A 57,671-nucleotide genomic window follows, 5' to 3' on the forward strand; every position below is an offset into this window, starting at 1 on the left:
ATTTTCCAATATTTGGTATTAATGAAATCCATGTGGTTGAAGAAGGGGATATTGTTTTTGTAGATCACCCAAAGTATTATGATAAAGCATTGAATTCTAATGCTACTGTAATATTGATTAATAAAAAAGTAGAATGCCCAAAAGGGAAAGCGCTTTTAATTTCAAAAGATCCTTTTTCGGATTTTAATAAATTAACGTTACATTTTAATTCATTTAAACCTTCAAATTTACCTATTGCTGAATCTGCAATAATAGGAACTGATACCATAATACAACCAAATGTATTTATTGGTAATAATGTAAAAATTGGAAACAACTGTCTTATTCACCCAAATGTTACAATATATGATAATTGTATTATAGGTAATAATGTAACTATTCATTCTGGAAGTATTTTAGGGGCTGATGCTTTTTATTATAAGAAAAGAGAAACAGGCTATGATAAGTTAATTTCTGGTGGAACTGTTGAAATTAAGGATAATGTTGATATTGGAGCTCTTTGTACAATTGATAGAGGTGTTTCTGGAATTACAACTATACATAAAGGAACAAAGTTAGACAATCAAGTTCAGGTAGGTCACGATACAATAATTGGTGAGAATTGCCTAATTGCATCTCAATCTGGAATTGCAGGTTGTGTAATTATTGAAGATGAAGTTACAATTTGGGGACAGGTAGGAACTAATAGTGGAATTACAATAGGAAAAGGAGCTGTTATTTTAGGGCAAACAGGAGTTACTAAATCTGTTAAAGGAGGAAAAACTTATTTTGGGACTCCAGTAGAAGAATCTAGAAAAAAATTGAAGGAAATGGCAGAGATTAGACAAATAATTAAAATGCAAAAAAATTAATGATTCTTCTGTTTTAATGGAATAAAAAATTAAATTTGTTATAAAAATACAGTTACACTTAAATATTACAATCAAATGAGCGTTTTAGTTAATAAAAATTCAAAAATAATAGTTCAAGGTTTTACTGGTAGTGAAGGTACTTTTCACGCCACACAAATGATTGATTATGGTACAAATGTAGTAGGTGGAGTAACTCCTGGTAAAGGAGGTCAATTACACCTAAATAAACCAGTATTTAATACTGTACAAGAAGCAGTTGATAAGGTAGCGGCAGACACATCAATTATTTTTGTTCCGCCAGCTTTTGCGGCTGATGCAATTATGGAATCAGCTTTAGCAGGAATTAAAGTAATTATTTGTATTACTGAAGGAATACCTGTTGCAGATATGGTTAAGGTAAAAGCTTATATTGAAAATAAAGATTGTAGATTAGTTGGTCCTAATTGCCCAGGTGTAATTACTCCTGAAGAAGCTAAAGTTGGTATTATGCCAGGATTTATTTTCAGAAAAGGAAATGTAGGAATTGTTTCAAAATCAGGAACACTTACTTATGAAGCCGCTGATCAAGTTGTAAAAAAAGGATATGGAATTACTACAGCAATTGGTATTGGAGGAGATCCTATAATTGGAACAACTACAAAAGATGCTGTAGAATTATTAATGAATGATCCAGAGACTGAATGTATTGTAATGATAGGTGAAATTGGAGGTCAATTAGAGGCAGAGGCAGCAAAATGGGTGAAAGAGACTGGAAATAAAAAACCGGTTGTAGGATTTATTGCTGGTCAAACGGCTCCAAAAGGTCGTACTATGGGACATGCAGGGGCAATTGTTGGAGGTAAAGATGATACTGCTCAAGCAAAAATGAAAATTTTAAGAGAAAACGGTATTTATGTTGTAGATTCTCCTGCTAAAATTGGTGATAAAGTTGCTGAAATCTTAGGTTAAGTAACAATTAAATAAAATTATAAAAAAAAACCTTTGAATTTCAAAGGTTTTTTTAGTTATAAAATGTAAGTAGATAATAGAATCTCCTACTAAAAGACGAAAAAATATAATGAATTTTAAATTTAACAAAAAATCAATTTCAAATATTGTTTTCATTTTAGTGATTGCAACTTTACTTTATCCACCTTCAAAAGAGTGGGTTCTGCGTCAAATTGCATTTTCACCTTCCGTTAATGTTGAAAGTACAAACAATATAGGTGACTATAATTGGGAACTAAAAGGACTGAATACAAAAAGTTTAAACTTAAAAGATCTTGAAAACCGAGTTGTTTTTGTAAACTTTTGGGCTACTTGGTGTCCTCCTTGTAGAGCTGAAATGCCCATGATACAAGAATTATATAATGATTATAAGGATAAAATTGATTTTATTTTTGTGACAAATGAAAATTTGGAAACAGTAAATAAATTCTTTAAAAAGAATAATTACAACCTACCTGTTTTTAATTCTATAGGTTTACCTCCGAGTAAGTTAACTGAAACAAATAGTATTCCGGCCACTTATTTAATTGATAAAAAAGGTAATATTGTTATAAATGAAGTTGGCTCTGCAAATTGGAATAGTAAAAAAGTTCGAAAAATTATTGATGAATTATTAACAGAATAATTTACAATCTTTTGTAGCGTTTTTATAAGGTTCAACGTATTAGTTATAGGATGTAGATTTTAAAGCATTCTAATAGTTCTAATTCGATTTAAATTTTATAAAATGAAGAACATTACCATAATAACCGTATTTTTATTAACCCTAGTGTCTTGTGATTTAAAAGATGATTGTGGAGCTTGTTTTACTCCTCCAAGACAGTTTAATTTTGAATTTTCTGATAAAGATTCAGGAGAAGATTTATTTGATAATGGAACCTTTAACATTGATGATGTAAAAATTACAGATGAAGAGGATAAAAATGTTACGTTTGAGGTAGTTTTGTATAATGATAGTTTTATTGTTTCAATAAATTCAATAGGATGGGAGTTAGAGCCAAAAACATATACAATTCAATTAAATGATGATACTCCAATAGTTTTTGACTTAGATATGAACACTGCAAGTGATAATTGTTGTTCATATTTTGAAGTAGAAAATTTTGAACTCTATGATTATGAATATTCAGAATCTAATACTACTGGTATTATTCAAGTAAAAATTTAATAAATGAAAATAAAATTATATATTCTATTTGTAAGTTGTTTTACAATGCTATTCTCTATTTCTTGTAGCTCTGATGATGCTGGAGAGACAATGGATAGTGTTTATATGCCGTCAGACGTTAATAATTCTATAAGACAAGATGAAGATTTTTTAGAATTTGTGAGTGCTAAATTACGTATTAATGAAGAGGTTTTTAATTCACTGGAAAAAAACAGATTAAATGAATTAGTAAAAGGAGATGATTATAAAATTAACTTTGTAAAACGAGAAGGAGATTTTATTCAAATTAATTTGTCCTATAGTGGTGGTTGTCAAAATCATAGTTTTGAACTTATTTGGGATGGGAAAGTTTATATAGATGATCCTTGTCATATGAATTTTATATTACTTCACGATGGTAATAATGATGATTGTGAAGCTTATATTACAGAGACAATAACAATAAATTTAGATGCACTTGTAGGAAATGTTTCGTATAAAAATGATTGTTCGTATTATATATTTAGTACTTATAATTCCAATAAAAATGCAGATGCGATAGTAAGAGGGATGAATTAGTTTAAATTTAAGATTAGGTTGGTTCAATTTTGGAGCAAGAAAAAAGTAAAAATATATTTTTAGAAAATATCCTAAAAAAATGTAAAGACGGAAGTGTATTACATCAAGAGATGTTATACAAACATTTTTACGGGTATGCTTTAAGTATTTGTAGGCTTTATACTTATAATAATGATGATGCAATAACTATTTTAAATGATAGTTTTTTAAAAGTATTTTCAAGTATTGAAAAGAAAGGTTATAATGATTCTGTGCCATTTAAAAATTGGTTAAGAAGAATTTTAATAAATACTGCAATTGATAATTATAGAAAAAATTTGAAACATACAAATCATTCAGATATTGATGAGGTAATTACAGTTGAAGCAGATATTAATATTATTGAAGATTTAACCGTTCAAGATATTTTAAAATTGTTAGATCAACTGCCAGAAATTCAAAGACTTGTTTTTAACATGTATGAAATTCAAGGGTTTAGTCATAAAGAAATTTCTGTAAAATTAGATATAGGTGAGAGCAGCTCAAGAGTGTTCTTAACCAGAGCAAAGAAAAAATTAAGGGTTTTAATAGGAAAAAACTTTTAAAACAATGGAAGATAAATTCGATAAAATATTAAGTAATAAAATAAAGGATCTTGTAGAGAACAACGAGGTACCTTATAACCCAGAGCACTGGGACATGTTACTTGCTAAAAAAAATAAAAATAAAAAACGTGCTTTTTTATTTTGGAGATATGCAGCCATTGTTTTATTTGGTCTATTTGCTGGAGGATTGGGAAAATATTTATATGACAATTTAGGAATAATAAAAAATGAAAACCAAGAAATTATTTTTGATACTAAAAATGATTCTTTAAGAATAGACTCTTTAAAAAATAATTTAAATATTAAAATTACCTCAATTGGTAATGATAGCTTGGTAAATTTAAACACTACTATTGCCAAAACTGATAGTACATTAATTAATAGAGCAAAAAGAAAGAAATCAGAAAAACAACCTTTTATTCTCGATAAAAGCTTAGAGAAAGTTGCTGAGAATACAGTTCAAAAAGAAAAAAAAATTATTCAAAATATTGAAAAAAAGGAACACGTTATTAAGAGTAATGTTGCTTTTAAAAATGATTTAATTGTTAATAAAGATTTTAATAGCAGAAAAGATTCAATTAGTAATAAAGTTGAGTTAGCTGTAAATGAGTTAGAGAAAAAGAAAGATTCCTTAAATTTTAAAGAAGAATTGTTAGCTCAAGTAGAAGAGGAAATATTAGATGTAAAATCTAACCAGAAAAGAATAAAGTTAGGTATTGGTTTATCTCCTATTTTAGATTATTATCAAGAGAATGAAAGTTCTAACGTTGGGTTTTCCGGAGGTGTAATTGTTGAAATTCCTTTAACAAAAAGGTTTAATATTAATACAGGAGTATATTATGCAGATCAAAAGCTGGATTTAAATAATGCAACAAATTATTTAGCAGATGGGGTTAGCGCTAAAGAATCTAAGCAGGTTGTAAATAAAGAGGCAGTAATTAAAGGAGTGGAAATACCATTAAATATTAAATATAATTTTAATATAAACGATAGTCAAGTGTTTGTTTCGGCGGGAATTTTATCTACATCTTATATAAAAGAAAATATTGAATCTGAGTTTTTAGTTAATAGTAGAACAGAGGCTAAAATTAAAGATGCTTTTGGTAATAATATAATTCAATATGGTTTGGTTCAATTATCTGAAAAATCTGTCATTGAAAATGATTCAAATGGATTTAATTTTGCGAATGCTTTAAATTTTTCAATTGGTATAGAATTACCCATAAATGAGAAACGGCAATCAATAATTATTGAACCATACTTCAAATATTCCTTGCAAACGGTAACTCAACAAAAAATAGATTTAAACAGTGCAGGTGTGCATTTACGTTATAATTTTGGTTTTAAATTTAAATAAATAATTTTTTTTGTAGCGTTTTGTATCTTTCATACGTAACGTATATAATAGGTTAATAATTTAAATTTTTACAATTAATTACAAAAATTATAGAATCTTACTGCTTGCTTAAAACGCAAGCAGTGATTTTATAAAATTCAAAACAAACACTATGAAAATTATAAATTTTAAGTTTTTAGGGAAAATTGCTTCTTTTTTAATGTTATTTCTTTTTTTAATAATTACTTCTTGTGACAATGATATTAATGATGTTGAATCAGATGTAATTAAAGACGGTGACGGTGAATTATATTCATCGGATAGTACTATAAAAGCTGGAGGAGGTTCAGGAACGGAAGGTCAAGGAAATGGTAATAATTCTGGTTTGGTAACTGCAGGAGAATGGAACGATTTGAATAATTGGGATTTTTGGACTAATATTTTAAATGAAAACGATTATTTTAAACATGTAGATTATTGGAGTTTTTATACAAAAAATAGAATTTCAGTCCTATTGAAAAATAATAACACTCCGGTTATTAATGCTGTTGTAGAGTTAAAGTTAAATAATGAGATAGTTTGGAAAAGTATGACTGATAATTTGGGGAAAACAGAATTATTTATTGGATTATATAATAATGAAATAGTTTCAGATTTAAGTAATTACAAACTGTTTATAAATAATGTTGAAAAATCTACAACTTTAAAGTTTAAGAGTGATGGAGATGTTGAAATTGAGGTTGGTAATTCTCAAAACAATAGTTCTAATAAAGTAGAATTAGCATTTATTGTTGATGCTACAGGTTCTATGAGTGATGAATTAGAGTTTTTAAAAGACGATTTAAAAGATGTAATTGAGCGTGTTGAACAAAACAATTCAACATTGGATGTTTTAACAGGAACAGTTTTTTATAGAGATATAGATGATGAGTATTTAGTGAAATCGTCTGGTTTTTCTGGAGATATTTCATATACATTAAATTATATTAATGAACAATCGGCTAGTGGTGGAGGTGATTTTCCAGAAGCCGTTCACACAGCACTAAACGAAGCTATTAATGAATTACAATGGTCAACAAATTCTAAAACTAGAATTGCCTTTTTACTTTTAGATGCACCACCACATTATACGCCAGAAATAGTTGATAACTTGCACAATTTAATTTCAAAAAGTGCTGAAAAAGGGATTAAAATTATTCCAATTACAGCAAGCGGAATTAATAAAGAAACAGAATTTTTAATGCGTTTTTTCTCTGTAAGTACTAATGGAACTTATGTTTTTATAACCAATGATAGCGGTATTGGGAATGAACATTTAGAAGCTAGTGTTGGAGAGTATGAAGTAGAAAATTTAAATGATTTATTGGTTAGATTAATTGATAAATATTCTAATTCTGCTAGTTTTTAAGCTTTTCCTATTTTATTAATAAATCAATAGTTTCTAGTTAAACTAGTATAAGAGGCTTTTTAGTTAATAGGGTTAACATATAAATATGAAAAATATAATATTAAGTATTTTAGTACTATCAGTTTTTTTTAGTTGTTCTAATGATGATGAAAGTTTAAATGATAATTTAGTTGGAAATTGGAACTGGAAGAGTTCTTCGGGGGGAATTGCAGGTATTACAGAAACACCTGAAACTACAGGAAATACTATAAATCTTGAAATTACAAAAGATTCTATATTTAATTATTTGAATGGTACTTTGAGTGGTAAAACAGCATATACTATTGAAACAAAGGAGTCGCTTTTATTTAATGAAATGTCTGATATGATAATTCGAGAGAATGGATTTAGACAAATTATTAATATTAGTAAAGATCAATTAATATTGGTTGGAGATTGTTATGATTGTTTTTCAAGTGAATATGTTAAAGAATAAAAATAGAATTAAATTTATAATAATTAAAGATATATAAGTGTATAAAAACAATAAATATTTTAAATAAAAGACATCAATGAAAAATTACATTTGGATTGCATTAATTATTGGTTTATTTATTTCTTGTGATTCAAACGAAGAATTGGAAAATGATACTATTATTTATGGTTTAGTTAAAATGAGTGGTAGAACTATTGATTCTGAAACTACTGGAGCTGAGATGGAATGGCAAGAAAATATTTGTTTTTATAGTGACGGAACATTTAAAAAATTACGTATTATTGATGATGAAATTATTGAGGCATCAGGAACGTATATCAATATAGTTATTGATAATGAAGAATTCTATGAACTCACATATAACTCTGATAATACTTTAATTGCTAGTTGTTTAGGAGGGTTGAAAGAACAACTTAAAGTTATAAATAGTTTTAGTTTAAAAGGAACCTGGAGTTATTGTGATGGGCCTAGTTTGGAATATAATCAAATGATAACTTGCAGCACTCTAAACTAAATATAATATGAGTTTATGAAAAAAACCTATAAAATTAATTTATAGGTTTTAGTTAAATTTTCATAAGAATTATTTTTAATTATGAAGTATATAAACTATATCTTCTGAATCTGTTCCATTGAATTCTTTTAGTTTTACTAAAGTTTACAATTAGTGCTTTTCGTTTTTTTACTTCTTTTTTTAATTGTTGTTTTGTTAAATTTAGAGCTTTCATAATAATGGTTTTTAAACTGTTATTGTTACTTAAATGACGTACATAATTTAAGTTTGTTACTCTAATATGTATAGCATAGTACTATATTAACAATTATTTAACCTGAAACTAGTAAATTTTAGTGGTAATGTTAATGAAAAGTTAATAGCAAAGATTAATAATCTACTAGAACCTCATTCATTGTCTCAATAATAATATTACACCCTTTATATATTTCATCATATGAAATTGTAAGTGGTGGAGTAATTCTAATAGCTTTACTTTCAAATAAAAGCCAGTAAAGAAGTAATCCTTTATCAATACATTTTAAGATTATTTTAGAAGCAATTTCAGGAGTTTCAACAATTGCAGCAAGCATTAATCCTTTACCTCTAATTTCTGAAATAAGAGGGTGAATTAATAATTTTTTAATAAGTTTTTCTTTTTCTAAAGATTGCTCCATTAAATTAGAATTTACCAATTCTGATAATGTAGCTTTTCCAGCAGCAGCAATTACTGGATGACCACCAAAGGTAGTTATATGGCCTAATTTAGGATTTTGTTGTATACAACTCATAATTTCTTTGGAAGTTATAAATGCTCCTATTGGCATTCCTCCTCCAAGTCCTTTTCCTGTAACAATTATGTCTGGAATAGCATTGTAATTTTCAAAACCAAAGAATTTTCCTGTTCTACCAATTCCAGATTGTATTTCATCTAAGATTAAAAGAGCTCCAACTTTATTACATTTTTCTTGAACCTTTTTTAAATATTCATTTTTTGGTTCAATAAATCCAGCACCTCCTTGTATTGTTTCTAATATTACACCTGCTGTATTGGTTGTAATTTTATCAATATCTACAACATTATTAAATTCAATAAATCTAATTCCTGGTATTAAAGGTCTAAAAGCACTATTTTGTTCTTCAGCACCACAAACACTCATTGATCCTTGTGTATTACCGTGATACCCATTTTTAGCAGCTATAATTTCAGTTCTTCCTGTAAATCTTTTGGCTAGTTTTAAAGCACCTTCTGTTGCTTCTGTTCCTGAATTTGTTAAGTAAACAGATTCAAAATTATCAGGTGTGTTTTCAATAAGAATTTTACAAAGATCTACTTGTGGTTTTTGAATAAATTCGCCATAAACCATTACATGGGTATATTGATCTACTTGATCTTTTATCGCTTTAGATATAATAGGATTACTATGACCTAGAGTATTAGCCGAAACTCCAGCAATAAAATCTAAATATTCTTTATTATTTGAATCGTAAACATAAGATCCTTTAGCACTAGAAACCTCAATAGCTAATGGGTGAGGACTAGTTTGTGCTAGGTATTTTAAAAAGTCGTTTTTCACTTTAATTACTGTATTACTTTTTTAATGGAGGTTTTTTAGTAGGTCTTGAAGGTTTCTGCTTAGGTTTTGGATTACCTGTTTTTTTAACTTCTTTTTCCTTATTTTTAGGAGATTTCTCTTTGGTGTCTTCCAAAGGTTTGTCCTTAATAAAAATATCATCTTTAGTAAGTGGTCTTTCATTTTCTCTCCAAACAAAACCATTTAGGAGTTTTTGATCTTCACTTAATTTTTCAAATTCTGAAGGAGGGTAAGTAGTCCCAGAAATCATTTGAAAATAATCTATACTTTTTAAATCGTTGTTTTCTAAAAGTATTAAAATATTTTTACTGCACTGCTTTTTATCAATTCCAAATAACTCATCATCTTCACTTCTTAAAAAGAATAAAGTTTCACTATTTCCAACTGCATCAAGAGAAATTAGGCTGTTGTCTTTAAACTTTCCAAACATATTTTTCCCTTTAAGTTGGCTATAGCCAGCAGAATCTTTTTTTACCATAAATCCATTATTTCTAACATATAATGAATCTAATTGCTCAGTTAATTTATTTGAAACAAATTGTATAGTATCTCCTGTAATTTGACTGCCTTCTGCCCATAATACTGGATTAATAAATAGTTTGGTGATTCCCGTTTTTTCTTCCGTAATTAATGAATCACATTTAGCCTGAATATTAGATTTAAATATTTTTACTCTTTTAAAAGCTTTAATTAATCTATCTTCAACTTTACCAGTAACCATTAGTTTGTCTCCATGAATGTAAATTGAATCATTTTCTAAAGCAGATATGGCAACAGCTCGGTCAGTTACATAAACAGAGTCTTTGTTTTTAAAATATTCAGCATATCCACCTCTAATAACAGAGTCATTAACGGTGTCTAATACTATAATGTTTCCAGTAGCTGAAGCATATTCAGTATTTCTATTGTAATATAAACTGTCTCCCGCTATGGTTCTATCACCATAAAATATTTTAGAATTATCTAAAAAATGAGAGATATTTGTTTTAGAATTATGATGCCCTTTTTCTGTATAAATAGAATTTTCAGCACTTGTAATAGTTGTAGGACCATAAACATCTGCAACACCAGTTTTAGTGAAATAATCTAGTCTTTCAGAAACTAATTTACTATCTCTGTTTGTTACATCAACATGATTAAAAGCTTGAAATTTATTGGTTCTTAAATAATAATTACCCAATTTACTTTTAAGAAGGTTTGTAGTATCTTTTATAGTTCCTCCGCAATTATAATATAAATGTTGATTTTCTCTATCAAAAAAAAGTGTGTCGGTTTTAAGAATCATTAATTCATCTTTCAAAACAACATCGCCCCAAGAGGTAGCTAATTTTTTTTCACCATCATAATCTACATATTTACTATATTGAGTTATTGTATCACCTTGATTGATAATAACATTACCCATAGCTTTTATTAACTTTTGGTCTTGATATATGTAGGCTTTATCACAACGCAGAGTAGCTCCTTCGTGCTCAATAAAAACATTTCCTAAAGATACAATTGCACCAGGATATCTAGGGTCAACCATAGTATTATCGGCTTTTAAGATTTTAATTTTTTTGGATTGAGTAAATCCTTTAAAACTAAATAACACCAATAATATTAAAAAAATATTTTTCAAGATTTAGAAATTTAAACACAAAACTAACGAAAAAGTAGTTTGTAAATTATAATACTGTGTTAAAAAAAACTGTCTAAAAAGTATAATCTTCGTCAACCTAATTTTTTTAGGTTTTCATAGTGATTGATAATCAATATGAAAATATTCTGAAACAAGTTCAGAATGACGATTTGTATTACTTTTTAGACAGCCTTGTTATTGTTATCTCATTATTGTTTGTTTTCTATCAGGTCCCACTGAAACTATTTTAACTGGAACGCCAACAAAATCTTCAATAAATGCAATATATTCTATTAATTCTTTTGGTAATGTATCTGCAGAAGTCATAGAAGTTAAATCTTCAGACCAACCTTTAAACTCTGTATAATTAGGTGATACGTTGTGAGCTTCAATGTTGTATGGTAAATGATCTACTTCTTGTCCTTTATAATTGTATGAAGTACAAACTTTTAATGTATCAAATCCTGATAAAACATCACCTTTCATCATCATTAGTTGTGTAACACCATTAATATCAACTGCATATTTTAATGCAATTAAATCTAACCATCCACATCTTCTAGGACGGCCTGTCGTTGCACCAAATTCATGACCAACTCTAGACATTGTTTCTCCATCTTCATCAAATAATTCAGTAGGAAAAGGTCCAGAACCTACACGTGTAGTATAAGCTTTAAAAATCCCGAATACTTCACCAATTTTGTTTGGAGCAACACCTAAACCTGTACAAGCTCCTGCTGCTGTTGTTGTAGAAGAAGTAACAAAAGGATAGGTACCAAAATCAACATCAAGTAAAGATCCTTGAGCACCTTCTGCTAAAACAGTTTTACCATTTTTAATAGCGTTATTCATATACTCCTCACTATCAATAAATGTAAGATTTTTTAATTCAGATACTGCTTGAAAAAATTCAGCTTCAAGTTCTTCTAAATTATATTCAAGTTTCACATCAAAGAAATCAATCATTTTAATGTGTTTTTTAGCAAGTGCTTCGTAACGTTCTTTCCAATCAGTTAATTCTAAATCTCCAATACGCATACCATTTCTACCAGTTTTATCCATATAAGTTGGACCAATACCTTTTAATGTAGAACCAATTTTAGCTTTTCCTTTTGAAGCTTCACTAGCAGCATCCAATAACCTATGGGTAGGTAATATTAAATGAGCTTTTCTTGAAATTAATAATTTAGTTTTAAAATCTAGATTAAATTTTGCTAAATTATCTAATTCTTTTTTAAATATTACAGGGTCAATTACAACGCCATTTCCAACAACGTTTACTGCATTTTCGTGAAATATTCCTGAAGGAATAGTATGTAGAACGTGTTTATGTCCATCAAAAATTAAAGTATGCCCAGCGTTAGGTCCGCCTTGAAAACGAGCAATAATATCATAATTTGAGGTAAGGACATCCACAATTTTTCCTTTTCCCTCATCTCCCCATTGTAATCCTAATAATAAATTTACAGCCATGTTGCTTTTTAATATGTTAATTGTTGTTTTGTTTTTTAGTTCCGTAGAAATATAGTGAGTGATTGTGAATCTCTATATTAAAAGTTTCTTCAATCGTTTTTTTTATAGTTTGAACTCGCGGATCACAAAATTCAATAACTTCACCAGTATCAGTTAATATAACGTGATCATGTTGTTTATCGAAGTATGATTTTTCGTAGTGTGCTTGGTTTTTTCCAAATTGGTGTTTTCTAACCAAGCCAGACTCTAAAAGTAATTCTATAGTATTGTACAAAGTTGCTCTACTAACTCTATAATTTTTATTTTTCATTTGAATATAAAGGGATTCAATATCAAAATGATCATTTAAATCATAGATTTCTTGAAGAATTGCAAAACGTTCAGGTGTTTTTCTGTGATTATTGGTTTCCAGAAATTTAACAAAAACAGTTTTTACAATTTTCTGATTTTCACTACTCATAAAATTGCTTTTTATAATTGAAAACTAAACAACAAAGTTAGCTTTATTTTTTTTATAATGTACTTGAAAATGTTATAATTATTAACTTTAATTGTGAATAAATTAGTATTTGTAAATTCTATCAACCTTATCAACACCTTCAATTTTTTTAATACTATCACTAATTTTTTGAAGTTGTGTTTTGTTTTTCACACTTACTGTAACTTTACCTTCAAATATTCCATTATCACTGGAGATATTAATATTATGAATATTAACACTCATATTTGTTGAAATAATACGAGTTATTTCATTTACCATCCCAACATTATCCACACCATGAATTTTAATAATAGCTCTAAATTCTTGTTTTGTAGAATCTATCCATTTAGCCTCAATTATTCTATAAGCATAATTAGCTTGTAGGCTAATTGCATTTGGGCAATCTTTTTTATGAATTTTAATTCCGTCGTTAATAGTAATAAAACCAAATACTTTATCTCCAGGAATGGGATTACAACATTGCGACATTTTATAATCCAATTGTTCTTCTTCTTTTCCAAAAACCAAAGAATCAAAATTATCTATAACTTCATCTTTGTCTAATAATTCTGCATTTGGTTTACGTTTTATCCTATTTTTAAAGAAATTAACAAAAGCATTATTTCTTTGAGTTATAAATTCTTTTAATTGCGTATTGTCAATAGATCCATTACCCATTCGGTAAAATAAATCTAAACTTGTTTTAAGTTTAAAAAATACAACTAGCTCATTTACAACTTTTTCAGTTAAAGTTATTTTTAGATGACGCAGTTTTCTGGTAAGAATTTCTTTCCCCTCTTCAGCAATGTTTTTCTGATCTTCGTTAAGCGCATTTTTAATTTTAGTACGTGCTCTTGCTGTTTTTACAAAATCTAACCAGCCAACGTTTGGTTTTTGATTTTTAGCAGTAATTATTTGAACTTGATCACCACTCTTTAAAATATGACTTATAGGTTTTAATTTTCCATTAATTTTTGCTCCTCTACAATTCATACCTACTTGAGTATGAATGGAAAAAGCAAAATCTAAAGCAGTTGCATGTCTTGGTAATGCTTTTAATTCTCCTTGCGGAGTAAAAACATAAATTTCTTTTGAATATAGATTTAGTTTAAAATTCTCAACAAAATCTACGGCATTACTATTTGGGTTTTCTAAAGAATCTTTAATTTTATTTAACCAATCATCTAATCCGTTTTCACGTTCATTACTATTTTTATATTTATAATGTGCCGCATAACCTTTTTCAGCAATTTCATCCATTCTTTCCGAACGAATTTGAACTTCAACCCATCTACCCATTGGTCCCATTACAGTAATATGTAAAGATTCATAACCAGTAGATTTTGGTTGACTAATCCAGTCTCTTAACCTGCTGGGGTTTGGTCTAAAATGATCAGTTACAATTGAATAAATTTTCCAAGCATCAAACTTTTCCTTTTTAATGGTTGATTTATAAATTATTCTAATAGCAAATTTGTCATAAATTTCATCGTAAGCAACACCTTGAGAAAGCATTTTTTTACGAATAGAATAAATAGATTTCCTTCTACCTTTAATAGTGTATTTAAAATTTTCTTCATCTAAAGAAGATTTTATGGTATTGGTGAAAGTATCTATATAATTAAGATGCTCTTCTTTACTTTGGGTTATTTGATTTGAAATATCTTTATAAACTTCTGGCTCTGTGTATTTTAACCCTAAATTTTCAAGTTCAGTTTTAATATTGTACAATCCTAAACGATGCGCTAATGGAGCGTATATGTATAATGTTTCAGAAGATATTTTAAGTTGTTTATGATATGGCATTGCATCCATAGTTTGCATATTGTGCAATCTATCGGCAATTTTTATTAATATTACTCTAACATCATCATTTAAAGTAAGAAGCATTTTTCTGAAATTCTCAGCTTGTACAGAGTCGTCTTGATCCTTTTTTAAATGAGAAATTTTGGTTAATCCATTTACAATTCGAGCTACATTTTCGCCAAATAATCGTTCAATATCTTCTAAAGTATATTCAGTATCTTCTACAACATCATGTAAAAGTGCAGCAACAATTGAAGTTGTATCTAGGCCAATTTCATAAGCTACAATTTTTGCAACAGCAATTGGGTGAAAAATATATGGTTCACCTGTTTTTCTCCTCTGTTTTTTATGAGCTTCAAGGGCAATATCAAAAGCTTTTCTAATTTCTTTTTTATCTGCATCTGTAAATGTTTGGTACGCGCCTTTAAGCAAATCTTTATATCGTTTTGCTATTTCTTTATTCTCTTCTTCTGGGCTTAAGTTGTAACTCATCGTTTAAAAGTAGAATTTTTTTATTCAGAAAACAATGCTAAAAGTTTATTTTTTTAAGTTTAGAATTCTAGCCAATAATGTTGGATGTGAATAATTAATTTTAACATACAGATTACTAGGCGTTAAATTACTTAAGCTGTTTTTTGATAATTTTTTTAAAGCTGAAATTAATGCATCAGAATTGTAATGAAATTTGGCGTAATCATCTGCCTGATACTCAAATTTTCGAGACAAGATATTCATTAATAAACTAGTAATTTCTGAAATTGGACTGTACAATATACCAAAAGCTATTAAGCCAATATGAAAACTTGTGGTTTCAACACCCAATGCTTGAGAAAGCATTTCATTACCTATTAATAAGGATAAAATATAAAATGTAAAACCGGTTAAAATTAAAGATAATGTTAAGTTATAAATGATATGATTTTTTTTATAATGTCCAATTTCATGTGCTAATACTGCAACTATTTCTTTAATATCTAAATCGTTAATTAGAGTGTCGTAAAGAGTTACTCTTTTCTGAGCTCCGAATCCTGAAAAATAAGCATTAGCTTTAGATGATCTTTTTGAGCCATCAATAACAAATACATTGTTAAGCTTAAAACCAACTTTTTTTCCAAAATTGTCAATTTCGGTTTTTAATTCTCCATCTTCAAGAGGTGTTTGCTTATTGAAAATAGGAACAATAATTTTTGAATAGAATAAATTCATAAATATTGTGAAAAAAGCTATTAAGCCCCAAGCATATAACCAAAAATTCACTGTGGTTATTTGATAAAACCAGGTTAAAAGTGCTAAAATACCTCCACCAAGTAGTATCATCATAAACCAACCTTTAATTTTATCAAGAATAAAAGTTTTTATGGTAGATTTATTGAAGCCGTATTTTTCTTCAATTACAAAAGTTTTATAATAGGCTAAGGGAGTGTTTAAAATGTCACTAGCAAAAAATATTATACCAAAAAATAAAAGGGTAATAAGGATAGTGTTTTCTGAAATATTTCTAGCAATTGAATCTACAAAAGCAAATCCATCAAATAAAAAGAATAAAACAGTAATTATAATTGAAAAAGAGCTAGTTAAAAGTGAAAATTTATAATTCTCTTTTTTGTAAGCTTGTGATTTTAGATATTCTTCATCATTATAAATACCTTCTAAAGCTTGTGGAATTTTATCATTAAAATGTTTCGCATTATTTGCATTTAGAATAGTGTCAAATGCAAATTTCACAATAATTAATCCAATTAATATATAAAAAATTAGTTCTGGAGTCATCAATATTTAAGTTTAAATTATGTTAAGCGCTGTCTTACAGCTTCAAATAAAATTACTGCTGCGCTTACTGAAACATTCATAGAGTCAATAGCTCCACGCATAGGAATAATAATATTTTTTGTGGTGTTTTTTAGCCAGTCATCAGTTAATCCAGTAGCTTCTGTACCAACAATTATTGCTGAAGGTTCTTTAAAATTAATTGTTTCATATGCAACGGAAGCGGTTAATGCGGCTCCATACATATTAATATTATTTTCTTTTAAAAAATCTATTATTTCTAAAGAAGTTCCTGTAGCAATTTTAGTTGTAAATAAACATCCAACGCTAGATCGGATAATATTTGGATTGTACATATCTGTTTTTGGGTTTGCAATAAAAACAGCATCAATTCCTGCAGCATCGGCAGTTCTTAATAAAGCACCTATATTTCCTGGTTTTTCTGGAGCTTCAGCAACAAGTATAAGTGGGTTTTCATTTTTAAATTTAATATTTAAAAGCGATAAATCTTTAAAATTAGCAATAGCTATAATTCCTTCAGTTGAGGCTCTTGTCGCTAATTTTTGATATACTTCACTAGAAATTTCAATAACTTCAATATCATATGTAATTGTTTCCAATAACGTGTTGAATAAGCTTTTTTCAACAACAGAGAAATCAACTAAAATGGTGTTAATTTTATAATCTCCTTTAACTGCTAAAGAAATTTCACGCAAACCTTCAATTAAAAAAGTTTTTGTTTTTTTTCTTAATCTAGACTTCTCCTTTAATTGAGCAAGTTCTTTTATAAGTGGATTATTTGTACTTGAAATAAGTTTGTGCATATTGCAAAAATAATGGATAATAGTCTATAATGATTCCGTTTTATAGTAATTTATTAATAAAACTACCATTTTACTATATCCTTGTATACCGTCCTTTTGTTTATTTGCCTTTAGGAAATTATCATAAAACGATTTAAAATATTTTTCAGTCCAATTATTGTAGTTTAACCAGAATTGTTGGTTTTGCTTAAAGTCTTTTAAAATTCCCTTATTCATTAAAGATTTCATTTCCTCAAAACTATTAGGGTCTTTTCTATAAACTTCAGAAATACAATATCTAAGTGCCATTAAATAACCCGAATAATTAAAGTAAATGTCTTTTGAATGTGTAGAAGCTAAAAAACCAATAAAATTAGCTTCACTTTCAGACGCATATCCTACTTGGTGGGCAATTTCATGGCAAACAGTAGCTGGATAGTTGTTTTTTAAAATTAAAGAATTTACTTGAGCTTCATTTGTTAATGGATTTATATATCCTGCAAATCCCATATAGGTAAGCGGAATACTAAAAATAGAATGTTTTATAGATGGGTTTTTATAAGAAAATTGATTGTATTTTTTTGCCAATTCATCATATGCTAAAGGTGCATTTGCTTTAATTTCTTTCTTAGATAAATTATTTTCAAAAAGTATAGAATCATTTTTAACTAGTGATTTATGAACATCATTTGTTTTTTTAATTAATTTTTTTGTAAAATGTATTAGTTCTTCATTTGAATAATCAATTGTTGAAATATTTAAAGTTTGATTAACAGGCTGTCTAAAATAATTTAATGCCCAATTAAAATGGAAAAAGAAAAATAAAATTGAGATTGTTGCTCCTAAATTAAAAAAAGTCTGTTTTAATTCCTTATATTTAAATAGATTAACTACTATTTTTAATAGAATAAAAAATATAATAACATAAAGAATATCTCCAATTGAAAAAGGTAGCCAACCAACTAAGATTCTATAAAATCTTGAAATATAAATGTAAAATCCGTTAGAATAATACCTTTCAATAAAACTAGGATATTGAGCTACAAGTTGAATGAAAGCCCATTGCATTACTAATAAGAAAGTTAATATTTTTGGGGTCTTATTTGAATTCATTTGTCAAAAATAAGAAATTATTTTCCACTAAATTCAATAACAATAGTTATTAACAAAAAAGGTACTTGTTAACAAATAATGTGTAAATAAAGTTAAAATATTGATGCAGTTTTGAGTATTAAAAATTTACATTTGCCATATCAAAAAATAATACGATTATATTGTTTATATTAAAAAGAGAAGACAATTTTTTTATATAAATCATAGTTTAATAAATAAAGGATTAATAAATAAAGTGAAAAACGCGCAACCTATACCAGCCAAGAAATTTAAAAAAAGTTCTGTAATTAATTTAGAGAAGGGTAAATTACCTCCTCAAGCAGTTGATTTAGAGGAAGCTGTATTGGGCGCAATGATGATTGATAAAAAAGGGGTGGATGATGTAATTGATATTTTACATCCAGAAGCTTTTTATAAAGAAACACATCAACATATTTATGAAGCTATTTATACGTTGTTTCAAAATTCTGAACCAACTGATTTACTTACGGTTGCAAATCAATTAAGAAAAAGCGGGAAACTTGAATTAGTTGGGGGAGATTTTTATTTAATTGGTTTAACACAAAAAGTTGCTTCATCTGCACATATAGAATTTCACGCAAGGATTATTCTTCAAAAATATATTCAACGAAAATTAATTTCAATTTCGGCTGAAATTATTGAAGAAGCGTATGATGAAACCGTAGATGTTTTTGATTTATTAGATGATGCAGAAACTAAATTATTTGAAGTAACTCAAGGAAACTTAAAGAAGGGGTCTGAAGACGCTCAAGGTCTTGTAAATCAAGCGATAAAGAAGATTCAGGAAATTTCTAATCAAAGTGGAATGAGTGGTGTAGCTACTGGTTTTACACGTTTAGATGAATTAACATCTGGTTGGCAACCATCTGATTTAGTGATTTTAGCTGCACGTCCTGGTATGGGGAAAACAGCCTTTGTAATGTCTATGGCAAAAAATATGGCTATAGAGTTTGGAACTCCTGCAGCAATATTTTCGTTAGAGATGTCTTCTGTACAGCTTATTACTCGTATGATTTCAAGTGAAACTGGAATTTCATCGGGTAAATTAAGAAAAGGAAACTTGGAGCCACATGAATGGGAGCAGTTAAATGTTAAAGTTAAAAACTTATCAAACGCACCTATTTTTATTGATGATACACCTTCCTTATCAATTTTTGATTTACGTGCAAAAGCCCGTCGTTTGGCATCACAACATGGAATTAAGATAATTATTATTGATTATTTACAATTAATGACAGCGGGTAGTGCTGCAAACGGAAACAGAGAACAAGAAATCTCTATGATTTCTCGAAATTTAAAAGCATTAGCAAAAGAATTAAACATACCGGTAATTGCACTTTCTCAGTTATCACGTGCTGTTGAAACTCGAGGAGGAAGTAAAAGACCTTTATTATCAGATTTACGTGAATCTGGAGCAATTGAGCAAGATGCAGATATTGTATCATTTATTTTTAGACCTGAGTATTATGGTATTACAGAGTGGGATGATGAAGAAAGAACGCCTTGTGAAGGTCAGGCAGAATTTATTGTAGCAAAACACCGTAACGGTGGTTTAGAAAATATTAGATTAAAATTTATTGGGCATTTAGCATTATTTGCAGATTTAGATGATGGTTTTGGAAATGAGTTTCATTCAAAAATGAATAGTGAAATTTCTGAAAGTAATTTTGCCAATCCTGAAGACGCATTTGGTGCAGCTGATAATTTAGACGATGGCGGTGTACCATTTTAATATATGAATATAAAAAAGACATTATTATTTATTAAAAAAGCGTTACTTATTTTTGTAGTGCTTTTTTCGCATTCAACATATGCTTCGTTTATTTTAATACCAATGGACGATGTTACTCAAACAAATCATTTAAAAGCCTATGGAATCACTTATTGGTCTCTTAATGAAGGGTATAAAGCTCAGTGGTTGTTAAATTATGAAGGAGGCTCTTTTTTATTAGAGGATACTGAAAAAACGAGAAATGAATGTAAAATTAGAGGGGTGTTTTTTGAAATTATTTCAGATACAGAAGCAGCTAATATATTACAAGAAATTAGTAGCCCTTCCAAAAATATGGAAGCTGTTCTATTGGAAAAAGCACCAAAAATTGCAGTTTACTCTCCAAAAGGAAAAATGCCTTGGGATGATGCCGTAACTATGGTTTTAACTTACGCTGAAATTCCATTTGATGTTGTTTATGATGAAGAAGTTTTAGAAGATAAGTTATTGTTATATGAATGGTTGCATTTACACCACGAAGATTTTACGGGTCAATATGGAAAATTCTATGGAGCCTATAAAACTGCTCCTTGGTATATAGAACAAAAAACATCGTCAGAAGAATTAGCAACAAAATTGGGCTATTCAAAAGTATCACAAGAAAAATTAGCAGTTTCATTAAAAATTAGAGATTTTGTTGTGGGCGGTGGTTTTATGTTTGCAATGTGCTCAGCAACAGATAGTTTTGATATAGCATTATCAGCTGAAGGAGTGGATATTTGTGAAGCAATGTTTGATGGTGATCCTTCAGAAAAAGATTATGAGGATAAAATAGATTATAATAAAACATTTGCATTTAAAGATTTTTCTTTAGTTAGAAACCCTAGTGAATATGAGTTTTCTTCAATTGATATGACAAGTAAAAGACGGGAAATTAAACGAACTGCAGATTATTTTGAATTGAAAGAATTTTCAGCCAAATGGGATCCTGTGCCTACAATGTTATGTCAAAATCATACTTCATTGGTAAAAGGGTTTATGGGACAAACAACTTCTTTTGAACGTAGCTCAATTAAATCAAATGTATTGGTTTTGGGAGAAATTAAATTGAATCAAGAAGCTCGTTATATACATGGAGTAAAAGGGAAAGGGATGTTTACATTTTATGGAGGTCACGATCCAGAAGATTATCAACATAGAGTTGGAGACCCTAAAACAGAATTAGATTTGCACCCAAACTCTCCTGGTTATAGGCTTATTTTAAATAATGTTTTATTTCCTGCTGCAAAAAAGAAAAAGCAAAAAACATAATAGTTAAAGACAGGTTTAGAAGTTTAACGGCAAAAATAATTGTGTCATAATACTAAAATAGTATTTTTGTGTTAGTTAATAAAAAATAAATAAATGTCAACTACAAAAGAACTGCAAGATTTTGCTCAGCAAGTGAGAAGAGATATTGTAAGAATGGTTCACGCTGTTAAATCTGGGCATCCTGGAGGATCTTTAGGGTGTAATGAGTTTTTAACTGTTTTGTATCAAGATGTAATGGTTCATTCAACTGAATTTTCTATGAACGGTGAAAATGAAGATATTTTCTTTTTATCAAACGGACATATTTCTCCAGTATTTTATAGTGTTTTGGCAAGAAGTGGTTATTTTCCAGTTGAAGAATTAGCAACTTTTAGATTATTAAATTCTCGTTTACAAGGGCATCCAACTACTCATGAAGGATTGCCAGGAATTAGAATGGCTTCAGGATCTTTAGGACAAGGAATGAGCGTTGCTATTGGAGCAGCTCAAGCAAAAAAACTAAATGGAGACGATAAATTAATTTATTCATTGCACGGAGATGGAGAGTTGCAAGAAGGTCAAAATTGGGAAGCGATTATGTATGCAGCTGGTAAAAATGTGGATAATTACATTGCTACGATAGATTATAATGGACAACAAATTGATGGTTCAACGGATCACGTTATGCCAATGGGAGATTTAAAAGCTAAATTTGAAGCTTTTGGTTGGATTGTTTTAGAAGTTGAAAAAGGAAATGATATTGATAGTATTAAGGCTGGTTTGGCTGAGGCAAAATCATTAACAGGGAACGGAAAACCTATTTGTATTCTATTAAAAACAGAAATGGGTAATGGTATTGATTTTATGATGTATACTCATGCTTGGCATGGAAAAGCACCTAGTGATGCTCAATTGGAAAATGCATTAAGTCAAAACCCTGAAACTTTGGGGGATTATTAAATAGATACTAAAAAAGTTAACCAAAGTTATAATTAAAATGTACGCATTTATATTATAACTTTTTTTTGTGATTTATTTTAATGCAAGCTGTAAGAATCCTATTATATTTACAACTAAGAATTTGATTATAGTTTTTTAATCTTTATAGTTTTTAATCACTTAATAGTTAGTATGAAAATTGGAATAGTATGTTACCCAACTTTTGGAGGTAGCGGAGTAGTAGCAACTGAATTAGGAATGGCTTTGGCTCAAAAAGGGCATCATGTTCACTTTATTACTTATAAACAACCCGTAAGACTAGATTTTATATCAAATGAAATACATTTTCATGAAGTTTTTGTGGAAGAGTACCCATTATTTCAATTTCAACCTTATGAATTGGCACTTTCAAGTAAAATGGTTGAGGTTGTAGAAATGTATGATTTAGAAATATTACATGTTCATTATGCAATTCCACATGCGTATGCCGCATATATGGCAAAGCAAATGTTGAAAGAAAAGGGGATTGATATTAAGGTTGTAACTACTTTGCATGGTACAGATATCACTTTAGTTGGTAGCCATCCTAACTACAAAACTGCTGTAGAGTTTAGTATTAATAATTCTGATGCAGTTACTACGGTTTCAGAAAGTTTAAAGAAGGATACTTTACGACTTTTTAATATTACAAAAGAAATTCATGTTATTAATAACTTTATTGATTTTGAAAAATATCCTGAAATAGGAGCAGAGGAATGTCAGCGTCACACAATTGCAAACGATAATGAACGTATTATTACTCATATTAGTAATTTACGACCTGTTAAAAGAGCTTGGGATGTTATTGATATTTTTTATAAAATACAGAAAAAAATACCTTCTAAATTATTATTGGTAGGAGAAGGGCCAGACAGAGAACGTATTGAAGGGCAGGCAAAAGAATTGGGTATTCTAGATAAAATTCTATTTTTAGGTAATAGCAATGAAGTGAATAAGTTATTATGTTATTCAGATTTATTTTTACTACCTTCTCAAACAGAAAGTTTTGGGTTGGCTGCGCTAGAAGCTATGGCTGCTCGTACGCCTGTAATTTCAACAAATTCAGGAGGACTTCCAGAAGTTAATATTAATGGAGTAACCGGTTATTTGAGTGATGTTGGTGATACTGATGATATGGCTAAAAATGGAATTTCTATATTAGAAAATGATGCTAAACTTCAACAATTTAAAGAAAATGCATTAGAACAAGCTAAAAGATTTAGTTTGCAAAATGTACTTCCGGGTTATAAAGAAGTGTACCGAGAAGTAATTGCTAATTGTTGTTAGAGTTTTAGCATGTGATAAAGTAATCTGATTTGTGTAAAATGAGATTACTTGAGTCTTACTTGTTTCTCCATTACATTGTGTGCTGTTTGCATTTAGCTTTTGGCAAAAGATAATAAGAAAGGACAAAAAAGTTAGAAGATTTTAATAAAATTTATAATTATTCTCTGTAATAATCTAAGGCTTCAATTAGTAAGTTTTTTTCAACTTTACAATCTAATTTAAATTTTTCAAGATCGGTTAGAAGTACAAAATTTACTTGGCCTCCTACATTCTTTTTGTCGTGAATTAAAAGTGCAATAATTGCATCGTAATCAGTAGTTTCAATTGAGATTTTACCGTATTTTTCAATAATTGAAGTTTTTATTTCTTTAAGAGTGTTAGATGGAAAACCTAATAATTTTTCAGATAAATATGCTTCTGTAATCATCCCAACAGCTATTGCTTCTCCGTGGGTAAGTTTTTCTTTGTCTTCAGAATCTAAAAAGTAAGATTCAATTCCGTGTCCTAATGTATGTCCGTAATTTAAGATTTTACGTAACCCATTTTCTTTAGGGTCTTCGGTTACAACTTCATTTTTAATTTCAATAGAACGGTGAATTAAAGTGCTTATATTTTTAACGCTTAGTTCATTAAAATTATTTATTTTATCCCAAATTTTAACATCATATGTAAAACCGTACTTAATAATTTCAGCCAATCCAGATCTAATTTCACGCTCAATAACGGTATCTAAATAACGCGTGTCAATTAACACCATTTCGGGATCTGAAAATAAACCAATTTGATTTTTTAAAACTCCTAAATCAACACCTGTTTTACCTCCAACAGAAGCATCAACCATACTTAATAAAGTAGTTGGGATATTCACAAAATTTATTCCTCTTTTAAAACAAGAAGCAACAAAACCACCAAGATCTGTTACTACTCCACCACCTAAATTAATGAGTAAACTTTTTCTGTCGGCTCCTAATTCTGTAAGAGCTTGCCAAACACCGGTACATGTATCCAAGTTTTTATTTTCTTCACCAGATTCTATTTCAATAATTTCTATTTCTAAAGAAGTTTCAATTTCAGCTAATAAAATAGGTAAACAATTATCGTTGGTATTTTCATCAACAAGTATAAAAATTTTAGAAGGCGAACTTGAAATTAAAAAAGCGTTCAATTTTGTGTACGCATCGTCTTGAAAGTTTACATAGTAATTATTGGATAATATAGGTGTCATTTTGGATAATATTTAAGTGCAAATTAAAGGGAAAAAAATGAGAAAATAAACTCTTTGTAATTATCTTTGATTATATACCCAATTATTATGAGGAAATTATTTGACAATACGGAAGTTGCCTTTGAAATTAAAAGTAATTCAGAGTTGGATAGAGCATTTTATTTATTTGAAATGATTAAAAGGGAACCACTAGTTAAAATAGGAACTGTCTTAACTAAATTTGCTTTAAAAACACACCTTCCTGTTGAAGGTATAATTAGGGCAACAGTATTTGATCATTTTTGTGGTGGGGTAACAGAGCAAGATTGTATGGCTATTATTGAGAAAATGTACACGCATAAAGTACATTCGGTATTAGATTATTCTGCGGAAGGAAAAGAAGATGAAAATCAGTTTGATTTAACCATGCAAAAAACATTAAATAATATAAAGTTTGGAAAAGAACTAGGCAGTGTTCCGTTTGCTGTTTTTAAACCTTCTGGATTTGGGAAATCAGAAATTTATAGAAAATTAACTGAAAATGAGCAATTAAATTCATACGAAAAAGTAGAGTGGAAGCGCATTAAAGAAAGATATGATACTGTTTGTAAAGCAGCTTTTAATATGGATGTACCTTTGTTAATTGATGCTGAAGAATCTTGGATGCAAGATGCTGTTGATGATTTAATTGAAGAAATGATGCAAAAATACAATCAAGAAAAGGTTGTTATTTTTGGAACATTACAATTGTATAGATGGGATAGATTGGATTATTTGAAGGGACTTCATAAAAGATCAAAAGAGAAAGGTTATAAAATTGGAATGAAATTAGTGCGAGGTGCGTATATGGAAAAAGAACGCGAACGTGCCAAAGATAAAGGATACACCAACCCAATATGCAAAGATAAAGAGGCAACGGATAAAATGTTTAATGACGTTTTATCTTATATGATTGAAAACATTGATGAAATGGCTGTTTTTGCAGGAACTCATAATGAAGAGAGTTCTTATTTATTAATGGATTTACTGGAAAATTCTAAAGTTAATAAAAATGATATAAGAGTATGGTTTGGGCAACTATATGGAATGAGCGATCACATAAGTTATAATTTAGCTAAAAGTGGTTATAACGTAGCTAAATATTTACCATATGGTCCTGTAAGAGATGTAATGCCTTATTTAATTAGAAGAGCAGAAGAAAATACTTCAGTTGCTGGCCAAACTAGTAGAGAACTTAGACTTTTAAAGGAAGAAAGAGAGCGTAGAAAAGTATAAAAACTGGCTGTTTAAAAAGTAATACAACTCGTTATTCTAAATTTATTTCGGAATCTTATAGTGTTGATAATTAATCACTATGTAAACCTAGATAAAAAGGAGGTTGGGTGAATTTTACTTTTTAAATGGCTTTTTTTGTTTTAATCTTCTTTAAATTCAAGGATATCTGCAGGTTGACAATCTAATGCTTTGCAAATTGCTTCTAATGTTGAAAACCGAATTGCTTTTGCTTTTCCAGATTTTAAAATAGATAAGTTGGTAGTTGTAATATTAATGATTTCTGCCAGTTCTTTACTTCTCATTTTACGCTTGGAAAGCATTACGTCTAAATTTATAATTATAGACATATGGTTAAATGGTTAAGTTGTTTTCCTCTTTTAATATATTTCCTTCTTTAAATATTTCAGCCATAATAAATGCTATAAGGGCTAAAAATAATTGGTTAAATGAAATTGAAAATCCACTATAACCTCCTTGTTCAAAATTAACAGAAGTGTACATTGTAAATAAAACGGAAACTACAATATAAGTACCTATTTTTCTGAAGGAATTAACGTTTTGAATGCCAAAAGTTTTATGACTTTTTACGGATTCAATTATTTTTTGAAATTCAGAAACAGCTAAAAAGAACATTAATAAAACGAAAGAAAGTTTAAAATATTGAAGGTATAAGGATGTTTTTGTGAGTTTATTCAATTTAAATAGTTCTTTATAAATAGTGGTTTTATCTTTGTTTTTTAACTCTTCGCTTAAATTTGTAACATGCCAAGTACTAGTAATATTCAAATCTGTATTAGAAAGGTTTAAATTTGAATTCTCTTTACTAAGTCCAAATTCTACTTTAGAATAAAAATCTTTATCAATTTGTACATGAATAAAAACAAAAGTAATTCCAATAGCAATAATGATAAATAAAATTTTAGCAAGTTGGCAAATACCTAATGAGATATTTAAAAGGGTGTTTTTATTCATAATACTTAATTTTAGAAATGTTAAAGCAGGTTATAGTGTTAACATTTGGTTTTTATAGTAATTTTATTACAAAGTAAATGTAATAAAATTATTGATAAACAACAATAAAATATTGTTAATTAATAATAAAAGTAAAATAAAGGCAATAAAAAACTCATAGATTTTAATGATTCAATCTATGAGTTTTAATATATTTTAAAAGGTTTTTTTAACCTTTTCTTCTTGTTGAGCTTTTCTTTGCGCTAAAATCTCCTGAATTAGATCGCTTTCTTCCAAATCCACCAGTGTTTCCACCACCTTCTTTTCTGTCTTTGCTTCTTCTTCTTCCGCCGCCGCTTCTTCCGCCACCATCATCATTACGACGTCTTCCTCCGCCGCCGCCGCCTCTTCCAGAGCGTTTCTTTTCGGTAATTTCAACATTAACACTTCTTCCTTCAAAACTTACATCCTTTTGTTGAAAGCTAGAAATAGTGTCTTCTGTATAATTTTTATCTAATTCAAAGAATGAAAAAGTATCTAAAATTTCAATCTGTCCTATTTCAATATTTTTTGCTATTTGTTGGTCGTTAATTAAACCAATTAATCTAGCAGGATTTAATTTGTCTTTTCTACCAATATTAATAAAGAAACGAGACATATTTTCATCATCTCTACTTTTTCCTCTATTATCTCTATCGCGTCCACTTCTCATTTGATCACTATCGTTCAAATCAGGAGCATTTTCATAATAAGTAAGGAATGTGTTAAACTCCATAGAAACAAATCTTTTAATCAATTCCTCTCTATCTAATCCTTCTAATTTTTCATAAATAGAAGGTAAAAATTCATTCATTTCAGTTTCATTAACTTTAATGTCGTGAACTTTATCAATAAGTTTTAATAATTGGTTTTGGCAAATTTCTTTACCCGTTGGTACAGGTGTGCTAACAAACTTTTTACCAATAATACGTTCAATAGGTCTAAGTTTACCTTTTTCTCTTCCTGTTACAATTGCAATAGAAATACCTTCTTTACCAGCACGTCCAGTTCTACCACTTCTATGAGTATAAGATTCTATTTGGTCTGGTAATTTATGATTTATTACGTGTGTTAAGTCATTTACATCTAATCCACGCGCTGCAACATCAGTAGCAATTAATAATTGTAAATGTTTTTTATGGAATTTTTGCATAACACTATCACGTTGAGCTTGAGATAAATCTCCGTGTAATGCATCAGCACTATATCCATCTTTTATTAATTTATCAGCAACTTCTTGTGTTTCTCTTCGAGTTCTACAAAAAACAATACTATAAATATCTGGATTTACATCCGCAATTCTTTTTAAGGCTGCGTATCTATTTCTTTCTGAAACCACATAATATTGGTGTGATACTTGATCAGAACCTTTATTTTTTTCACCAGAAGTTATTTCAACTGGTTTAGACATGTAATTTTTAGCTATAGATTCAACTTCTTTCGGGAAGGTTGCAGAAAATAATAACGTTTGTTTGTCGTCTGGAGTAACAGCAAGAATTTTATCTAATTCATCTTTGAAACCCATGTTTAACATTTCATCAGCTTCATCAAGAACTAACCATTGAACGTTAGAAAGTTTTAATTGTCTTCTGTTAATAAGGTCAACAGTTCTTCCTGGAGTACCAACAACAATGTGAGCTCCTTTTCTTAGTTTTCTAATTTGCTCATCAATATTAGCACCACCGTAAACTACGGCAACTCTAAAACCTTTAATGTATTTAGCAAATTCTTCAATATTTTTTCCAATTTGAAGTGCTAATTCTCTTGTAGGAGATAAAATTATAGCTTGCGTATCGCTGCTATCAACATCAATTTGTTCTAAAATTGGTAAACTAAAAGCAGCAGTTTTACCTGTTCCTGTTTGTGCAAAAGCTTTTAAATCATCTTTTGATGCAATAACTTGAGGAATTGCTTTTTCTTGAATTTGTGTAGGATTTTCGTACCCTAAATCGGTTAAGGCTTTAATGATGTTATCATTAAGCCCTAGATCTTTAAATGTAGTCATTCTGTATAAATTGTTGATTTACAGATGCCCATCTATAAACCGGTTAAAAACGTGCAAAGGTACACTTTAATTTTGTTTTACAATGGTAAAAATTATTTTCTTTCTAATTTAATTAATTCTGAATTGAATTTTTTAGAATCTAAATGAGTAAAACCATTGGTAACAATTCCTTTTTCATCCACCATTATAGTACGTGGATAATTACTTGTTAAATACTTTCTAGCGTAACTATTTTCAGGTAGTTTGAACTGTTTTTGATAATCAATTAAACCTATATTGGTTGAGTTAGAAAGATTATACAAATCAGATTGCATATTAACTCCAATAAATAAAATATTGGGATATCTTTTTTCAAAATATCTAATTTCTTTAAGTAAATATTCGGCATCCATATAATTTGAAGACCAGAAATAAATAACACTTTTATGATTTTCAATAATATTTTTCACACTTAACTCTCTGTCATCATATGATTTAATTGTAAAATCTTTTATTGGTTTGTTATTTAAAACATACTTGCTATCATTCACTAAATTTTGAACTTCATTTTTGTATTCTTCGTTTGAGCAATTTTTTAAAAATACATTTAAAGTTTCTTTATTAATAGAACAAGTGGATTGTCGTTTTAAAAATTCATCAACAACAATATTTTTAAGTAATGAGTTTCTAAACTCTTCAATATTTACATTTTGAACAATTAAATTTAACATATTAACCGTTAAATTATCTCTTAAACTATCTTCTTCTTTTATTTTATAACTAATATGGTATAAATAATTAGTTACATAATTTCTATAGGGGTAGAAAGACAATAAATTTTCTTCATTTAAATTTATGTGTTTTCTGAACTCATAAAATGAATCTGAAATTTTAGAAATTTTAGAAAGTTGATTTAATTTTTTATGATAAAACGGGTAAATTTCTTTCCATCTATACAGAGGGTAATTTATAGCCGCATTGGTTAATTTTGTAAATCCTTCAGAAACATTTTCATTATTATTTTTAAAATCTAAAAAAAGAGCTTCTTTTTGTTTAGTAAGAGTTTCAATTTTTTGAGAAAATTCAGTTTCATTTAAGCTGAAAAATTGACGCATTAATTTATCTTCATGTTCATTTCTTAAAAATAAATTTAATAAAAATTCATTTTTACTGCTTCCTCTTCCGCTAAAAACCATGGATTCGTCAAAATCCCAAGAGTTTAATCTAACTAAAATACTATCAGATGGTTCAAAATATATATATTGGAATTCTATACCATGCTTAAAAGTATAGAGTCCTTCCTTTAAAGATTTATATTCAGTAAGAAAATGATTGTTTTTATCAAGAGTTATGGTGTCTATAACCTTATTGTCTTTTAAAAATAGTACAAAATTTGATTTAGGATTAACTATCTGGCCACCAAAATAAGTGACAGACTCTTTATTACTAGTTCTTTCGCAACCAGTAATAAGTAAAAGTGATATGATTCCTAATAAATATTTCATTAAAATAGTATTAATCAAAAATACATACAACTTTAGGTTTTGCTTGTTAATGAGATGTTAAATGTAGAATTGTGACTCTTAATTATTTATTAAATTTATTTTGGTTGGCTTAAATATTTTTTAATAAATCCTTTTTATTACTTTTGCACGGAATTTAAAAAAATAAATATATAATGCTTTCAGTATCAAATTTATCTGTGCAATTCGGTAAACGAGTTTTGTTTGATGAGGTAAATACCAAATTTACCCTTGGTAATTGCTATGGAATTATTGGCGCTAATGGGTCAGGTAAATCAACATTTTTAAAAATAATATCGGGTCAAAGAGAAGCAACATCTGGTCAAGTTCATTTAGAGGCTGGAAAACGGATGTCTGTTTTATCTCAAGATCACTATGCTTTTGACGAATTTCAAGTACTGGAAACAGTAATGAAAGGGAACAAAAAGTTATTTGATATTAAGCATGAGATGGATGCTATTTATGCAAAAGAAGATTTTTCTGAAGCAGATGGTATAAAAGCTGGTGAGCTTGGTATTGAGTTTGAAGAAATGGGAGGTTGGAATGCAGAAAGTGATGCAGCTACAATGTTATCATCTTTAGGTATTAAGGATGATATGCACTATACATTAATGTCTGAATTAGATGGTAAAGCTAAGGTAAGAGTGTTATTAGCTCAAGCTTTATTTGGAAATCCAGATTTATTAATAATGGATGAGCCAACCAATGATTTGGATTTTGAAACAATTAGTTGGTTAGAGCACTTTTTAGCAAATTATGATAATACTGTGATTGTTGTGTCGCATGACCGTCACTTTTTAGATTCTGTTTGTACGCATATTTCTGATATTGATTTTGGGAAAATTACACATTATTCTGGAAATTATTCATTTTGGTATGAATCAAGTCAGTTAGCAGCTAAACAAAGAGCTCAACAAAATAAAAAAGCTGAAGATAAAAAGAAAGAATTAGAAGAATTTATTCGTCGTTTTTCTGCAAATGTTGCAAAATCTAAACAAGCAACAAGTCGTAAAAAAATGATTGATCGTTTAAATGTTGATGATATTAAACCATCAAGTAGAAGATATCCAGCTATTATTTTTGAAAGAGAACGTGAAGCAGGTGACCAAATATTAAATGTAGAGCATTTATCTAAATCAAGTGAAGAAGAAGTACTTTTTAATGATATTCATTTTAATTTGAATAGAGGAGATAAGGTTGCTTTAATTTCAAAAAACTCAAAAGCTGTTTCGGCTTTTTATGAAATTTTAAATGGACATTTAGAAGCTGATAAAGGTAAGTTTCAATGGGGTGTAACAACTTCACAATCTTATTTACCACTTGATAATTCAGAATTTTTTACAGATCCTAGTTTAAATTTAGTTGATTGGTTACGCCAGTATGCAAAAACTGAAGAAGAACGTGAAGAAGTATTTTTAAGAGGGTTTTTGGGGAAAATGATTTTTAGTGGAGAAGAAGCCTTAAAAATGTGTAATGTACTTTCTGGAGGTGAGAAGGTTAGATGTATGATGAGTAGAATGATGATGATTAGAGCTAATGTTTTAATGTTAGACGAACCTACAAATCACTTAGATTTGGAAACAATTCAAGCTTTTAACAATTCATTAGCTAATTTTAAAGGAACAGTATTGTTTACTACTCATGATCACGAATTTGCTCAAACTGTAGCAAATAGAATTATTGAGATAACACCAAATGGAGTAATTGATAGATATTCAACTTTTGATGAGTATTTAAGTGATAAAAAGATTAAAGCGTTAAGAGAAAAAATGTATAAATAATTTCTTTAATGTTAATTCAAAAAAAAATCCAGAGTTAATTAACTCTGGATTTTTTTTATAAATAGTTATTGTTTTTCTTGCATTCTTTTTCTCTTACCATATTCTTGCAACATCCTTTTATTAAAATCTTTTTCAGCTTTTTCAAGTAAGATTAATTTTTTAGCACTAATAATTTTGTTGAGTTCGTTTAAACGTTTAATTCTAGTTTGGGAAATGCTTTTTTCAACATTTAGATATTCAGTAATAATAGCTTGAGCTTGTTCTTCGGTTAAAGTATCTATACCACCATTTTTGTTTATTTCCTGAATTATACCATTATCAAGTTTAAATTTTAGAATTCTTAATTTATTAGAGAATTTATTATAAATAGGCCAAAACATTTCAGCTTCAGAAGGTGTTAAGCTAATTGCATTAGCGATATAAGTAGTTTTTAACATTCTAATATTTTGTTTATGCACTCTTTGTGCAGCTATATTAGTTGCTAAAAAAATAATAGATAAAAATAGTATTGTGTGTATTAATTTTTTCATGTTTTCACATTTTAATTTTCATAAATAAACTCTTCTAAATCACTTTCATTTAAATACTCAAACACATCAGAGTCTGATAGTGAATTTATAGAATTAACATTATTAATTTCAACATCTGGAAAAACTACAGATAATGTCTCAAGATCATAATCAACTTCGCCATTATTTATAAACTCTTCAATTTCAGCAGCAGCTAAAGTGTCAAAAGTTATTTTACTGTTGTTGTTATTTATTAAAAATAAGATTAAGAATGAAGCCGCAATTGCAATTGGAGCTAAATATCTAGAAATTCTATTTATTGATATTACCTTAGGTTTAGAATTTAGTTTTTTAAATACTTTATCTTCAATTGTGTTAAAATATTCATCCGGAACCGAATTTGTTGTGTTTTCAGTTAAAGATTCAGCTTTAAGCTTTGTAAGAACAATATCTTCAATTTCATTAAAATAATTTACTGGAGTTTTATAAGCATTGTTTTTTACACCAATATTTTCTGATCGAATTTGGGCAATAACACTATCTTCAACAGAATTAAAATATCCATTAGGAATTTTAAAACCAATCTTTTTAGGTGAAATTTCACTTAACGTAGGCGCTATTATATGTAATTCTTCTTTCTTCATATTATCTTTTAGACTTCAGCTATTCACTAAGGTTTAATGTGTTTTTAAAAATTCTTCAATTTTTTTAACTGCGTGAAAGTAAGATGCTTTAAGAGCTCCTACTGAGGTTCCTAATATTTCAGACATGTCAGAATATTTCATTTCATCAAAATATTTCATATTAAAAACAAGCTGTTGTTTGTGAGGTAATGTAATGATAGCTTTTTGTAATAAAAGTTGAATTTCATCACCTGAATAATCTAAGTCAGTATTTAAGCTGTTTACGGTATTTAGTTGTAGCTCAGTTAAATCTACATGGTGTTTTGCTGCTTTTTTATTTATAAATGTAATAGATTCATTGGTTGCAATTCTATACATCCAAGAATACAATTTACTATCCTCTTTAAATGAGTGAATATTTTTAAAAACTTTAATAAAAGTATTCTGAAGAACATCATCAGCATCTGCATGTACATATACAATTTTACGAATATGCCAATACAAACGTTCTTTGTATAAAGACATTAATTTACGAAATGCTAATTCCTGCGTTCTTTTATTTTTTAGTTGAGCAACTAATAATTTTTCACTATCCACACTTGACATTTGTAATTAGACGTTTAAAAGTAAGAAAGGTTTAACTTAAGTTAAATTATTTTTTAATAAAACGTCTTTTTGAATACCCGAACAAGCGTTCATTTTTAATTGTTTCAGCAATTCCTGTAGGAAGCATTTCTTCCCAGCCAGGTTCTCCGTTTTCAATCATTTTTAGAACTTCTCTAGAGAATACTTCCAGTATTTTAGGGTCATAGTCTTTAATATCTACTACTTTACCATTATACTTAAAGAATTTGTAAAGTTCTTTCATTCTAGGATGTACTCGAAGGTTTTCACTAGTAACAATTTCCCCTGTTTTTTGATTTTTAAATGGATATAAATAAACTTTTAAATCTTTAAAAAATAATTTTCCGAAGGCTTCTAAAATTCCACCACTTAAATTTCTGTAATATTTTTCATCAAAAATTTGTATAAAACTAGCAACTCCCATTGCTAAACCAATACGGGCTTTTGTAAATTCAGAGAAATATTCAACCAATTTATAATATTCCTGATAATTAGAAATCATTACATTTTGACCTAAAGAACATAGTAATTCAGCTCTGTCTAAGAAATCACGTTCATCAATTTCACCTTCAGCACTTAAGTTTGTTAATGTAATTTCAAATATAAATTTTGTATTTTCTTCTTTTACTTTGTTTTCTTTTAAAAATAATTGGTGTGCAAGATTATACATATTCATATTAACTTTTGTAACAGGTCTAAAACTACCTCTTAAAGCTAAAATATTGGCTTTGTATAATTGTTGGGCTGGTAATAAGTTTTTTCCGTCTGGACCGAACATAACTGCATTTGTCATACCATTTCTAACCAAAAGCAAACTCATTAATCTATTATCTACATATGAAAATCTTGGTCCTTCAAAATTAATCATATCAATTTCAAGTTGAACTTCATGTAAATTGTCATAAAGAGATTTTAGAAGCTCTTTTGGTTTGTCGTTTAAATAAAATGCACCATAAATTAAATTTACACCAAGAATACCGAGTGTTTCTTGTTGTAATTTAGCATCTGTTTCTTTAAAACGAATGTGCAAAATAATTTCACTATAATCTTCTAAAGGATCTAATTGAAATTTTATTCCAACCCATCCATGACCTTTAAATTTTTTAGCAAAGTCAATTGTGGTAACAGTATTTGCGTATGAGAAGAAAATTTTATTTGGATGTTTTTTACGGCTTAAACGCTCTTCTATAACTTCCATTTCATAGGTTAACATTTTTTTTAACCTATCTTCAGTTACATACCTATTATCAGTTTCAGTACCATAAATAGCATCTGAAAAATCTTTATCATAGGCGCTCATTGTTTTTGCAATTGTACCAGAAGCTCCTCCTGCTCTAAAAAAATGACGAACCGTTTCTTGTCCAGCTCCAATTTCAGCAAAAGTTCCATAAGTATGGTTGTTAAGATTTACTTTTAGTGCTTTTTCTTTGCTAGATTTTGCTACATTAATATCTTTATCACCTTTCAATTTTAGAGCCATAATATGATTTAATTTTATGTAAAAATACTAAAATTTGCTTATTTTAAAGGTGAATTATTCACATAAAAAAAGGGTGAATATTTAATATCACCCTTTTTTTATTCTATGTTTTTTAGAATTACATATTTTTAAGTTCAGCAACCAAATCTGTAAGAGCTTGTTTTGCATCACCAAAAAGCATATTTGTTTTTTGATTGTAGAATAATTCGTTCTCAATACCTGCATAACCAGGCTTCATACTTCGTTTATTTACAATTATGTGTTTAGCGTTTTCAACATCTAAAATTGGCATTCCATAAATTGGACTAGAAGGGTCATTATGTGCAGCTGGGTTTACAACATCATTTGCACCAACAACAAGAACAACATCAGTATTTGGAAATTGAGGATTAATATCATCCATTTCAATTAATTTTCCATAATCTACATTACTTTCTGCCAATAATACGTTCATATGTCCTGGCATACGACCAGCAACCGGGTGGATAGCATATTTTACATCAACACCTCTGCTAGTTAACAATTCCTCTAATTCATGAATTACATGTTGTGCTTGCGCTACAGCTAATCCATATCCAGGAACAATAACAACTTTAGAAGAATAGTTTAATAATACAGCAGAATCACTTGCAGTTGTTTTTTTAACGGTTCCTCCAATAGTTCCTCCCGATCCTTCTGCAGCATTAGATCCCGCTCCAAAGGCTCCAAAAATAACACTTGCAAGGGATCTATTCATTGCTTTACACATTGCAAAAGTTAAAATTAACCCGGCAGACCCTACTAATATACCACCAACAAGCATTACCATATTATCATATAAAATACCTGTAATTGCAGCAGCTATACCTGTTAAGGAATTCAATAAAGAAATTACAACTGGCATATCTGCACCTCCAATTGGAACAACAAATAAGAAACCATATACTAATGAAGCTGCTAATAAACTATACATTAAAATTGCGCTATCTGTATTCATTAAAACAATATAAGTTCCAAACGCTACAAGGCCAATAAATAATATGTTATTAATAAGATTGTACTTTGGAAATCGTATATCTTTTAAACTACCATTTAATTTGGCCCAAGCAACTAAACTACCTGTAAAAGTGATACTTCCTATTATTATTGCAGCAATTATAGTGGTTATTATTGAAGCTGAAGCTTTATCGGCTATTGGAACTCCAATATTTTTGTTAAACTCTACTAAACCAATTAATAATGCACTTGCTCCACCAAAACCATTAAATAGAGATACAAGTTCTGGCATTTTAGTCATTTCAACTTTTATGGCAATAATCCATCCAATAATTCCACCAACGGCTAAAGCTAAACCTATTAAAATATATATTATTAGCGGGACTTCTTTTTCAGCAAGAAAAATTGTTCCAACAATTGCTAATCCCATACCTAAGGCTGAGATTAAATTTCCTTTTTTAGCAGTCTCTGGGTGACCTAACATTTTTAATCCAACTACAAAAGTAACGGTTGCGATTAAATAGATAATACTTAAAGTAATGCTCATTATTTTTTCTTTTTAAACATTTGTAACATTCTGTCGGTAACTGCAAAACCACCAACAACATTAATAATTCCTAATACAACAGCTATAAAACCAAGTGATAAGGCTAAGTAATCATTGGGGTTGGATTGTAGCATTACTAATATTGCGCCAACAATAACAACTCCACTAAGTGCGTTTGCACCAGACATTAAAGGTGTGTGTAATACGGTAGGTACGTTTTTTATCAATTCAAAACCAATAAATATCGCTAATATTAGGATATATAGAAGTTGAAGATTTTCATTTATAAATTCTAAAAAAGTATTCATTTTATATGTTTTTAGTTTTTTCTTATTTTTCCTTCTTGAACAATTAAAGTACCATCTGTAATTTCATCTTCAAGATCCCAATTAAATTCATTGGTATCATTTACAAGATGAACTAAAAAGTTATACATGTTTTTAGCATATAAATCACTGGCATTTGTTGCAACACTTTCAGGAGCAATAGTAGTTCCAATAATTTTTACACCATTTTTTATAATAGTTTCGTTTAATTTGCTTAGTTCACAATTTCCACCTTGAGCAGCTGCTAAATCTATTATAACAGCTCCATTTTTCATTTGTTCAACTTGGTCTTTAGTAATAAGAACTGGTGATTTTCTACCAGGAACCATTGCAGTTGTAATTACTAAATCGGCTTTAAAAAGTGATTCATTAACAGCTTCTTTTTGTCTTTTAACATAATCTTCGGAAGCTTCTTTAGCATAGCCACCTTCAGCTTTTTGTTCACCAGTATTATCAACACTAATAAATTTAGCTCCTAATGATTCGGCTTGCTCTTTAGTTTCCATTCTTATATCTGTAGCTTCTACTATAGCTCCTAAACGTTTGGCAGTAGCAATAGCTTGTAAACCGGCAACACCAATTCCGTAAATTAAAACTCTTGAAGGAGTAATAGTTCCTGCAGCAGTCATCATTAATGGAAAAATTTTGGTCATTTCATAAGCTCCCTTAATTACAGCTTTATAACCAGCTAAGTTATTCTGAGAACTTAAAACATCCATATCCTGAGCTCTAGTAATTCTTGGCATTGCATCCATTGAAAATGCTGTTGCTCCTTTAGCAGCTATAGCTTCAATTAAATCTTTATTTGAGATATGGTATAATTGACTCATTAAAATATGCCTCTTATCAATCAATTTTAAATCCTCTTCATCAAAAGGGTTTATTTTAACGAGAATTGTGGCCTCTTTAAATACTACGCCTCTGGTTTCAATAGAAGCTCCAATAGCTTTATAATCTGAATTTTTGTTAGCCGAAGATTCTCCAGCTCCTTCTTCAACAATTATTTCAAATCCTTTTTCAATGAGCTGTTTGGCTATTTTGGGTGTTAAGGCTACTCTTTTTTCGCCTATTTTTTGTTCTTTTAATACGCCTATTTTCATTTTGATTGATTGTTTTAACGATTCAATAATTTATATTTGAAATCAACATTTACTAGTAAAATAATATTAAACAAAATTAGCCCCAATAGTTGAGATTTCAATTTAGATTTTCCTTTTTTTGATTAAAAAATCACTAAAAGGAAATAGTACTATATCTTCAGCTTTTTTTTATGGGTAATTTTGATATAAAAATACAAGTTTTAAAAGTTATAATGATAAATAATATAAAATTTTAAGCAAATAAATGCATTATCATTTTTTTTGAAGAATAATTATACTTAATTAACAAATTTAGGTTTATAGTTTAATATTTAAAAATTTCAATTTCTATTTGTTAAATTCATTTATACCCGTAATTTTATAAAAAATATAAAAGTGAAAATTACTTTTTTAGGAACAGGAACTTCTCAAGGTATTCCTGTTATTAATTGTGACCATCCGGTATGTTTATCAAAAGATAAAAAAGATAAGCGGTTAAGAGTATCAATTTTAGTTGAATGGGATAATTATGCATATGTTGTAGATTGTGGTCCAGATTTTAGATATCAAATGTTAAGAGCTGATGTTCGGAAAATTAATGGGATATTTATTACCCATGAACATGCTGATCATATTGCTGGTTTGGATGATATAAGACCGTTTTGTTTTCAAATGGGGGCAGTACCAATTTACGCTCAACAAGAGGTGTTAGAAAACCTAGCTTATAGGTTTGAATATATTTTTAACGATAAAAACAAATATCCTGGAGCCCCTAGGGTTATTAGTAAATATCTTAAAAATGAGCCGTTTACATTAAGTAATATACGGATATCTCCAGTTGAAGTTATGCACGGAAACCTAAAAATTTATGGTTATAGATTTAAAAATGTAGCTTATTTAACAGATGTAAAAACAATAGAGGCAGACGAAAAGCTTAAATTACAAAACTTAGATGTATTAATTATTAATGCTATTCGCTATGAACCACATCATTCTCATTTAAATATTGAAGAAGCCTTAGAATTAGTTGAAGAATTAAAACCAAAAAAAACCTATTTTACACATATTAGTCATCAATTAGGTTTTCATGCTGAAGTTGAAAAAAAATTACCTAAAAATGTACATTTAGCTTATGATGAATTGGTTTTGGAGATTGATTGATAAGTTATTCAATAATTAGTTTATATTTTTCTAACAATCCTGCAATTTCAGTTAAAGAAAATTTCGCATTTTTAATTGTATTTTTCTCAGGGTCTATAGTGTAATTTTTTGAAGTTCTAAAATCTGTTTTTTCTAAATTAGAAGCATCAAAAATAGCCTTTTTAAAATCGCATAACGTAAATATTGAGTTTGCTAAATTGGTTTCTGTAAAATCTACTTCATGTAAATCACAATTTGAAAAATTGGTATTATTAATTCTGAATTTATAAAAAGAAGATAAATTTAAATTGCAATCTTTAAAATTAGCGTCAAATAGAAAAGGATTACATTCAAAAAAAAGAACCCCAACTATTTTACATTTTTTAAAACTAACATCTTGTAAGGAGGTATTTTTAAGTTTTACGAGGCTTAAATTACAATCGTTAAAATTACATTCAATAAATTCGTTATTTGATAAATCTTGTTTTGAAAAATCACAGTTTATAAATGAACAATTATCATATTCGGCCCTTTTAAATTTTTCAGTAGTAAAGTCAATTCCTTCAAATGTTTTATTATCTATATATAAATCGGTCATTATTTTAGTTTTTTAGAGCTATTTTTTCATAGCTTCTTGTTTTAATTCTGTTGGCATTTTTTCAATGGCATATCTTAAAGCTGTTCTAGGCATTTTACTTTTGTTAGCCATTATATAATCAAAAATTAACTGTTCGTTTACTTGGCTAGTAACCTTTAATACCCATCCATATCCTTTTTGCACTAAATCCTCTTCATCTAATAATAAGAAATCAGAAATTTGAATAATATCATTATGAAACAATCCTTTTTTAGCAGGAACAATAAGAGAAACAGCTGCGGCTCTTCTTTTCCATAGGTTTTTTGAAGCAGTCCATTTTTTTAGATTGTCCAAAAAATCAGGGTACATCATAATAAATGAACCTATTGTATGATTGCAAAAAGTATCGCAAGTAGCCCAATTGGTAATGTAAGTTTCAATCCAGTTTTCAAAACGTATAAAATCAGTAGGTTTATATTGTTTTTTTAAAGCAAAAACCCAGTCACAAGCAACTAATGATTCTTCAATATAATTTGATTTAAATAACAATTCACAGCCTTCAAAAATAGTTTCTTTTGGTTCATTTTTAATTAATTTAAAATTGTCCTTTGCAATTTTATGCACACTAGCGGCTTTAACACCATGTGTTTTAATATTCTCCTTAAAAAAACGCTTACTGGCTAGTTTAACTTTTGGGTCTCCTATTTTTAAAAGTTCTTCTTTAATTTTTTCAATTAATCCATTCATTATTCTATCGCTATTTTTATGCTTTAAGGTATTGTTTTGGAAGTTTTATATTGTAAAAATAGGAGTTCCAAAAGTACAGAAATACAAGTTATAAAATTAAAGTGAAAGTAGTATAATTGAATTATTTTTTTGAAAAATTAGGACATTTTCATTTTTTTGTTAACTTAGCTTATATATTTAGCATACGAAGCTTACAAATTTAGCATTATGAATTTTTTATCAAAAAACATTAAACATTTAAGAACATTAAAAGGTCTAACTCAAGAACAATTTGCACAAGAATTAAGTGTTTCTCGTTCACGTATAAGCTCTTATGAAGAAAATAGGGCAGTACCTCCAATAGATTTTTTACTATTATTATCAGACTTTTTTGAAGTTTCAATAGATATTTTAGTTAAAAATGATCTCTCTAGTGCTACAGACATAAATTTTTTAAAAATAGGAGATAAGCGGTTATTGTTTCCAATAACGGTAGATAGTGAAAATGAAGATTTAATTGAAGTTATTCCGGTGGAGGCTTCTGCAGGATATTTAAGAGGTTATTCAGACCCTGAATATATTGAACATTTAAATAAAATAAAACTTCCGTTTTTACCCACAGGAACGCACAGAGCTTTTCCTATTAAAGGAGATTCAATGTTACCAGTAAAAAGTGGTTCTTATATTGTTGCTAGATTTATTGATGATATTAGAAATTTAAAAAGTGGAAGAACCTATATAGTGCTTACTTTAAATGATGGTATAGTTTATAAACGAGTGTTTGATAAATTGGAAGAACATAATATGTTATTGTTAGTTTCGGATAATAAAAAGTATGATCCTTATTATGTTCCTTCAGAGGAAGTTTTAGAATTATGGGAATTTACGTGCAGTATTAATACTCAAGAATATGATGAGCATGAATTAAAAATAAGCAGTATTGCATCAATGCTTACACAGTTGGGTGTTGAATTAAAAGAACTTGAAAAATCAGTAAATTAATGTACGCAATAGTAGATATTGAAACCACAGGACATAGTTCAAAAATTACTGAAATTTCCATTTTTATTTTTGACGGAGAAAAAGTTATTGACGAATACACAACGCTTGTAAATCCAGAATGTAGTATTCCTCCATTTATAACCAATTTAACGGGTATTACAAATGCAATGGTTGGAAATGCTCCAAGGTTTTATGAAATTGCGAAAAAAGTACAGAAAATAACGGAAAATTGCATATTTGTAGCTCATAATGTAAATTTTGATTATAATATTATTCATAAAGAATTTAAAGATTTAGGCTTTGAGTTTAAAAGGAAAAAATTGTGTACAGTCCGGTTGTCAAGAAAATTAATTCCCGGTTTAAAATCATATAGTTTAGGAGCGCTTTGTAGTTCTCAGAATATTGAAATTCAGGATAGGCATAGAGCAAAAGGAGATGCTGAAGCAACTACAATTTTATTTGAGCAATTATTAAATTTAGATGAACATCAAATTTTAATAAATTCTTTTTTAAATCCAAAATCAAGACAAGCTTCTTTGCCACCGCTATTACCAAAAAAAATAGTAGATGAACTATCCAATAAAACGGGAGTTTATTATTTTAAAAACGATAAGGATGAAATTATTTATGTTGGAAAAGCTAACAATATAAAACAACGAGTAATAAGTCATTTTTATGATAAAGCACGGAAAGAAGTTTCAATGTGTATGGAGACGGCAGATGTAACTTATGTTGAAACAGGAAGTGAATTAATAGCGTTGTTGTTAGAATCTTCTGAAATAAAGAAAATATATCCAAAATTTAATAGAGCGCAAAGAAGATCACCCGAAAGTATAGGGTTGTTTAGTTATGAGGATAGAGAAGGAGTTGTGCATTTGGCTTATAACCGTTTAAAGTTAATTTCTAATCCGTTAATGAAGTTTTATAATGTTTCAGAATGTAGAAGTTTTTTGGAGAAATTATGCGAAGAATTTAAACTTTGTCCAAAATATTGTAGCCTACAATCTAACGTTAGTACTTGTTTTCATTACCAATTAAAACAATGCAAAGGAATTTGTAAAGGGGACGAAAAGGTTGGTTCTTATAATAAACGGGTTGCTAAAGCAATTAAATCTATTAAATTTAAAACAGAAAATTTTGTTATAAAAGAAAACGGAAGAGAGAAAAATGAAAATGCTTATGTGTTGGTTTTAAATGGTATTTATAAAGGTTTTGGATTTTCTAAAGACTCTAAAGAATTAATATCTGCAAATGATTATAATGAAATTATTACTGGTAGAAAAGATAATCATGATGTGAATAGAATATTAAGATCTTATTTAAAAAATAATTCTCAAAACATAAGAAATTTAAGTCAAGCAACTATTGAAATTGAAACATTAGATTTGTTTTCTTTTTAGACTTCTACTCTTATTTAAATATGTTTACTTCTACATTTTGTAATTAAAAATATAAAGCGATTAAATAGAGGTAATAGTTCATAAAATAACTTAATACAGTTTTCAATATTATTTGTAGAATTCACGAAATAATAACTTGTGTTTTTTATAAATTAATGAAGTATTTTCTTGAAAAGTATTTATATTTCACTATATTACAATAAGTTATGTGTAATTTTAGCGTAATAACCCCCTATTTTTTTAGTTGAAAGTAATAATATTTTCTTAAATAAACTCCTTTATTTCAACTTCAAAAGTTAATTTGATATCATTAAATACTGATATATAATTACTAACTAAAACTTTTTATTATGAGAACAAGAAAAATTGTATTATCAATGTTCATAATTGTTGGGTTGCTCTTCAATTTAAACACAATTGCACAAGAAAAAGAAAAGAAAACTTACAAAATGGCAGAAATTACTTATATGCTGCCTAAAATTGGAATGGAGAAAGCATTTGAGGATGCGGTAAAAGGTCACAATGAAAAATATCATAAAACAGGACCTTACAAAGCCGGATTAGACCAAATATTAACTGGTGAAGAAACAGGTTGGTATGTTTGGGCAATGGGACCTTGTATGTTTTCAGATTTGGATAATAGACCAAAAGATGATGCTCATAGCAGTCATTGGGATAAAAATGTTTCACCTACAATTGAAAAATATGGTAGAAGTGAATATTGGAAATTTTTACCAGAAGTATCTGTTTATTCTGGAGAATCTAAACCTAAACTTATAGAGATTTGGATTATGGAAATTGAAAAAGAAAATGAACATTTCTTTTCAAGGTTATTGGATATGGTTAAAAAAGTTCATATAAAAAACGGTAATGAATATAGAGTTTACAATAACTTATTAAAAGAAAATAATGGAAGAGATAAAGCCATTATTTTTGAACAGAATAATTGGGCAGAGTTGGATGAAGATAGTGAATTTATGAAAACATTTAAAGAAATGTATAAAGAACCAAATTCTTGGGAGGATTTTTTAAAGGATTGGAGAGAAATGGTTAAATCAAACAAATCTCAGATTTGGAGAGTAGGAATTTAATTACTACTTATAAAGTATAAATCTAAAACACGGGAGGTAATTTTTATTTCTCGTGTTTTTTTTATTAAATTGTTATAGTTTCTTAAGTTAATAATACAATATTTGAAAGGTTTTTATAGATGATTTTTAAAAGCTAAATTCATTTTAAATAAAATAGTATATTAGCCCAATGACTATTATTTATGAACGATAAAAAACCATTTATTAAATTAGATTTAACGATGTTTGAAAACAACGGAAAGGTTGAGTTTGTTCATGTTGTTAAAAGAAATAGGTATAAAGCAGCGAAGGCTCTTACTGGTTTTTTAGTTGGATTAAAAAATGAGGCAACTGATTCTAAAGAAACATCTCGAATTATAGTTAAATTTATCTCAAATCAAAAAATAACTAAAGATGAAGAGAAGCATTTAAAAACTCAAGTTTATGATGTTTTTAAAATTCTAGGAATTGGAGTGCCTTTTATTTTAATACCAGGAGCCACACTATTAATACCTTTTTTATTAAAAGCAGCAGAAAAAAAAGGAATAGATTTAATTCCTTCAAATTTTAGAGGGAATAATGAAATAATTAATCAAAAAATTATGAGTTTAGTAACAATTAAAAGATCGCATATAGAAACTGAATTATTGGTTTTAAAAAGTAAGCTAGAGTCTGAAGGAATAAAATGCTATTTGAAAAATGAATTTACTACTCAAATAATGACCCATATGGCAACATTCGATGTTGAATTACAAGTGTCACAAGAAGATCTTACAAGAGTTAATCAAATTTTAGATGAAATAAAGAATAATTAAATAATAACATAAATTTGGTGTGATTTTTGATTTTCCTTTCCAAATTTTAAAAACTATTAAATGAACAAGATTTTAGTTACACTTACAATATGCCTATTTACTTTAATTGTTAAATCTCAAAATACAAGTGTAGAAAAGTCAATTTTTGGAGTTCAAACTGGTTTTTTAGGAATTTGGGTTCATAATGAATCTAAATTATCAAATCAATTTGCATTAAGAAGTGAAGTTGGGTTTGATACAGGTGTTTTTGAAAATAATATTTATGATAAAGCTGGTTTTATTTTAGTGCCAACTATTACTTTAGAACCTCGTTGGTATTACAATTTAAAAAAACGAGAAAATAAATCTAAACGTATAGACGGAAATAGTGGAAATTTTATAGCACTAAAAACAACCTATCATCCAGATTGGTTTATAATTTCAAATGAAGATAATATAAATTTCATCAGTGATATTTCCATAATTCCTACATGGGGTATTAGAAGAAATATTGGAAATCATTTAAATTTTGAAACTGGTTTCGGAATTGGTTATGTTCACTATTTTGAAGAACACAATTTTATTTTAATTGATGATAGTGATGTTACTATAAACTTACATTTAAGAATTGGTTATAGGTTTTAATATTAAATAATTCAATATTTCATATTGGATAATTGCTGAAAATGTAAACTATTATTCTATAATTTCTAATTCAATTAATTCACAATCCATAACATTTCGTTTTAAGCCATTTACTTCAAATAAGGCATTAAATTCTGAATCTGGTTTGGGTATTTTTTTATAAAATTCTTTCAATTTTTCTTTTGAAGTAAACATTTTTAAAGTTGCAATAACACCAATATCGTGATTTGAAGCAAAAAATAGAGAATAGTTACCATTGTCTAATTTTTGGTAAGAAACCATAGTGTATTCTTTATAATCTACCTTGCCAATATTTGGTACATAGTGTTTTGTTTTATTATCTTTTTTATAAGTATAACCATCAATTTCAGCCTTAAAAACTTTACTGTTTTTTAAAAAGATAGATTTACTTGTGGTCATATATTTTGATTGACCAATATAAATTATATTTTTATCTGCGTAATCAGAATATTGAATTTGGCTCTCTAATTCAAGATCAAAATTACTATCAAATTTTTGAAACCATTGGTCTAAATAATGAATGCCAAATGGTGCCATTTTAGTCATTATTGTAAAACTAGTCTCTTTAATAGATAAATTGGGATATTTTTTTTCATACTTTTCAAAAGTACTAGTACTAATAATATCGGGGTACATTGCAAAATGAGAATTTATTTTAGATGTTCTATCAGAAACAATAAATTTATCAGCAATTATACACAGCGAATTATTTTTTGTTAAATAAGGTTTCCATAAATAAGTTTCTTCGTTGTTTTTAATGCCGAAAAAAGTGACTAAAGCGATAGCAATAATTCCTAGAGCAATTAAAACTGGTTTAATCGGAACCCGAAAATTTATATGTGTTTTTAAAGTAGTCTCTTTTTTTTCTTCAATTCTATTATCTTGAAAAGCTAAATTGTATTGTCCTTTTTCAATATGAAATTTAAGAGGGTCATTTGCCCCTGGTCCTTTATAATATTCTGCTAATTTTTTTCTAAGATTATAAACGTAAACACGAACCTTACTACTGTTTTTTTCTACATCATAATTTTTGCCCCAAAGCTTTATAGCAATAGTTTGTTCTTTTACATCTTTGCCTTCAACTGCTTGATCAATTAGATATTTTAAAACACGTTCTAATATAGAGGATCGTTTAAAAATACGGTCAGATTTTATCTTTTTAAATGCTTTTTCTATTTCTTGAAAATCGAAATTACCTTTCATTATTTTTATTGATATTCTACTGATAATAAGATTATTAACTATGTTTAAATAACGGTTTTTAAACTGTTTAATTAACCTCAAATATAGTGATTTGTTATAGTATAATAAACATTAAGCACCTATTTGTTTAATAAATCAAGTTAAATTGTGTCATCAAATATATTTAAAAATGAGAAAACTTTATTATTTAATTCTTTTAATTCCCTTTTTAGCTACATCTCAAATTGATAAAGCTTTTTTTAAAAAAATAAAAAAAGAAAAAATCACGTCAAATTCATCTATTGAATGGAAAAATTTTGGACCTGGGATGTCTGGTTATAATGAAGAATTTTGGTGTCATCCAACAGATAAAAACGTCATGTTTATGGGCCCAGATATGCATGTTGCATATGGAAGTTGGGATAACGGAAAATCTTGGCAAACAATAAAAGATAGTGATGGTTTTGGAAAAGGTTTAGAACGTGTACTCGATATTGAATTTTCAACTAAAAATCCTGATTTTGGACTTGCTTTAGAACGAAAAGGAAAAATATTTGAAACAACCAATAGAGGAGGATCTTGGAGTTTAATTTATACAATTCCAGGTGCTACTAAATACGGAACAAATGTACATACTCAAATAGCAATACATCCAACAAACGATGATATTTGGTTTGTAGGAGCTGGAGATTTTTGGAATGTGAAAGAAAACCATAGATCTATAAAAAATATACATGGAAAGATACACCCAAGAGCAAAATACGGATATGTTTTAAAAACTACCAACCACGGAAAATCTTGGAAAAAAGTAGCAACTAATATTTCAAAAGATTTAGATGTTGCTCGTGTTATTTTCAATCCAAAAAATCCTAAACAACTTTTTATTGCAACTAATTATGGAGTTTTTGTAAGCAATAATGAAGGTGAAGACTGGAAACCAAGTGGTAAAGGATTACCAAATAATTTACCTCGAGATTTTACTTCTTATTACAATACAAAAACTAAAGAGTTTGTTTTGTATTTAGTAGAACAAACTATTTACGAGCCAAAAGGTAAAACTATTTCAACAAAAGGAGGTGTTTATAAAAGCACAAACAATGGCGAAAGTTGGGAAAACATTACGGGTAATTTAGGTGTGAATTTTAATGAAATTAAAGATGGTTCACATAGAAATAATTATCATAAAGTATTAAGTTATTTTTTAGGTGAAAATTCAAAAAAACTATATCCTCAATTTCCTGAGAATACATATTCAGAATTTAATAGAATAGTAGTTAATCCTATAAACAAAAATGAAATTTACTTAGTAGCTAACCAACGCCACGATAAAAGTTTTGGACCTGGAGATGCTTGGAAAACTGAAGATGGAGGGAAAACGTGGGTAATTACTGCACGTTCTGGTGAATACTGGTTAAATAAAAAAGATAAAGCATATTGGGAAAGTAAAGGTAATCCAACAGGAGCTAATGTTGAATTTTCTCACGTTGGTCGTTCTTATGAAGAACAAAGTGAAACTAGATTTGGAAACAGAATGTTAGCCATTAATTCAATAGGAGAAGTATTTATTGGAGTTGGGCAACAAACTCAGCGTTCTAATGATAAAGGAAACTCTTGGCAACAAATTGATGATTATGAAACAAAACCTGGCAGTAATGCTTGGGTTGGTCGTGGTGATAGTAATTTACCAGGAAGGTTTATGTTGTTGGAGACAGGAATTAAAGACCGATACTTATTATGTTCTGGAGAGCACGGTTTATGGCAAACAGCCGATTTAGGTGATTATCCAGATAAAGATGCAGTTGCAGTTACGCAAATTGAAGGGCAGGTGCACGATCATAGTGGGAATCACGGAGCACACTCAATATCTACAGTAGCTGTTCATCCAAATGATCCAAATACAATTTATATTTTATCTTGGAGACAAGAGCATAGAGGGAAACTTCGAAGAACTACGGATGGAGGAAAAACGTGGAAGAATATTTCAACAATTTTTGAAGGAAAAAATAGTCCACATCAAGGATTAGCAATGACTTACAATTTAACAATAGATCCTAAAGATCCAAATAATATGTATTTCACTTCAATTAGAAAACCAATTTCTGAAGTTGGTAGTTCTGTAAATGAAAATGTGCTAACAAAAGGAGGTTATGGCGTATATAAATCTACGGATGCTGGAATTACTTGGAGTCTTCATAACAATGGTTTACCAGAAAAAGCAAGTGTAAGAAGAATAAAAATGCACCCAGACAATTCAGAAATATTGTATGCTTGTTTAAACAAGAAAGGAGCTAAAGAACCTTCTGGTTTATATATTTCAACTAATAAAGCTAAATCTTGGAAGAAGATGAATATTCCTTCGGAAATAGAAGGTGTAAACAACATTTTTATTGATAGAAATACAAAAGATATGTATTTGTCTGCGGGATATAGAGTTGGTTCTATTGAAACTGGAGGTGTTTGGAAAAGTACAAACAACGGTAAAACTTGGACAAAGTTCTTTAAAGCTCCTTATGTATGGCAAACAGAAGTTTCTCCAATAAATTCAAAATTTATTATGGTAAATGTACCTGCTCAAGTTGAAACAAAATTTGATCAATTTAAAAATCCAGGAATTTATTTAACAAAGGATGGTGGAAAAAGTTGGGCTAAAATTAATAAAGGTATTGGTCAGCCAGATAAAATGGTAGATTTAAAATTTGATCCATATAACGAAAATATTATTTGGAGTGCTGCTTGGGGAAGTGGTTGGTTTAAAGCAATTATTAAATAATTCAATATGAAAAAAATCAACATTCTTTTCAGTTTAGTTCTTACAGCTTCATTTATTGTTAGTTGTAATCAAGATACAATTAAAGCTAAAGAAACCTTTTTTAGTAAGTTAAGAACTGAGAAGTTACAATCTGATCAAAGTATTGAATGGAAGAACTTTGGACCAGGAATGTCTGGTTATAACGAAGAGTTTTGGTGTCACCCAACAGATTCAAATGTGATGTTTATGGGGCCAGATATGCATGTTGCATACGGAACTTGGGACAATGGAAAAACTTGGCAAACAATTAAGGACTCTGATGGTTTAGGGCTTGAAATGAAACGAGTTTTAGACATAGAGTTTTCAATGCAAAATGCTGATTTTGGAATGGCTTTAGATTGGAATGGTTGGGTTTATGAAACTACAGATAGAGGTCATTCTTGGACTAAAACAGAAGAATTGGGTAAAAGCTATAAGGAAGTAGGTATAGATCCTAATGATTTAAATTCTTTTGAAAAAGGTTGGTATTACGAACAAGAAGGAACTCGCCATAGTGAATTAGCTGTTGATCCTACAAATGAAAATATTTGGTATGTGGGTGCAGGTGATTTCTGGAATGTAAAAAATAATAAAAGAACAAAAGCAAATCCATATGGTACTGTTTTAAAATATGCATCTTACGGATATATTTATAAATCTATAGATAAAGGAAAATCTTGGAAAAAGATTACAAATGGTTTACCAAAAAATACTGATGTAGGAAAAATTATAATAGATCCAAATAACAATAATAATGTTATTATGGCAGCTAATATTGGTTTACTGCATAGTTTTGACGGTGGTTTGTCTTGGGAAAGTATAGTAAAAGGTTTACCAAATAATATACCTAGAGATTTAACTTCTTATTACAATAAAAAAACTAAAGAGTTTGTGCTATATTTAGTGGAACAAACAATTTACGAGCCAAAAGAAAAAAGTATTTCAACTAAAGGCGGAATTTATAAAAGTGTTGATGGTGGTAAAAATTGGGTAAGCATTACTGGAGATTTAGGTGTGAATTTCAACAAAATAAATTACGGAGCACATAAAAATAATTATCACAAAGCATTGAGCTTCTTTTTAGGAGAGGATTCAAAAAAACTATACCCAATATTCCCTAAGAATACCTATTCAGCTTTTAATAAAATAGTTGTAAACCCTATTAATAAAAATGAAATTTATATAGTTGCAAATCAACGTCACGATAGAAGTTTTGGACCTGGAGAAGCTTGGAAAACTGAAAATGGTGGAAAAAATTGGGTAATTTGCGCACGTGCAGGTGAATATTGGTTAAATAAAATAGATAAAGCTTATTGGGAAAATAAAGGAAATCCTATAGGAGCAAATGTTGAGTTTTCTCACGTTGCTCGTGCTTATGAAGAACAAAGTGAAACACAATTTGGAAATAGAGTATTAGCAATAAATTCAAAAGGAGATGTTATTATAGGTGTTGGTCAACAAACACAAAGATCTACAGATGGAGGAGTAACTTGGCCTCAGATAGACGATTATGAAACTTCAAAAGGAAGTGGAAAATGGATAGGTTGCGGAGATAGTAATTTACCAGGAAGATTTATGTTGCTTGAAACAGGAATTCCAGAAAGAAGATTATTGTGCAGTGGAGAACACGGTTTATGGCAAACTACCGATTTGGATGGTTGGCCAGATAAACAAGCAGTTGCTGTTGAACAAATAGAAGGGCAAGTAAATGATCATAGTGGAAATCACGGAGCTCATTCAATATCTACGGTTGCTGTGCATCCAAATGATTCAAATACTATTTATTTTTTAGCTTGGCGTCAGGAACATAGAGGTAAATTGCGTAAAACTACTGATGGTGGGAAAACATGGAGCACTATTGCTACAATTTTTGAAGGAGCTAACGGTTCTTGGCAAAATTTAGCTCCGCAAAACTCATTAATTATAGATCCAGTGAATCCAAATAATATGTATTTCTGTGCTACTTCGGTAAAAATTTCAGAAATAAGTGGTTCACCAGCAGAACCATTAACAAAAGGAGGTTATGGTTTTTACAGATCTTTTGATGGAGGCTATACATGGGAATTGAGTAATAATGGTTTTCATAAAAATATGAGCGTTAGAAGAATTGCTATGGACCCAAGCAATCCAGAAACTTTGTATGCTGCTTTAAATGATGATAATGGAGGACTGTACAAATCAACAAATAAAGGTAGTAATTGGGAAAGAGTATTAATTCCTTCTGTAATAAAATCGGTGAACAATGTTTTTATAGACAGAAATACAAAAGACATTTTAATTAGTACAGGTAGAAGAACAGGTACTTATGAAGAAGGAGGTGTTTGGAGAAGTAAAAATGGAGGAGAATCTTGGGAGCAAATTTTTAAAGCGCCTTATGTTTGGCAGGCTGAAACTTCACCTGTAAATTCAAAATTAATAGTAGTTAATGTTCCTGGGCAAATAGTAAGTATGGCTCATAATTTTATGAATCCGGGTATTTACCTTTCAAAAGATGATGGTGAAAATTGGACTAAAATAAATAAAGGTTTAGGTCAACAAGATAAAATGGTTGATGTAAAACCAGATCCTTATAATGAAAATGTTATTTGGAGTGCAGCTTGGGGCTGTGGTTGGTATGTAGCTTATTTAAATGGAACAAAAGAAGGTTATTTAATTACAGAAAAATAAAATACTAATTGATTGCAAATATTTAAAAAATGAAAAACAGAATTTACACTAGAAATTTAGTTTTATTACTTCTAATTTTAGGTCCTTTATTAGTAAAAGCACAAGAAGTAGACTTTTCTTATCTAAAAAAGGATTTACCGGTTGAAGTTAGAGCTGAATTATTAGTTTCTCAAATGACTTTGGATGAAAAGATAGGACAAATGACGCATTATGCAAATGAAATTTCAAGGCTAAAAGTACCAGATTATAATTGGTGGAGTGAAGCTTTGCATGGGGTTGCACGTAATGGAGAGGCTACAATTTTCCCACAGGCTATAGGATTTGGAGCTACTTTTGATCCTGAGTTAATCGAAAAAGTGGCAGATGCAATTTCAACAGAAGCAAGAGCTAAATTCACTATTGCTCAAAGTATGGGAAACCATAGTAAATATGCAGGATTAACCTTTTGGTCACCAACAGTAAATTTGTTCCGTGATCCAAGATATGGTCGTGGTCAGGAATGTTATGGAGAAGATCCATTCTTAATGTCTAAAATTGGGGTTGCATATGTAAACGGTTTACAAGGAAATGACCCTAATATGTTAAAAGCTGCAGCCTGTGCTAAGCATTTTGTAATGCATTCTGGCCCGGAACATAATAAGCTTAAATTTAATGTTGAAGTTTCTAAGCAAGATCTTTATGAAACGTATTTCCCTCCATTTAAAGCATTAGTTACTGAAGCTAAAGTTGAAGGAGTTATGACTGCTTATAATATGGTATTTGGAAAACCTTCTTGTACTAGTGAGTTTTTGATAAAAGAAACATTAAGAGATAACTGGAAATTTGATGGGTATGTAACTTCAGATTGTGGAGCCATAAGCGGTGCTGCAGGAAACCAAGGTTATGTGAAATCAAGTCTTGAGGCTGCTGAGTTAGCTTTAAAAGCGGGAGTGAATTTAAATTGTGGTGGAACTTATAAGCAATTAAAAACGGCAGTTGAAAAAGGAATGATTACCGAAGAATTGATTCATAAAAGAGTGGTTCAGTTATTTAAAACCCGTTTTCGTTTAGGTTTATTTGATGAAGATAATAATCATAAATACACTAAAATTGGTCCTGATCAAATTCACAGTGCAGAGCACGTTGCTTTGGCAAGAGAAGTTGCTCAGAAATCAATAGTATTATTAAAAAATAAAAACAATGTATTACCATTATCACCAAAAATAAAAATTCCTTATATAACAGGTCCTTTTGCAAATTCAAATGATGTTTTAATGGGAAGTTATTATGGAGTTAGCACAGGGTTAGTTTCAATAATGGAAGGAGTTACAGGAGCTGTTTCTAAAGGTAGTTCACTAAATTATAGAACAGGAGCTTTACCTTTTCAAATTAATCCAAACCCTAAAAATTGGGCGCCAAATGTAGCAGCTGAAGCAGATGTTACAATATGTGTTGTTGGGACAACAAGGTATTTAGAAGGGGAGTCGGTAGATGCAATAGCTTCAACTCATAGTGGCGATAAAGTAGATTTAAAATTGCCTGAAAATCAAATAAGATATATTCATCAATTAATTGAAAAGAAAGGTGATAGTCCTTTAATATTGGTAATAGCAAGTGGAGGGCCGGTTTCTTTGGAAGGAATTGAGGAACACTGTGATGCTATTCTTCAAATGTGGTATCCAGGGGAACAAGGTGGTAATGCTGTTGCAGATATATTATTTGGAAAAATTTCACCTTCTGCACGTTTGCCTATAACGTTTCCTAAAAATGTAGCTCAATTGCCGTCTTATGATGCATACTCTATGAAAGGGCGTACCTATAAGTATATGACAAAAGAACCTATGTTTCCATTTGGATTTGGGTTAACATATTCTAAAACTGAATTTAAAAACATGACTTTAAACGCTGAAAAGTTGAAAGTAAAAGATGCTCTTGAAGTTAATGTAGAAGTTGCCAATACTGGTGATTTTAATATTGATGAAGTTGTTCAACTATATATTTGTCCAGAAGATATTTCAGGTGGAATTCCAATGAAAAGTTTAAAAGCATTTAAACGAATTTCTTTGGCTAAAGGAACGGCTAAAATGATTTCTTTTTCTATTAAACCAGAAGATTTAAAAGTGTATAATGAAGAAGGTGAAAAAGTATGGAGAAAAGGAAAATATAATGTTGTAGTAGGGAATTCTTCTCCAGGAGAATTAAGCATAAAACTTGGTGCAGCTGTGCCTCAGGAAATGATTATTCAACTGAAATAAAAAACAGATCTAATGAAAAAAATATTTTTCATCTTATTATTCGCTTTGGTTTTTGTGCAAACAAGTTTTGCACAAATTAAAGTTTATGAAAACACAAAAGCAAATAAAGCTATTAAAACTGTTCAATGGGAAGTAAATGATTTGGTATTTAAAACGAGGAAGGAAATTAAATCTCCACATCTTGAAAATGTTTTTGCTGTTGTAAAAGGATCTGATGGTATACAAAAAATACCATTGTTTTATAATGGAAATAAGGAATGGGTATTTCGTTTTTCAAGTTCAGTAATTGGCACAAAAACATTTGTTTTAAAGTCTAAGATTAGAGACCTAAACGGGAAAAAAGGGAAATTCACTATTTCAGAAAATAAGAAAAAAGAACGACACGGTGGAATTGTAAAAAACGATGATGATAAAAGACATTTTTATTATGAAGATGGTTCGCACTATTTTAATCTAGCATTTGAATGCGATTGGTTGTTTGCGTTGGATTATGGTCAAAAAGAGATTGCTAAAACAAAGCACCTTTTAAATTTAATAAACCAAAATGGATTCAATCAAATAGTTATGAATGTGTATGCTTATGATCCAGATGTAGATTGGGTGAAGGATGAACAATTAAAAGAGAATCCGCAACATGATTACGGTGCAAGAGAAGATATTTTTCCTTTTTTAGGATCTAACTCTAATCCTGATTATTCAGATTTAAATTACGATTTTTTCAAGCATTTTGATAAGGTAATTGCCGGAATGCACGATAAAGAAATTGTAAGTCATTTAATGATTTATGTTTGGAACAAGCGTGTTGTTTGGCCAAAAGCAGGTTCAGATGCAGATAATATGTATTATGATCACATTATTAAGAGATACCAAGCTTTTCCAAATATGATTTGGGATGTTTCTAAAGAAGCAGCTAGTAAAATTGCTGTTGCACAAAATAAAAATATTGTGCAGCATCTTGAAGAACGTATAGATAGAACCAGAAAGTTAGATGCCTTCAATCGATTAGTATCAATACATGATTTTGGTTTTTGTAAAAATCATAAAGACCAAGTTGATTTTATTTCTACACAAGATTGGAAATTATCACTTCACGAAAGCATGTTAAAAGTTTATAACCTTTTTCCAGATAAACCAGTATTCAATATTGAACATGGAGGGTATGAAGAATCTCCTTACAATGTTTTTCCTGGAGGGTTCTCTAATGCAGAAGAATGTTTAAGAAGAAATTATGAATGTTTATTTGCAGGAGTTTACACAACCTATTATTGGCAGGCGGCATCTTGGAATGCCATAATTCATAATCCGTTTGAACAACCTGAAGGAGTTATAAAACCTCGATTTGACTATTTCAAAAATATGAGAAAACTGTTTGATACAGTGAATTTCGAAAACTTTGAACCAGTAACCAAGTACAATCCGAGATCGTATACATTATCCAATTCTAAAGACGGTGTTGTATTGCAGTATTTCCCAAAGGAAGTGCATTCAGATGATATAAAACGAATGCTTAATACTGAGTTTAATTATGAAAACGCTACGTGGCAATGGTTTAATACATTAACAGGAGAATTTACAAAAGAAGAAAAGCTAGTATTTAAACATAAATATGGCTTTTGGGATTGGCGTCCTTGGAGAAATGAAGCCGATGCAATATTAATTATTAGAAATTTAGAATCAAAAAAGAATTAAAATTTATAAGATGAAACGAGCTTGCTTAAATTTAATAACTAAAGAAAAGACTAATAGCGAACGCGAGATCTACCCTATTAAAAATAAAAAAAGACACATGAAATTAAAAAATATTTTCACATTCCTATTATTTTTAGGATTGTTATCAGTACAAGCACAAAATAAGAAAGCTCTAAGCGGAGTTGAAGCTAAACCAAATATTGTTGTAATTTATTTAGATGATTTAGGATACGGAGATATAAGTTCTTATGGGGCAACAGAATTACAAACTCCAAATATTGATGTTTTTGCAAATGAAGGTGTGAAATTCACTAATGGTTATGCAACTTCAGCAACTTGTACTCCAAGTCGTTATGGTTTATTAACAGGAGTATATCCTTGGAGAAACGCAAAAGCAAGAATTCTTCCGGGTTCTGCACCATTAATTATTTCAACAAAACAGGAAACATTACCAAAAATGCTTAAAAGAGCAGGGTATCAAACTGCTATTGTTGGTAAATGGCATTTAGGTTTGGGTTCTGGAAATGTAAATTGGAATGAACATATTACTCCTGGTCCAAATGAAGTTGGTTTTGATGATGCGTATATTTTAGCAGCAACTCAAGATCGTACGCCTACGGTTTATATAAAAGATGGATTTATTGATGGACTTGACCCAAAAGATCCTGTTTTTGTTAGCTATAAAAAGAATTTTGATGGTGAACCAACGGGATTAGACAATCCAGAATTAACTACAATGAAATGGCATCACGGTCACAATAACAGTATTGTAAACGGAATTCCAAGAATTGGCTATATGAAAGGTGGAGAAGCTGCAAAATGGAGTGATGTAGACATGGCTGATCATTTTTTAGAAAAAGCTCAAGCGTATGTTCGTACTCATAAAAGCAAACCATTCTTTTTATACTATGCATTGCAACAACCACACGTACCGCGTACTCCAAACCCACGTTTTGTAGGTAAATCTAAATTAGGACCTCGTGGTGATGTAATTTTGGAAGCAGATTGGT

51 protein-coding genes (2 of these 51 running past the window's edge) are annotated in these 57,671 nt (G+C 29.0%); 27 read left to right on the plus strand and 24 right to left on the minus strand.

The features are described from left to right. The 10 genes from DAD81_RS11640 to DAD81_RS11685 form a co-directional block, all read left to right on the plus strand. On the plus strand, nucleotides 1-851 hold the 3' portion of the coding sequence (locus tag DAD81_RS11640) for a UDP-3-O-(3-hydroxymyristoyl)glucosamine N-acyltransferase (RefSeq protein ID WP_111708441.1). Its footprint begins 73 nt before the window's first position; only the last 851 of its 924 coding nucleotides appear in the window; the start codon falls outside the window, past its left edge; its stop codon occupies nucleotides 849-851. Nucleotides 852-926: 75 nt separating this feature from the next. Then, on the plus strand, nucleotides 927-1,799 hold the full coding sequence (sucD, locus tag DAD81_RS11645; RefSeq protein ID WP_111708442.1) for a succinate--CoA ligase subunit alpha: 873 nt from the start codon (nucleotides 927-929) through the stop codon (nucleotides 1,797-1,799). A 109-nt stretch (nucleotides 1,800-1,908) separates the two neighbouring features. Then, nucleotides 1,909-2,463 carry a TlpA family protein disulfide reductase gene (locus DAD81_RS11650; RefSeq protein WP_111708443.1) on the plus strand — a complete coding sequence of 185 codons (555 nt, stop codon included), beginning with the start codon at nucleotides 1,909-1,911 and terminating at the stop codon, nucleotides 2,461-2,463. Between the two features lie 102 nt (nucleotides 2,464-2,565). Then, complete coding sequence (locus DAD81_RS11655) at nucleotides 2,566-3,006, plus strand: hypothetical protein (protein WP_111708444.1); 441 nt, start codon at nucleotides 2,566-2,568, stop codon at nucleotides 3,004-3,006. A 3-nt stretch (nucleotides 3,007-3,009) separates the two neighbouring features. Next, nucleotides 3,010-3,564 carry a hypothetical protein gene (locus DAD81_RS11660; RefSeq protein WP_157961121.1) on the plus strand — a complete coding sequence of 185 codons (555 nt, stop codon included), beginning with the start codon at nucleotides 3,010-3,012 and terminating at the stop codon, nucleotides 3,562-3,564. 29 nt (nucleotides 3,565-3,593) lie between these two features. Continuing rightward, nucleotides 3,594-4,148, plus strand: coding sequence for an RNA polymerase sigma factor (locus DAD81_RS11665; protein WP_218939704.1), 555 nt, complete (start codon nucleotides 3,594-3,596; stop codon nucleotides 4,146-4,148). A gap of 4 nt (nucleotides 4,149-4,152) precedes the next feature. Further along, nucleotides 4,153-5,505: an outer membrane beta-barrel protein gene (locus tag DAD81_RS11670; protein WP_111708446.1), complete on the plus strand. Its 1,353-nt coding sequence runs from the start codon at nucleotides 4,153-4,155 to the stop codon at nucleotides 5,503-5,505. 151 nt (nucleotides 5,506-5,656) lie between these two features. Beyond that, a complete protein-coding gene (locus DAD81_RS11675) occupies nucleotides 5,657-6,892 on the plus strand; it encodes a vWA domain-containing protein (protein ID WP_111708447.1) in 1,236 nt (411 codons plus the stop codon). An 85-nt stretch (nucleotides 6,893-6,977) separates the two neighbouring features. Then, the gene (locus tag DAD81_RS11680) at nucleotides 6,978-7,367 is read left to right on the plus strand and encodes a hypothetical protein (protein ID WP_111708448.1); all 390 of its coding nucleotides are present in this window, start codon (nucleotides 6,978-6,980) and stop codon (nucleotides 7,365-7,367) included. Between the two features lie 76 nt (nucleotides 7,368-7,443). After that, entirely contained in the window at nucleotides 7,444-7,881 is a 438-nt protein-coding gene (locus tag DAD81_RS11685) for a hypothetical protein (protein ID WP_111708449.1), read from the plus strand. Between the two features lie 79 nt (nucleotides 7,882-7,960). Here the strand turns inward: DAD81_RS11685 and DAD81_RS21140 are convergent, their stop codons facing one another. The 9 genes from DAD81_RS21140 to DAD81_RS11725 all read right to left on the minus strand — a co-directional run bounded on the left by DAD81_RS21140 (nucleotide 7,961) and on the right by DAD81_RS11725 (nucleotide 18,519). After that, entirely contained in the window at nucleotides 7,961-8,095 is a 135-nt protein-coding gene (locus DAD81_RS21140; RefSeq protein ID WP_262511275.1) for a hypothetical protein, read from the minus strand. Nucleotides 8,096-8,249: 154 nt separating this feature from the next. Further along, on the minus strand, nucleotides 8,250-9,437 hold the full coding sequence (locus DAD81_RS11690) for an aspartate aminotransferase family protein (protein WP_111708450.1): 1,188 nt from the start codon (nucleotides 9,435-9,437) through the stop codon (nucleotides 8,250-8,252). A gap of 13 nt (nucleotides 9,438-9,450) precedes the next feature. Next, nucleotides 9,451-11,076, minus strand: a complete 1,626-nt coding sequence (locus DAD81_RS11695; protein ID WP_245949244.1) for an OstA-like protein — start codon at nucleotides 11,074-11,076, stop codon at nucleotides 9,451-9,453. Nucleotides 11,077-11,277: 201 nt separating this feature from the next. Continuing rightward, on the minus strand, nucleotides 11,278-12,549 hold the full coding sequence (locus DAD81_RS11700; RefSeq protein ID WP_111708451.1) for an adenylosuccinate synthase: 1,272 nt from the start codon (nucleotides 12,547-12,549) through the stop codon (nucleotides 11,278-11,280). A gap of 16 nt (nucleotides 12,550-12,565) precedes the next feature. After that, a complete protein-coding gene (locus DAD81_RS11705; protein ID WP_111708452.1) occupies nucleotides 12,566-13,009 on the minus strand; it encodes a Fur family transcriptional regulator in 444 nt (147 codons plus the stop codon). A 102-nt stretch (nucleotides 13,010-13,111) separates the two neighbouring features. After that, nucleotides 13,112-15,328: a RelA/SpoT family protein gene (locus DAD81_RS11710; RefSeq protein ID WP_111708453.1), complete on the minus strand. Its 2,217-nt coding sequence runs from the start codon at nucleotides 15,326-15,328 to the stop codon at nucleotides 13,112-13,114. 45 nt (nucleotides 15,329-15,373) lie between these two features. Beyond that, on the minus strand, nucleotides 15,374-16,606 hold the full coding sequence (locus tag DAD81_RS11715; protein WP_111708454.1) for a M48 family metallopeptidase: 1,233 nt from the start codon (nucleotides 16,604-16,606) through the stop codon (nucleotides 15,374-15,376). A 17-nt stretch (nucleotides 16,607-16,623) separates the two neighbouring features. Continuing rightward, nucleotides 16,624-17,427, minus strand: a complete 804-nt coding sequence (locus tag DAD81_RS11720; protein ID WP_111708455.1) for a TrmH family RNA methyltransferase — start codon at nucleotides 17,425-17,427, stop codon at nucleotides 16,624-16,626. A 24-nt stretch (nucleotides 17,428-17,451) separates the two neighbouring features. Beyond that, nucleotides 17,452-18,519, minus strand: a complete 1,068-nt coding sequence (locus DAD81_RS11725) for a DUF3810 domain-containing protein (protein WP_111708456.1) — start codon at nucleotides 18,517-18,519, stop codon at nucleotides 17,452-17,454. 235 nt (nucleotides 18,520-18,754) lie between these two features. On the opposite strand from DAD81_RS11725, the gene dnaB reads away from it, so the two are divergent. From dnaB to bshA, 4 genes are all read left to right on the plus strand, one after another. Next, nucleotides 18,755-20,272 carry a replicative DNA helicase gene (gene dnaB, locus DAD81_RS11730; protein ID WP_111708457.1) on the plus strand — a complete coding sequence of 506 codons (1,518 nt, stop codon included), beginning with the start codon at nucleotides 18,755-18,757 and terminating at the stop codon, nucleotides 20,270-20,272. Between the two features lie 3 nt (nucleotides 20,273-20,275). Continuing rightward, nucleotides 20,276-21,562, plus strand: coding sequence for an asparagine synthetase B (locus tag DAD81_RS11735; RefSeq protein ID WP_111708458.1), 1,287 nt, complete (start codon nucleotides 20,276-20,278; stop codon nucleotides 21,560-21,562). 93 nt (nucleotides 21,563-21,655) lie between these two features. After that, nucleotides 21,656-22,501: a transketolase gene (locus DAD81_RS11740; protein WP_111708459.1), complete on the plus strand. Its 846-nt coding sequence runs from the start codon at nucleotides 21,656-21,658 to the stop codon at nucleotides 22,499-22,501. Between the two features lie 171 nt (nucleotides 22,502-22,672). After that, nucleotides 22,673-23,806, plus strand: a complete 1,134-nt coding sequence (gene bshA, locus DAD81_RS11745) for an N-acetyl-alpha-D-glucosaminyl L-malate synthase BshA (protein ID WP_111708460.1) — start codon at nucleotides 22,673-22,675, stop codon at nucleotides 23,804-23,806. 157 nt (nucleotides 23,807-23,963) lie between these two features. Here the strand turns inward: bshA and aroB are convergent, their stop codons facing one another. Next, nucleotides 23,964-25,031 carry a 3-dehydroquinate synthase gene (gene aroB, locus DAD81_RS11750; RefSeq protein ID WP_111708461.1) on the minus strand — a complete coding sequence of 356 codons (1,068 nt, stop codon included), beginning with the start codon at nucleotides 25,029-25,031 and terminating at the stop codon, nucleotides 23,964-23,966. A gap of 87 nt (nucleotides 25,032-25,118) precedes the next feature. Between aroB and DAD81_RS11755 the strand changes: the two genes are divergently transcribed. Continuing rightward, entirely contained in the window at nucleotides 25,119-26,285 is a 1,167-nt protein-coding gene (locus DAD81_RS11755; protein WP_111708462.1) for a proline dehydrogenase family protein, read from the plus strand. 140 nt (nucleotides 26,286-26,425) lie between these two features. On the opposite strand, the gene DAD81_RS11760 is transcribed toward DAD81_RS11755, so the two are convergent. The 4 genes from DAD81_RS11760 to DAD81_RS11775 form a co-directional block, all read right to left on the minus strand. Then, on the minus strand, nucleotides 26,426-26,632 hold the full coding sequence (locus tag DAD81_RS11760; protein WP_111708463.1) for a helix-turn-helix domain-containing protein: 207 nt from the start codon (nucleotides 26,630-26,632) through the stop codon (nucleotides 26,426-26,428). 4 nt (nucleotides 26,633-26,636) lie between these two features. Continuing rightward, nucleotides 26,637-27,257 (minus strand): DUF2975 domain-containing protein, encoded by a 621-nt coding sequence (locus DAD81_RS11765; RefSeq protein ID WP_111708464.1) that lies wholly within the window; start codon nucleotides 27,255-27,257, stop codon nucleotides 26,637-26,639. 208 nt (nucleotides 27,258-27,465) lie between these two features. Then, nucleotides 27,466-29,280, minus strand: a complete 1,815-nt coding sequence (locus DAD81_RS11770; protein ID WP_111708465.1) for a DEAD/DEAH box helicase — start codon at nucleotides 29,278-29,280, stop codon at nucleotides 27,466-27,468. A 92-nt stretch (nucleotides 29,281-29,372) separates the two neighbouring features. After that, nucleotides 29,373-30,764, minus strand: coding sequence for a TlpA family protein disulfide reductase (locus tag DAD81_RS11775; RefSeq protein ID WP_111708466.1), 1,392 nt, complete (start codon nucleotides 30,762-30,764; stop codon nucleotides 29,373-29,375). Nucleotides 30,765-30,937: 173 nt separating this feature from the next. Between DAD81_RS11775 and DAD81_RS11780 the strand changes: the two genes are divergently transcribed. Then, a complete protein-coding gene (locus tag DAD81_RS11780) occupies nucleotides 30,938-32,563 on the plus strand; it encodes an ABC-F family ATP-binding cassette domain-containing protein (RefSeq protein WP_111708467.1) in 1,626 nt (541 codons plus the stop codon). 65 nt (nucleotides 32,564-32,628) lie between these two features. Here DAD81_RS11780 and DAD81_RS11785 read toward each other — a convergent pair whose 3' ends face one another. From DAD81_RS11785 to DAD81_RS11815, 7 genes are all read right to left on the minus strand, one after another. Continuing rightward, nucleotides 32,629-33,093, minus strand: a complete 465-nt coding sequence (locus DAD81_RS11785; RefSeq protein ID WP_111708468.1) for a hypothetical protein — start codon at nucleotides 33,091-33,093, stop codon at nucleotides 32,629-32,631. Nucleotides 33,094-33,104: 11 nt separating this feature from the next. Further along, entirely contained in the window at nucleotides 33,105-33,716 is a 612-nt protein-coding gene (locus DAD81_RS11790; RefSeq protein ID WP_111708469.1) for a hypothetical protein, read from the minus strand. Between the two features lie 33 nt (nucleotides 33,717-33,749). Continuing rightward, nucleotides 33,750-34,301: an RNA polymerase sigma factor gene (locus DAD81_RS11795; protein ID WP_111708470.1), complete on the minus strand. Its 552-nt coding sequence runs from the start codon at nucleotides 34,299-34,301 to the stop codon at nucleotides 33,750-33,752. Between the two features lie 46 nt (nucleotides 34,302-34,347). Further along, nucleotides 34,348-35,799, minus strand: coding sequence for a TonB-dependent receptor (locus tag DAD81_RS11800; protein ID WP_111708471.1), 1,452 nt, complete (start codon nucleotides 35,797-35,799; stop codon nucleotides 34,348-34,350). Nucleotides 35,800-35,917: 118 nt separating this feature from the next. Then, nucleotides 35,918-37,321, minus strand: a complete 1,404-nt coding sequence (locus DAD81_RS11805; protein WP_111708472.1) for an NAD(P)(+) transhydrogenase (Re/Si-specific) subunit beta — start codon at nucleotides 37,319-37,321, stop codon at nucleotides 35,918-35,920. Then, a complete protein-coding gene (locus tag DAD81_RS11810; protein WP_111708473.1) occupies nucleotides 37,321-37,629 on the minus strand; it encodes an NAD(P) transhydrogenase subunit alpha in 309 nt (102 codons plus the stop codon). Before DAD81_RS11810 ends, DAD81_RS11805 begins: the two co-directional genes overlap by 1 nt. A gap of 11 nt (nucleotides 37,630-37,640) precedes the next feature. Then, complete coding sequence (locus DAD81_RS11815) at nucleotides 37,641-38,747, minus strand: Re/Si-specific NAD(P)(+) transhydrogenase subunit alpha (RefSeq protein WP_111708474.1); 1,107 nt, start codon at nucleotides 38,745-38,747, stop codon at nucleotides 37,641-37,643. A gap of 375 nt (nucleotides 38,748-39,122) precedes the next feature. Between DAD81_RS11815 and DAD81_RS11820 the strand changes: the two genes are divergently transcribed. Beyond that, on the plus strand, nucleotides 39,123-39,887 hold the full coding sequence (locus DAD81_RS11820; RefSeq protein ID WP_111708475.1) for an MBL fold metallo-hydrolase: 765 nt from the start codon (nucleotides 39,123-39,125) through the stop codon (nucleotides 39,885-39,887). 4 nt (nucleotides 39,888-39,891) lie between these two features. On the opposite strand, the gene DAD81_RS11825 is transcribed toward DAD81_RS11820, so the two are convergent. Next, nucleotides 39,892-40,464, minus strand: coding sequence for a pentapeptide repeat-containing protein (locus DAD81_RS11825; RefSeq protein ID WP_111708476.1), 573 nt, complete (start codon nucleotides 40,462-40,464; stop codon nucleotides 39,892-39,894). An 18-nt stretch (nucleotides 40,465-40,482) separates the two neighbouring features. Further along, a complete protein-coding gene (locus tag DAD81_RS11830) occupies nucleotides 40,483-41,190 on the minus strand; it encodes a DNA alkylation repair protein (RefSeq protein ID WP_111708477.1) in 708 nt (235 codons plus the stop codon). A 207-nt stretch (nucleotides 41,191-41,397) separates the two neighbouring features. Between DAD81_RS11830 and DAD81_RS11835 the strand changes: the two genes are divergently transcribed. From DAD81_RS11835 to DAD81_RS11855, 5 genes are all read left to right on the plus strand, one after another. Next, nucleotides 41,398-42,171 (plus strand): XRE family transcriptional regulator, encoded by a 774-nt coding sequence (locus DAD81_RS11835; RefSeq protein ID WP_111708478.1) that lies wholly within the window; start codon nucleotides 41,398-41,400, stop codon nucleotides 42,169-42,171. Further along, the gene (locus tag DAD81_RS11840) at nucleotides 42,171-43,571 is read left to right on the plus strand and encodes an exonuclease domain-containing protein (protein ID WP_111708479.1); all 1,401 of its coding nucleotides are present in this window, start codon (nucleotides 42,171-42,173) and stop codon (nucleotides 43,569-43,571) included. The genes DAD81_RS11835 and DAD81_RS11840 overlap by 1 nt, the downstream gene beginning before the upstream one ends. A 350-nt stretch (nucleotides 43,572-43,921) precedes the next feature. Continuing rightward, nucleotides 43,922-44,662, plus strand: coding sequence for a hypothetical protein (locus tag DAD81_RS11845; RefSeq protein ID WP_111708480.1), 741 nt, complete (start codon nucleotides 43,922-43,924; stop codon nucleotides 44,660-44,662). 182 nt (nucleotides 44,663-44,844) lie between these two features. Continuing rightward, on the plus strand, nucleotides 44,845-45,456 hold the full coding sequence (locus DAD81_RS11850) for a putative signal transducing protein (protein WP_111708481.1): 612 nt from the start codon (nucleotides 44,845-44,847) through the stop codon (nucleotides 45,454-45,456). Between the two features lie 60 nt (nucleotides 45,457-45,516). Further along, nucleotides 45,517-46,080 (plus strand): hypothetical protein, encoded by a 564-nt coding sequence (locus DAD81_RS11855; protein WP_111708482.1) that lies wholly within the window; start codon nucleotides 45,517-45,519, stop codon nucleotides 46,078-46,080. A gap of 51 nt (nucleotides 46,081-46,131) precedes the next feature. Here DAD81_RS11855 and DAD81_RS11860 read toward each other — a convergent pair whose 3' ends face one another. Continuing rightward, nucleotides 46,132-47,304: a helix-turn-helix domain-containing protein gene (locus DAD81_RS11860; RefSeq protein ID WP_111708483.1), complete on the minus strand. Its 1,173-nt coding sequence runs from the start codon at nucleotides 47,302-47,304 to the stop codon at nucleotides 46,132-46,134. Between the two features lie 169 nt (nucleotides 47,305-47,473). Here DAD81_RS11860 and DAD81_RS11865 point away from each other — a divergent pair, with 169 nt between their 5' ends. From DAD81_RS11865 to DAD81_RS11885, 5 genes are all read left to right on the plus strand, one after another. After that, nucleotides 47,474-50,053 (plus strand): VPS10 domain-containing protein, encoded by a 2,580-nt coding sequence (locus DAD81_RS11865; RefSeq protein ID WP_111708484.1) that lies wholly within the window; start codon nucleotides 47,474-47,476, stop codon nucleotides 50,051-50,053. A 6-nt stretch (nucleotides 50,054-50,059) separates the two neighbouring features. Continuing rightward, entirely contained in the window at nucleotides 50,060-52,738 is a 2,679-nt protein-coding gene (locus DAD81_RS11870; protein ID WP_111708485.1) for a VPS10 domain-containing protein, read from the plus strand. A gap of 29 nt (nucleotides 52,739-52,767) precedes the next feature. Next, a complete protein-coding gene (locus DAD81_RS11875; RefSeq protein ID WP_111708486.1) occupies nucleotides 52,768-54,972 on the plus strand; it encodes a glycoside hydrolase family 3 C-terminal domain-containing protein in 2,205 nt (734 codons plus the stop codon). Between the two features lie 12 nt (nucleotides 54,973-54,984). Then, nucleotides 54,985-56,661 (plus strand): apiosidase-like domain-containing protein, encoded by a 1,677-nt coding sequence (locus tag DAD81_RS11880; protein ID WP_111708487.1) that lies wholly within the window; start codon nucleotides 54,985-54,987, stop codon nucleotides 56,659-56,661. Nucleotides 56,662-56,758: 97 nt separating this feature from the next. After that, nucleotides 56,759-57,671: the 5' portion of a sulfatase family protein gene (locus DAD81_RS11885; protein WP_111708738.1), read on the plus strand. It continues 623 nt past the right edge of the window; 913 of the gene's 1,536 nt are visible here — the first part of the coding sequence; it begins with the start codon at nucleotides 56,759-56,761; its stop codon lies beyond the right edge, outside the window.

This window comes from Lutibacter citreus (genome assembly GCF_003260195.1).
GTDB classification, from domain to species: Bacteria; Bacteroidota; Bacteroidia; order Flavobacteriales; family Flavobacteriaceae; genus Lutibacter; species Lutibacter citreus.

Bases quoted from the DNA above. Each gene is read 5' to 3' on its own strand.
- DAD81_RS11735 (WP_111708458.1), top strand. From the start codon at position 20,276: ATGAATATAAAAAAGACATTATTATTTATTAAAAAAGCGTTACTTATT.
- DAD81_RS11810 (WP_111708473.1), bottom strand. From the start codon at position 37,629: ATGAATACTTTTTTAGAATTTATAAATGAAAATCTTCAACTTCTATAT.
- DAD81_RS11780 (WP_111708467.1), top strand. From the start codon at position 30,938: ATGCTTTCAGTATCAAATTTATCTGTGCAATTCGGTAAACGAGTTTTG.
- DAD81_RS11875 (WP_111708486.1), top strand. From the start codon at position 52,768: ATGAAAAACAGAATTTACACTAGAAATTTAGTTTTATTACTTCTAATT.
- DAD81_RS11670 (WP_111708446.1), top strand. From the start codon at position 4,153: ATGGAAGATAAATTCGATAAAATATTAAGTAATAAAATAAAGGATCTT.
- DAD81_RS11685 (WP_111708449.1), top strand. From the start codon at position 7,444: ATGAAAAATTACATTTGGATTGCATTAATTATTGGTTTATTTATTTCT.
- DAD81_RS11815 (WP_111708474.1), bottom strand. From the start codon at position 38,747: ATGAAAATAGGCGTATTAAAAGAACAAAAAATAGGCGAAAAAAGAGTA.
- DAD81_RS11865 (WP_111708484.1), top strand. From the start codon at position 47,474: ATGAGAAAACTTTATTATTTAATTCTTTTAATTCCCTTTTTAGCTACA.
- DAD81_RS11850 (WP_111708481.1), top strand. From the start codon at position 44,845: ATGAACGATAAAAAACCATTTATTAAATTAGATTTAACGATGTTTGAA.
- DAD81_RS11770 (WP_111708465.1), bottom strand. From the start codon at position 29,280: ATGACTACATTTAAAGATCTAGGGCTTAATGATAACATCATTAAAGCC.
- DAD81_RS11700 (WP_111708451.1), bottom strand. From the start codon at position 12,549: ATGGCTGTAAATTTATTATTAGGATTACAATGGGGAGATGAGGGAAAA.
- DAD81_RS11710 (WP_111708453.1), bottom strand. From the start codon at position 15,328: ATGAGTTACAACTTAAGCCCAGAAGAAGAGAATAAAGAAATAGCAAAA.
- DAD81_RS11835 (WP_111708478.1), top strand. From the start codon at position 41,398: ATGAATTTTTTATCAAAAAACATTAAACATTTAAGAACATTAAAAGGT.
- DAD81_RS11870 (WP_111708485.1), top strand. From the start codon at position 50,060: ATGAAAAAAATCAACATTCTTTTCAGTTTAGTTCTTACAGCTTCATTT.
- DAD81_RS11680 (WP_111708448.1), top strand. From the start codon at position 6,978: ATGAAAAATATAATATTAAGTATTTTAGTACTATCAGTTTTTTTTAGT.
- DAD81_RS11830 (WP_111708477.1), bottom strand. From the start codon at position 41,190: ATGAATGGATTAATTGAAAAAATTAAAGAAGAACTTTTAAAAATAGGA.
- DAD81_RS11860 (WP_111708483.1), bottom strand. From the start codon at position 47,304: ATGAAAGGTAATTTCGATTTTCAAGAAATAGAAAAAGCATTTAAAAAG.
- DAD81_RS11800 (WP_111708471.1), bottom strand. From the start codon at position 35,799: ATGGCTCTAAAATTGAAAGGTGATAAAGATATTAATGTAGCAAAATCT.
- aroB (WP_111708461.1), bottom strand. From the start codon at position 25,031: ATGACACCTATATTATCCAATAATTACTATGTAAACTTTCAAGACGAT.
- DAD81_RS11795 (WP_111708470.1), bottom strand. From the start codon at position 34,301: ATGTCAAGTGTGGATAGTGAAAAATTATTAGTTGCTCAACTAAAAAAT.
- DAD81_RS11775 (WP_111708466.1), bottom strand. From the start codon at position 30,764: ATGAAATATTTATTAGGAATCATATCACTTTTACTTATTACTGGTTGC.
- DAD81_RS11705 (WP_111708452.1), bottom strand. From the start codon at position 13,009: ATGAGTAGTGAAAATCAGAAAATTGTAAAAACTGTTTTTGTTAAATTT.
- DAD81_RS11805 (WP_111708472.1), bottom strand. From the start codon at position 37,321: ATGAGCATTACTTTAAGTATTATCTATTTAATCGCAACCGTTACTTTT.
- DAD81_RS11760 (WP_111708463.1), bottom strand. From the start codon at position 26,632: ATGTCTATAATTATAAATTTAGACGTAATGCTTTCCAAGCGTAAAATG.
- DAD81_RS11655 (WP_111708444.1), top strand. From the start codon at position 2,566: ATGAAGAACATTACCATAATAACCGTATTTTTATTAACCCTAGTGTCT.
- DAD81_RS11715 (WP_111708454.1), bottom strand. From the start codon at position 16,606: ATGACTCCAGAACTAATTTTTTATATATTAATTGGATTAATTATTGTG.
- DAD81_RS11840 (WP_111708479.1), top strand. From the start codon at position 42,171: ATGTACGCAATAGTAGATATTGAAACCACAGGACATAGTTCAAAAATT.
- DAD81_RS11755 (WP_111708462.1), top strand. From the start codon at position 25,119: ATGAGGAAATTATTTGACAATACGGAAGTTGCCTTTGAAATTAAAAGT.
- DAD81_RS11660 (WP_157961121.1), top strand. From the start codon at position 3,010: ATGAAAATAAAATTATATATTCTATTTGTAAGTTGTTTTACAATGCTA.
- DAD81_RS11725 (WP_111708456.1), bottom strand. From the start codon at position 18,519: ATGAATTCAAATAAGACCCCAAAAATATTAACTTTCTTATTAGTAATG.
- DAD81_RS11790 (WP_111708469.1), bottom strand. From the start codon at position 33,716: ATGAAGAAAGAAGAATTACATATAATAGCGCCTACGTTAAGTGAAATT.
- DAD81_RS11740 (WP_111708459.1), top strand. From the start codon at position 21,656: ATGTCAACTACAAAAGAACTGCAAGATTTTGCTCAGCAAGTGAGAAGA.
- DAD81_RS11650 (WP_111708443.1), top strand. From the start codon at position 1,909: ATGAATTTTAAATTTAACAAAAAATCAATTTCAAATATTGTTTTCATT.
- DAD81_RS11765 (WP_111708464.1), bottom strand. From the start codon at position 27,257: ATGAATAAAAACACCCTTTTAAATATCTCATTAGGTATTTGCCAACTT.
- DAD81_RS11720 (WP_111708455.1), bottom strand. From the start codon at position 17,427: ATGCACAAACTTATTTCAAGTACAAATAATCCACTTATAAAAGAACTT.
- DAD81_RS11880 (WP_111708487.1), top strand. From the start codon at position 54,985: ATGAAAAAAATATTTTTCATCTTATTATTCGCTTTGGTTTTTGTGCAA.
- DAD81_RS11675 (WP_111708447.1), top strand. From the start codon at position 5,657: ATGAAAATTATAAATTTTAAGTTTTTAGGGAAAATTGCTTCTTTTTTA.
- DAD81_RS11825 (WP_111708476.1), bottom strand. From the start codon at position 40,464: ATGACCGATTTATATATAGATAATAAAACATTTGAAGGAATTGACTTT.
- sucD (WP_111708442.1), top strand. From the start codon at position 927: ATGAGCGTTTTAGTTAATAAAAATTCAAAAATAATAGTTCAAGGTTTT.
- DAD81_RS21140 (WP_262511275.1), bottom strand. From the start codon at position 8,095: ATGAAAGCTCTAAATTTAACAAAACAACAATTAAAAAAAGAAGTAAAA.
- DAD81_RS11845 (WP_111708480.1), top strand. From the start codon at position 43,922: ATGAGAACAAGAAAAATTGTATTATCAATGTTCATAATTGTTGGGTTG.
- DAD81_RS11785 (WP_111708468.1), bottom strand. From the start codon at position 33,093: ATGAAAAAATTAATACACACAATACTATTTTTATCTATTATTTTTTTA.
- bshA (WP_111708460.1), top strand. From the start codon at position 22,673: ATGAAAATTGGAATAGTATGTTACCCAACTTTTGGAGGTAGCGGAGTA.
- DAD81_RS11855 (WP_111708482.1), top strand. From the start codon at position 45,517: ATGAACAAGATTTTAGTTACACTTACAATATGCCTATTTACTTTAATT.